We start from the raw sequence: 55559 nt of genomic DNA, 5'->3' as shown, positions 1-55559 counted from the left end.
GGTCTCCTGGGTCCGCGACACAGGAAGGGCTCACGCCGATGCGAACACGCACCCCCCTGCTCGCATTGCTCGTCAGCGCCGTGGCGTTAGCCATGGCGCCGCCGCCCGCCTCCGCCGCCACGCAGGACGCGCAGGCCGCGGACGGGACGTACATCGTCGAACTCAAGCCGACCATGCGGGCGGCGCCCCGCAGCGCGGCCCAGGACCAGGTGTCCCAGGCCGGCGGCCAGCTCGTCGGCGTCTACGAGCACGCGTTCAAGGGCTACACCGCCCGCCTGAGCGCGAGCGCGGCCGAGCAGCTCAAGCGGAACCCGAACGTCCTCAGCGTCGAGCCCGACGCCGAGGTGACCGCCTTCGCGCAGACCACGCCCACCGGCGTACGGCGCATCTTCGGCCCCAGCAACCCGAACCTCGACATCGACGGCACCGATGACGTGCGCATCGACACGGACGTCGCCGTCATCGACACCGGCGTCGACTACACCCACCCCGACCTGAACGTGGTCGCCCGCGCCAACTGCGTGTCCGGCGTCTGCACGAACAACGCCGGCGTGGACGACAACGGCCACGGCTCGCACGTCGCGGGCATCGTCGGCGCGATCGACAACTCCATCGGCTCGGTCGGCGTCGCCCCCGGCGCCCGCATCCACGCCGTGAAGGTGCTCAACTCCGCCGGCTCCGGCACCCTGGCCGGGATCGCCGCCGGCATCGACTGGGTGGTGGCCCGCGCCTCCACCATCGAGGTCATCAACCTGAGCCTGGGCTGCAACGGCTGCACGAGCAGCGCGATCACCAACGCGATCACCAGGGCCGTCAACGCCGGCATCGTGGTCGTGGTGGCCGCGGGCAACAACCACGCGAACACGTCCTCGTTCTTCCCCGCCAACCACCCCGACGTGGTCACCGTCTCGGCGCTGACCGACAACGACGGCCTGGCCGGCGGCGCGGGCGGCAGCACGCTCTCGTGCCGCAGCGAGACCGACCAGGACGACACCTCGGCGTTCTACTCCAACTTCGGCGCCACCGTCGAGATCACCGCACCCGGCACCTGCATCTACTCGACGTGGATGAACGGCGGCTACAACACGATCAGCGGCACCTCGATGGCCAGCCCCCACGTGGCGGGCGCGGCCGGCATCCTCACCGCGGGCGCCCGCAAGCCGACGACCAGGGCGGGCTCGCTGGCCGTACGGACCAAGCTGATCTCCACCGGTAACTCCAACTGGACCGACGACTCCGGCGACGGCGTCAAGGAGCCCCTGCTCGACGTGCACGACGCCACGCAGTACTGACAAACCATCCTGGATAGGGGCGGTGCGCGGATCCCGCAGCGCCGCGTGCCGCCCCTCCCCCTTACGACTCGGCCAGCTCGCGGGCGATGTCCAGGTGGCCGGCGTGGCGCATGTACTCCTCCAGGACGTGGAACATGATCCACGCCAGCGTCGGCGGCTCCTCGGGCGGCTGGAACCGGCCGATCCGCGAGGCCACGTCGGACAGGCCCGCCCCCGCCACCGCCCGCCTGGACCGCTCGCACTGCGCCAGGTAGAAGTCCTTGATCTCCTCGAACGACTCGGCCGCGACGAGCATGCCATCCTCGTCGCGGTCGCTCCACGGGTCCTCGACCTGCTCGCCCGCGAAGTCCCAGACGAACCAGCGCCGCTCCATGTACGCCAGGTGCTTGAGCATCGACACGGGCGTCCACCCCGACGGCACCCGGCTCACCTCGGGTTCGGGGAACCCGTCCAGCTTGCGCAGGATCTCCTCGCGATAGTGGTCGAGGTAGCCCTCCAGCAGCGCGCGGGGGTCGGAAAGCTGGTTGGACGGCTCGCTCATGAGGGCTGCTCCGGGGCGACGACAGGGACGATCTCCGGCGCGCCGAGCCTGATCGCGTCGGCCTCCTGGTCGGAGACCTGCTCCTGCGAGCGGCGCTCCGCCTCGACACGCTTTGTGTAGTATTCCACCTCCCTTTTCACCTGCTCGTTGTCCCAGCCGAGCGGCCCGGCCATCAGCTCGGCGGCCTCCTGCGCCACGGCCAGGCCGCGGTGGAAGGTCTCGATCGAGATGCGCGTACGCCGGGTCAGCACGTCGTTGAGATGCCTGGCCCCCTCGTGGGTGGCGGCGTAGACGATCTCGGCGCGCAGATAGTCGTCGGCTCCCGACAGCGGCCTGCCCAGCGACGGCTCGTGCTCGATCAGCTCCAGCACCTCGTCGATCATCGAGCCGTAGCGCTGCAGCAGGTGCTCGATCCTGGCCACGTGCAGCCCGGAGGTGAGGGCGATGCGGTGCCTGGAGTTCCACAGCGCCTGGAAGCCCTCGGCGCCCGCGAGCGGGATGCGGTCGGTGCACGAGCGCGGCACCCGCTGGTCGAGCCCGTGCGCCACGGCGTCCACCGCGTCCTTGGCCATGACCCGGTAGGTCGTGTACTTCCCGCCCGCGATCATGACCAGGCCCGGCACCGGGTGCGCCACCACGTGCTCCCTGGACAGCTTGGAGGTCTCCTCCGACTCGCCCGACAGCAGCGGGCGCAGCCCCGCGTAGACGCCTTCGACGTCGTCGTGGTTCAGGGGCACGGACAGGACGGAGTTGACGTGGTCGAGCAGGTAGTCGATGTCCGCGCGGGAGGCGGCGGGGTGGCTCTTGTCGAGCGTCCACTCGGTGTCGGTGGTGCCGATGATCCAGTGGCGGCCCCAGGGGATCACGAAGAGCACGGACTTCTCCGTACGCAGGATGATCCCGGTCAGCGAGTGGATCCGGTCCCGTGGGACCACGAGGTGGATGCCCTTGGACGCGCGTACGTGGATCTGGCCCCGGCCTCCGACCAGTTCCTGGATGTCGTCGGTCCAGACGCCGGTGGCGTTCACCACCTGCTGGGCGCGTACGTCCAGCTCGTCGCCCAGCTCCAGGTCGCGCACGCGTACGCCGGTGACCCGCTCGCCCTCCCGCAGGAACCCCAGCACCTGCGCCCGCGGCGCGATCTGCGCGCCGTAGGTGGCGGCGGTGCGCAGCAGGCTCACCACGTAGCGGGCGTCGTCCATCTGCGCGTCCCAGTACTGGACGGCGCCCGTGAGGGCGGACTTCTTGAGCGCCGGGGCCAGCCGCAGCGCCCGCGACCTGGACAGATGCCGGTGGCCCGGCACCCCGCGGGTGGTCCCGGCCGCGGCGCCGAGCATGTCGTAGAGCGCCACGCCCGCGCCGACGTAGACCCGCTCCCACACGTAGTGGGTCAGCGGGAAGAGGAACGGCACCGGCTTGACCAGGTGCGGGGCGATCCGCTGCAGCAGCAGCGCCCGCTCCCGCAGGGCCTCGCGCACCAGCTCGAAGTTGAGCTGTTCCAGGTATCGCAGGCCCCCGTGGATGAGCTTCGAGGAGCGCGAGGAGGTGCCGGAGGCGAAGTCCCTGGCCTCCACCAGGGCCACGTCGAGCCCCCTGGTCGCGGCGTCGAGCGCGATCCCGGCGCCCACGATGCCGCCGCCGACCACGACCACGTCGAAGTTCTCCCCGGCCATGCGCTCCAAGGCCGCGGTCCGCTCCGCCGGCCCGAGCTGAGCCACGCACCTTCCCGGCGTCATATCTCCCCCTGATACGGCTTTGTCGCCTGCGCCTCGATACCTACCCTCAGGGCGGTCACGCTGTAACGCGGCGGGCGACGGCGCCGGGGGTCAGGCGCGGATGACCTTCACGCCCGCCTCCGTCAGCTCCGCGGCCAGCGCGTCGGAGAGCTGGGCGTCGGTGACCAGCGTGTCGATCTGCCCGATCGGGCAGATCCGGGAGAAGGCCCGCTTCCCGACCTTGGAGGAGTCGGCCACCACGACCACGTGCGCGGCCCGGCTGATCAGCAGGTGGTTGACGCTCGCCTCCCCCTCGTGGTGGGCCGACGCGCCGAGCTCGACGTCGAGCGCGTCCACCCCGAGGAACGCCACGTCCAGCGTCACCTGCTCCAGCACCCCGGTGGCCAGCGGCCCGATGAGCTCGTACGACTGCTGCCTGGCCACCCCGCCGGTCACCACGATCTTGACGTGCTGGCGGACGGTCAGCTCGGCCGCGATGTTCAGCGCGTTCGTGACGATCGTGAACCCGCTCTCCAGCGTGGACAGCGTGGCGAGCGTGCGCGCCAGCTCCGAGGTGGTCGTGCCGCCGTTGAGCCCCACCACGGCGCCGGGCGTCACCAGCTCGGCCGCCGCCGTCGCGATGCGGTGCTTCTCGTCGGCGTGCCTGGCCGTCTTGTAGCGCAGCGGCAGGTCGTAGCTCACGCTCTGCGCGACCGCCCCGCCCCGCGTGCGCATGAGCATCTGCTGCTGGGCCAGCTGGTCGAAGTCCCGCCGGATCGTCGCCGTGGAGACGCCGAGCGCCTGGCTGGCCTCCTCCACCGACAGTCTGCCCTCCTGGGCCACCAGCTCGAGGATGGCGTTCCAGCGGTCGTACCGGGACACAAGGCCTCCTAGGCGATGGGGACAAGGGCAAGCGTGGCACAACCAGCCAGGGCAGGGCCAACAGTGTCCATTAATGCACTTTCCTGGTATAAAACCAGCAGAAACAATCAATCGCCGGGGAGGCAAGTGGTGACCACCCACACCGAGGCCGAGATCGCGTCCCAGCCGTCGTGCTGGCGCCGCGCCATCGCGAGCGTTCCCGCCGACGCGCTGCCGCGCCACGGCGAGCGGGTCGCCGTGGTCGGGTGCGGCACGTCGTGGTTCATCGCGATGGCGTACGCCGCCCTGCGCGAGCGGGCCGGGCACGGCGAGACCGACGCCTTCGCCGCCTCCGAGGCCCCGATCGGGCGCTCGTACGACCGCGTGCTCGCGCTGACCCGCTCCGGCACCACGACCGAGGTGCTGGAGCTGCTGGCCAGGACGACCACGAAGACCACGGCCATCACCGCCGACCCCGACACTCCGATCATGACGGCCGCCGACGAGGTCGTCGTGCTCGACTACGCCGACGAGCAGTCGGTCGTGCAGACCAGGTTCGCGACCACGCAGCTGGCCCTGCTGCGTGCCAGCCTCGGCGAGGACCTCACCAAGGCCGTCGAGGACGCCGAAGCCGCCGTGGCCGCGCCGCTGCCCGACGAGCTGGTGCGGGCCGAGCAGTTCAGCTTCCTCGGCGCCGGCTGGTCGGTCGGCCTGGCGCAGGAGGCGGCGCTGAAGATGCGCGAGGCGTCCCGCTCGTGGACGGAGGCGTACCCGGCGATGGAGTACCGGCACGGCCCGATCAGCATCGCCGCTCCCGGACGCGTGACGTGGATGCTCGGCGCCGCCCCCGAGGGCCTGCGCGCGCAGGTCGAGGAGACCGGCGGGACGTTCTTCGAGACCGCGCTCGACCCCATGGCCGAGCTGATCCGCGCGCAGCGGGTGGCCGTCGCCCGGGCCTTCGCCCAAGGGCTGAACCCGGACGAGCCCATGCACCTCACGCGATCTGTGATCCTTTCTTCATGAGCCTTACTCTTGCCGACGCCAGGATCGTGACCCCCGAGGGGGTCCACGAGGGGTGGCTGACCATCGAAGACGGCCGCATCACGCATGTCGGCCGCGGATCCGCCCCAGGTCAGGGTCTGAGCGTGGGTGGGCGGCACGTCATCCCCGGGTTCGTGGACATCCACAACCACGGGGGCGCGGGCGGCTCGTTCCCGACCGGCGAGCAGGACAAGGCGCGTGAGGCCGTCGAGCTGCACCGCCGCCACGGCACCACCACGACGATGGCCAGCCTGGTCACCGACTCGATCGACGGGCTGACCAGGGCCGTGGCGGCGCTGGCCGAGCTGTGCGAGGAAGGGCTGCTGACCGGCATCCATCTCGAAGGCCCCTACATCGCCAAGGCCCGCTGCGGCGCGCACGACCCGACGCTGCTGCGGGAGCCGTCCCGGCAGGAGCTCTCGGAGCTGCTGAAGGCCGGGCGCGGGCACGTCCGCATGGTGACCATCGCGGCCGAGCTGCCCGGCGCGCTCGACTTCATCCGCATGGCCGCCGCCGAAGGCGTGATCGCGGCCGTGGGGCACAGCGACGCCGACTACGAGACGACGATCGAGGGCATCGAGGCGGGCGCGAGCGTGGCGACCCACCTCTACAACGCGATGCCGCCGCTGGGCCACCGCGCGCCCGGCCCGGTGGCCGCGCTGCTCGACGACGAGCGGGTGACGGTCGAGCTGATCAACGACGGCGTGCACGTGCATCCGGCCATGCTGCGCCTGGCGTATGAGGTGGCGGGTCCCGGCCGGACGGCGCTGATCACCGACGCGATGTCGGCCACCGGGCTCGGCGACGGCGACTACGTGCTCGGCCCCATGCGGGTGCGGGTGGAGGACGGCGTGGCCAGGCTGGTCGAGGGCGGCTCGATCGCGGGATCCACGCTGACCATGGACGTCGCGTTCCGGCGCAGCGTCCAGGAGGTCGGGATGTCGCTGCCCGACGCGGTCCAGGTGGCCTCCCTGACGCCCGCGCGGGTGCTGGGCTTGGCCGACCGGATCGGCTCGATCGCCGTGGGCAAGGCGGCCGACCTGGTGGTCCTGTCCGACTCGCTGGAGGTGGCCGGGGTGATGAAGGACGGCGTCTGGATCACGGAGCCCTGATGATCCTCACCGTGACGCTCAACGCCGCCCTCGACGTGACCTACCAGGTCCCCGACGTCGACTGGGACGGGGTCAACCGGGTCAGCGCGGTGCACCGGCGCGCCGGCGGCAAGGGCGTCAACGTCGCCCGCGTCCTGGCCGCGCTGGGCCAGGACGTGCTGGTCACGGGGCTCGCGGGCGGCCCCACCGGGCGGGCGATCGAGGACGACCTGCGGGCGGCCGGCCTGCCCGCCGCCCTGCACCCCGTCGCCGCCGACTCCCGCACGACGCTGGTCGTCTCGGAGCAGGCGGGCACGCGTACGGCGCTGTTCAACGAGCCCGGCCCGGAGGTCACCCCCGCCGAGCTGGCGGGCTTCGTCCGGCGTTTCGAATCGCTCCTCGACGCCGCCGGCGCGGTCGTCATCTCGGGTAGCCTCCCGCGTGGCGTCCCCGCCGACACCTACGCCACGCTGGCGGCCGTCGCCGCCGGCAAGGGGGTCCCGGCCATCGTGGACGCCGACGGCGATCCCCTCCGCCACGCTCCCAAGGGCCGCCCCTCCGTGGTCAAGCCCAACCGGGAGGAGCTGGCCAGGGCCGTCCCCGGCGGCAGCCCGGCCGAGGGCGCGCAGGCGCTGCGCAGCCAGGGCGCCGGGGCCGTGGTGGTGTCCATGGGCGCCGACGGGCTGCTGGCGGTCACCGGGGAGGGCACCTTCACCGCGCGCATGCCGTACACCGTGCGGGGTAATCCGACGGGGGCGGGCGACTCGCTGGTCGCCGGGCTCGCGCTGGGCCTGGTGGAGTCGGCGTCGTGGCCCGACAGCCTCAGGCGGGCCGCGGCGCTCGGCGCGGCCGCCGTGGCCGCGCCCGTGGCCGGCGACTTCGACCCCGACGTCTACGCCGACATACACCCCCAGATCATCATCACGTAAGGAGCACGTCATGCCCCTTGTTGCCATCGGCGACATCGTCCGCCAGTCGCCCGCCGGGGTGGGCGCCTTCAACGTGATCCAGCTCGAGCACGCCACCGCCATCGTGGCCGGCGCCGAGGCCCTGGGCCTGCCGGTCGTGCTGCAGATCAGCGAAAACTGCGTGCGCTACCACGGCGCGCTGGAGCCCGTCGCGCTGGCGTCGCTGGCGGTGGCCAGGCGGGCCGAGGTGCCGGTCGCGGTCCACCTCGACCACGCCACCGACCGCGCGCTCGTGGAGGAGGCGGTGAAGCTGGGGCTCGGCTCGGTGATGTTCGACGCCTCGGCCCTGCCCGACGACGACAACGTCCGCACGACCGCCGAGGTGGTGGCGTGGTGCCACGAGCGCGGAGTGTGGGTGGAGGCCGAGCTGGGCGAGGTCGGGGGCAAGGACGGCGTGCACGCGCCCGGCGCGCGCACCAAGCCGCACGAGGCGGTCGACTACGTCGCCAAGACCGGGGTCGACGCCCTGGCCGTGGCCGTGGGCACCTCGCACGCCATGACGACCAAGGACGCGGTGCTGGACCTGGCGCTCATCGCCGAGCTGCGGGCCGCGGTGCCGGTGCCGCTGGTGCTGCACGGCTCGTCGGGGGTGCCGGACGACGTGCTGCGCGAGGCCGTGCGGACCGGCATGAAGAAGATCAACATCGCGACCCACCTGAACAAGGCGTTCACCGGCGCGGTGCGCGACTACCTGGCCCACGACGAGCGCGTGGTCGACTCCCGCAAATATCTCAAGGCCGGGCGGGACGCGGTGGCCAGGGAGGTCAGCCACCTCCTGGGTGTCCTCACGGGGTGAGCTGTTTGCGCATCATGACCGCGGAGCGGCCTTCGACGCCCATGCGGCCGGTCTCGACGTAGCCGAGCGACTCGTACAGCGCGATGTTGGTGGTCATCTTGACGTTGGTGTAGAGGCGCAGCGCGGGCAGCCCCAGCCTGCGCGCCTCCTCCTCGGCGTACGCCATCAGCGCCCGCCCGAGGCCCTTGCCCTGGCGGCCGGGCCGCACGGCGACGTTCTCCACCAGCAGGACGCCGTCCTCGGGGACGAGCACGATGAGCCCGTCGAGGAGCCCGTCGAGCGCGTCGGTGACGTGCACCCGGCCGGCCGCGATGAGCGCGCCGTAGTCGGCCTCCATCGGCAGCGGCCGCATGCCGACGACCTCGATCCAGGGCGAGTACGCGTCGTGGACCAGCCGCTCCACGGCCGCCTTGTCGGTGTGATCCGCCAGTCTCATGCCGCCAATGTTGCCAGCACGCGTTCGACCTGTCGTTCGAAGGTGCCCGGCGGATTGCGCGGGTGCTCGTGCGAGAGCAGGAACAGCCAGACGAGCGCGTGCAGCTTGCGGCAGTCGCGCATCCGCCGCTCCTCCGCCGGGCTCAGCTCGAACCGGTGCGCGATCTCCACCTCGCCGTCCACCCACATCGACACGTGCTCGGCCGCCTCGGCCAGCTCGAACGCCACGTCGCTGCGCCCCGAGTCCTCGTAGTCGACGATGCGGACGCGGGTGCCGTCCCACAGGAAGTTCGCCAGGTTGCCGTCTCCCGCCCCGAACGCCGGCGTGACCCCCGACTCGCCCGGCGACCAGCTCCGCAGCCACCGCGTGCCCTCCTTGACCGCCCGGTCCGCCAGCGGGTCCCTGGGCTGCCAGCGCTCGCCGCGCCGCCCGGTCCAGTCGGCGAGCGCCTCCAGCTGCCACGGGCGCAGCGGGACGGCCCGGAGCACGTGCGGCGGCACCGCGGTGTGCAGCTCGGTCAGCGCTTCGACCAGGGCCGCGACGTGTACGGCCGTCGCGAGCAGCCCGCGCAGCGACACCCCGTCGATCCGGGACATCGTCACCACGCCGTCCTCGTAGCCGATCGGCTCGGGGGCCAGGCCGGGGGCGTGCTCGGCCAGCAGGTTCAGCGCGCGCCACTCGCGCTCGGCCGCGCCGGGCTTGCTGTCCATGTAGCGCTTGATGACGACGTCGCCGGCGAAGGCCAGCTCGTGCGTGTGGCGTAGGTCGGCCATGCCCGCATGCTAGGGCACCAACCGCTCAACGGCGCTGGTCACGAGCTTGTGGATCTCCTCCTCGCCGAACACGTCGGGCAGCGTGAGCCGCTCGACGACCAGCCAGTTCATGGCGAGGTAGAGCAGCACCACGCTCGTCGTGTCGCCGGGGAGGCCCGATTCGAGGTGGTTGCGCACGTTCGCGTCCACGTCGGCGCGGATCCGCTCGGTCAGCACGGCCCGCAGCTCCGGCCGCCGGGTGGCCTCCAGGCGCAGCTCCAGCAGCGCCAGGTAGCCCGACCTGTACGCCGCCACGCGATCGACCACCTCGTGCATCAGCGCGACCAGCCGGTCGCGGTCACGCGGCCCGCTCATGTGGGCGGCGGTCATGGCGGCCTCCGGCTGCAGGAGCTCGTAGATCCGGCCGCCCGCCTGGGTGAACAGCTCGTCGCGACTGGGGAAGTAGTTGGACGCGGTGCCCGGCGGCACCTCCGCCTGCTTGTCCACCGCCCTGAACGTCAGCCCACGGGCCCCTTCCCTGGCCAGCACCTCGATCGCGGCATCGACCAGCGCCGTCCGCCTGGCGACGTTCTGCCTGACCACGTTGACACCACTCCATCTGTAGTACTACGGTCAAATCACTTCAACCATAGTACTTTATCTGGAGTCATGTTGCGGAAGCTCGTGTACTACATCGCCACCTCCATCGACGGCTACATCGCGGGGCCGAACGGCGAGTTCGACTTCTACCCGTGGGCCGACGACATGATGGCCGACGTCAACGCCCGTTACCCCGAGACCGTCCCCACCCACCTCCGCGCCATGATCGGCCTCGACGCGCCCAACCAGCGCTTCGACACGGTGCTCATGGGCCGCGCCAGCTACCAGGTCGACAAGGCCGTGACCAGCCCGTACGCCCACCTGCGGCAGTACGTCGTGTCCAGCACCATGGAGGTCGAGGACCCGGCCGTCGAGTTGGTCACCGGCGACCCGCTCGGCCTGGTGCGCCGGCTCAAGCAGGAGGAGGGTCTGGACATCTACCTCTGCGGGGGCGGCAAGCTGGCCGGCGCCCTGCTGCCGGAGATCGACGAGCTGATCATCAAGTGCTACCCGGTGGTGGCCGGGGCGGGCATCCCGGCGTTCGACGGCGAGTTCCGGCCGACCGTGTTCACGCTGACCGGCTCGAAGACGTACAGCAACGGGGCGGTGGTCATGACGTACGCCCGCCAGTGATCAGCCGCCTGCGCAGGAAGTCCCGCTCCACGTCGTTGCCCGCCCGCGCGGCCGCGGCCTCGTACGCCGCCGCGGCCTCCTCCTCGCGCCCGAGCCGCCGCAGCAGGTCAGCCCGCACCGCGTGGAACATGTAGTAGTCGTCGGGCCCCTTGAGCAGCCCCAACGCCGCCTCGGGTCCCTCCACCTCGGCCACCGCCACCGCCCGGTGCACCGCCACGACCGGGCCCGGGTCGAGTTGCGCCAGCAGGTCGTACAGCCGCACGATCTGACCCCAGTCGGTGTCCTTCGCGCTCGCCGCGTCGCTGTGCACGGCGTTGATCGCGGCCTGGATCTGGTACGGGCCGGGCTCGTCACGCCGCAGGCACCGCCGTACGAGCTCCTGGCCCTCCGCGATGAGCTCGCGGTCCCACAGCCCGCGGTCCTGCTCCCCCAGCAGTACCAGCTCGCCCTCCTCGGAGGTACGGGCGGCGCGGCGCGACTCGATCAGCAGCATCAGCGCCAGCAGCCCCATGACCTCGGGCTCGTCCGGCACGAGCTCGACCAGCAATCGCCCGAGCCGGACGGCCTCGGCGCACAGGTCCGCGCGGACGGCCGTATATCCCTCGTTGAAGATCAGGTAGACCACGGCCAGCACCGCGCGCAGGCGTTCGGGCAGATCGGCCTGCGCCGGGATCCGGTACGGGATCCCCGCGGTCCGGATCTTGCTCTTCGCCCGCACCAGCCGCTGCGCCAGCGTCGCCTCGGGCACCAGGAACGCGCGGGCGATCTCCGCCGTCGTCAGCCCGCCGAGCAGCCGCAGCGTGAGAGCCACCCGCGCGTGGACGGCCAGCGCGGGGTGGCAGCACGTGAAGATCAGCCGCAACCGGTCGTCCTGGACGGGCCCCACGTCCACGGGCTCGTCCTGGGCGTGCAGGAGCGCGGCCTGCGCGTACTTGCCAGGCCGCGCCGACTCCCTGCGCAACCGGTCGACGGCCCGGTTGCGGGCGGTCGTGATGATCCACCCGGCCGGGCTCGGCGGCACGCCGGCGGACGGCCATTGCCGCACCGCCACGCTGAACGCCTCCTGCACCGCCTCCTCGGCGATGTCGATGTCACCGAAGACCCGCACGAGCACCGCGACGGACCTGCCGTACTCCTCGCGGAACACCCGCTCGACCGCGGTCTCCGGCATGGGCGTCAGCGCTGGATCGGGGCCACCACGACCTCGACGCGCTGGAATTCCTTGATGTCCGAGTAGCCGGTGGAGGCCATGGTCCGCTTGAGCGCGCCCATCAGGTTCATCGAGCCGTCGGCCACGCTCGACGGCCCGTGCAGGATCTGCTCCAGCGTGCCGACCGTCCCGAACTCGACCCGCCGGCCGCGCGGCAGGTCGGGGTGGTGCGCCTCCGAACCCCAGTGGAACCCGTGACCCGGCGCCTCGGCGGCCCTGGCCAGCGGCGAGCCCACCATCACGGCGTCGGCCCCGCAGGCGATGGCCTTGGCGATGTCACCGGAGGTGCCCATGCCGCCGTCGGCGATCACGTGCACGTAGCGCCCGCCGGACTCGTCCATGTAGTCGCGCCGCGCCGCCGCCACGTCGGAGATCGCCGTGGCCATCGGCACGGCGACGCCCAGCACGTTGCGCGTCGTGTGCGAGGCGCCGCCGCCGAAGCCCACCAGCACGCCCGCCGCGCCGGTGCGCATCAGGTGCAGGGCCGCCGTGTACGTGGCGCAGCCGCCCACGATGACCGGCACGTCCAGCTCGTAGATGAACTGCTTGAGGTTGAGCGGCTCGGCCCGGCCCGAGACGTGCTCGGCCGACACGGTGGTGCCGCGGATGACGAAGATGTCGACACCCGCGTCGATCACGGCCTTGTGGTACTGGACCGTACGCTGCGGCGACAGCCGCACGGCGGTGGTCACGCCGGAGGCCCGGATCTCCTCGATCCGCCGGCCGATCAGGTCCTCCTGGATCGGCGCCGCGTAGATCTCCTGGAGCCGCTTGGTGGCCGCCTCCGCGTCGAGCGCGGCGCACTCCTCCAGCAGCGACGACGGGTCCTCGTAACGCGTCCAGAGCCCTTCGAGGTCCAGCGGCGCGAGGCCGCCGAGGCGGCCGATCTCGATCGCGGTCGCCGGGGACACCACGCTGTCCATGGGCGCGACCACTACCGGCAGCTCGAACCGGTAGGCGTCGATCTGCCAGGCGATCGAGACCTCCTCCGGGTCCCGGGTGCGCCGCGAGGGAACAAGGCCGATCTCGTCAAGCGAGTACGCCCGCCGTCCGGCCTTGCCCCGGCCGATCTCCACCTGCTGAGTCATGAACTTACCTTCTGTGATAGTTCGGAGCTTCCACGGTCATCTGGATGTCGTGGGGGTGGCTCTCCTTGAGGCCCGCCGCCGTGATCGGCATGAGCTCGCAGTCGGTGTGCATCTGCATGATCGTGCGGCAGCCGGCGTACCACATGCCCTGGCGCAGGCCCCCGACGAGCTGGTGCGCGACGGCCGCGACCGGGCCGCGGTAGGGCACCTGACCCTCGATGCCCTCGGGGATGTACTTGTCGTCGCCGCCGACGTCGGCCTGGGCGTAGCGGTCCTTGCTGAAGGAGGTGCCGCCGCGCTCGCGGTTGCGCACCGCGCCGAGCGAGCCCATGCCCCGGTACGACTTGAACTGCTTGCCGTTGATGAAGATCAGCTCACCGGGCGACTCCTCGCAGCCGGCGAGCAGCGAGCCCAGCATGACCGTGTCGGCGCCGGCCGCGATGGCCTTGACGATGTCGCCGGAGTACTGCAGGCCGCCGTCGCCGATGACCGGCACGCCCGCGGGCGCGCACGCCTTGGACGCCTCGTAGATGGCAGTGACCTGCGGCGCGCCGACCCCGGCCACCACCCGCGTGGTGCAGATCGAGCCGGGCCCGACGCCCACCTTGACCGCGTCCGCGCCCGCGTCGACCAGCATCTGCGCCCCGGCCCGGGTCGCGATGTTGCCCGCGACGACCTGCACCTTGCTGTTGGCCTTGATCTTGCCGACCATGTCGGCCAGGCCCTTGGAGTGACCGTGGGCCACGTCGACGACCACCACGTCGACGCCGGCCTCGATCAGCGCCTTGGCCCGCAGCTCGGCGTCGCCACCGACGCCGACGGCGGCCCCCACGACCAGCCGGCCGTCGGCGTCCTTGGTGGACAGCGGATACTGCTCGCTCTTGGTGAAGTCCTTGACCGTGACCAGGCCGCGCAGCCTGCCTTCGGAGTCGACCAGCGGCAGCTTCTCGATCTTGTTCTGCCGGAGCAGGGCGAACGCCTCGTCACGCGACACCCCGACCGGGGCGGTGACCAGCGGCATCTTGGTCATGACCTCGCGCACGGCACGCGACTGGTCGGTCTCGAAGCGCATGTCGCGGTTGGTCACGATGCCGAGCAGCGTGCCGTCCACGTCCGTCACGGGCACACCCGAGATCCGGTACGTCGCGCAGAGCTTCTCCACGTCGGCCAGCGTGTTGTCGGGGCTGCAGGTGACCGGGTTGGTGACCATGCCGGCCTCGGACCGCTTGACCAGGTCGACCTGCTGGGCCTGCTCCTCGACCGACAGGTTGCGGTGCAGGATGCCGATGCCGCCCTGGCGGGCCATGGCGACCGCCATGCGGGCCTCGGTGACGGTGTCCATGGCCGCGGAGACCAGCGGGATGGACAGCGTGATGCCTCGGGACAGCCGGGCCCTGGTATCGGCCTCGCCTGGCTGCAGGTCTGAATAGCCGGGCACCAGCAGCACGTCATCGAAGGTCAAACCTGTCTCGGTGAACTTGGACATGCTGCGGCCCCCTCTTGCCGTTGCTCTGATTGAGCCAAGTCTAGGCCCTGCCTCCAAACTGCGCCGCAGCACCCACACCCGCCACGCCCACCGCCTTCTCCACCCCCAGGACCCCCTTCAACCGATCACCCCCACCGGCCCCCAACTCCCCACTCCCCACCGCCACCGCACAGCCGCCACCCCGAACCACCGCAACCCCGCACCGCACCACGACCCCTTTACGTCCCACGACCGCCACCCTTGGGGGCGTCATCGGCACCAAGCGAGGGCCAGTCGCCATCCGGCATACCCCGCTCGACGCCGCCGCCACCCGTCGGCCGCACCACCCGGGCCGCGGCGAAAACGGCGATGCCGGGAGCACGATGACCCCCACGGCCCGTCGTACTCCCGGCATCGAAAAGTGCCGAGACACGGGACGGTCGGTGATCCGTCCCGTGTCTCGGCCACCGGCATCCGGGTCGAGGCGACGCTTGGCGCCACCGAACCCCCCTCCGCGTCCTGATGGCCCGCTGTCGCTTCAGCCCTCACAGGATGCCGACGCTAGGTAAAGCCTGCGTTACGGAACGGAACAACGCAATGTGAAAACGTGCAATTGCACGAAGTTGCACACCGCGCTCCGACCAGTCACCGCAACGGGGGGACACGAGCGTAATGCGGGGTTATCCTCACGGCACGCCCGTGTCCCCCCAACGGAGCCGCCCCTAATGCGCAACGAGCCCCGTACGATGCCTGATCCTTTCGAGACGCTGGGCCTCGACCCGACGCAGACCGCGCTGTACACCGCGGTGTTGCGCCTGCACCGCGCGACCCGCACCGATCTCGCGCAGGCCATGGACGGTCCCGTCGAGAAGGTCGGCCGCCAGCTCGACGACCTCGTCAAGCTGGGCGTGATCGACGAGCAATCGGGGGAATACCTGGCCAGGCACCCGGCCGCGGCCCTCGGCAGGGTGATCGCCGATCGGCTCGACCGGCTGGCGGAGGAGAGCCGCAGGATCGACTCGGCGCTCGGCTCGATCCGGTCGCTGATCCGCGACTACGACGCCGGCCGCGACTACCAGAGCGGCACCTTCACGGTGGAGATGGTGAACGGGGCCGACGTGCTGTACGAGAGCGTGGTCGGTATAGCCGTGCAGTCTCCGCCGATGGAATTATTGACCGCGGTTCCCGACGAACGCACAATGATCGATTTCGCGCGCAAATTTGCGGAACTATGGATTGACGCGCAAGAACGAAAACTTCTCACGGTTCACGTGATCATTCCGGTTTCGACTCTGGTTCTGCCGGGCGTACGCGACCAGCTCACCCGGGTGCTGGAGACGGGCGGCAAGGTACGCACGCTGGACCGGGTGCCGAGCTGGTTCATGACCGCGGGGCCCGAGGTCGCGGGCCTGCCCCCGTACTGGGGCGGCAACCTTCCGGACCACGCGTACAACTTCTATCTGATCCGCACGCCGATCGTCGTGGGCATGCTCCGCACGCTGTTCAGGGAGCTGTGGGCCAGGGCCGTGCCCCTGCCGTGGGGCCGCCGGGGCGACGGCATGGTCCAGGTCCTCCGCCTGGCCGCCCAGGGCATGTGTGACGACTCCATAGCCCGCCAACTGGGCGTATCGGTGCGAACGGTCCGGGCGAGGTTCGCGGACGCCATGTCCGAACTGGGCGCTCAGTCGCGTTTCCACGCAGGCGTGGAGGCGGCCAGGCGCGGATGGCTGAGGTAATGTCCACCGCTCGGGCCGCTTCGGTCATATGGTGGGAAGGTGCTGGAAGACGTCCCCCGCGACCCGTTCGCGGACGACCCGAACGACCCTTCCTCGGCGATGGGCGCCCTCGACGACGCCGAGCCACTCACCGCAGCCGAACGCGACGAGGCCATCACGGACCTCGCTGACGTCGAGGTCTTCCGCTCCCTGCTCGAACCGCAGGGGGTCCTGGGCCTCGTACTCGACTGCCCTGAATGCGGCGAGCAGCACTTCTTCGACTGGGAGCTGCTGCGCGGCAACCTACGACAAATGATCGAGAAAGGCCAGCCGCAGGTCCACGAGCCGGCCTTTCACCCGGACCCCGCCGACTACGTCAGCTGGGAGTACGCCAGAGGCTACGTCGACGGCGTCATCGACACGGAGGAACGCCGCTGACCGACATCATCGAGCAGCACGGCCAGCAACCGCACGGCTGGATCGCCTGAGTCAGGGCTCTCTCCACGACCGAGCGCGTCGAGCAGCGCGTCGGTCTCCTCCTCTGGCGTCAAGCCGACTCCAGCTCGGCCATCTGCCGCAACCTGGCAAGCGCCCGATGCTGGGCGACACGAACCGCACCCGGTGACATACCGAGTACATTACCGGTCTCCTCAGCCGACAACCCTGACACCACCCGCAACAGCAGCAACTCGCGCTGATTCTCGGGCAATCTGGCCAGGAGCCTGCGCGCGTGCTCGACCTCGATGTAGCGGACCACGGTCTCCTCGGGCCCCGGCCCGTCGTCCGGCCCATCGGGCAGATCCTGAGTCGGTACGGCCGAGCGCACCGAACTCCGTAGCGCGTCGGCCACTTTGTGCGAGGCGATCCCGAACACGAAGGAGGCGAACGGCCGCCCCATGTCGCGGTATCGCGGCAGCGCGGACAGGACCGCGATGCACACCTCCTGGGCTACGTCATCGGCAATGTGATATTGCCCTGAAACCCTGCCCAGCCGGGCGCGGCAATACCGCACCACCATCGGACGCAACTCACCGAGCAGGGATTCGATCGCACTGCGATCTCCCTGCACGGCGAGGCTCGTCAGTTCCCTAAGGTCGGAGTCATCCGTCCGTGCCGGAAGTCTCGACGCGAGCCTTACCCCAATTTTGGCGTCGGCGACGCTTCCCTCGCTCACGATAGGCATGATGCCCGCACTGATCCGGCCTGTCGTCATGGCGAACGGCTACGGATTGGTCACATTGAAGCGACGATAACGGGCAGTAATCAAATGACCACACTAAGGCTTAACTAGTGACATAATGTTTCATCCCATAACCTGGAATGCACGACAATTGTCAGATCCCGGACGCTTATCACCCACTGCCGGTTTACTCCAATAATCCACCTTTTCCGCCCACTTCTCCCCAACCGCCCGCGCCCAAGGGGTCCCGGGGCAAACGGCATGCTCCTCACACCGGCGACCCGCTTCGCATGGGGAGCCCAGGCAGCCCTGAAGGGGCAACCCCGATCCCCACCCACCAAGAGCCGTTCCGGCAGAGCGTCGTCACCACCACAAGCGCAACCGCTCGCCCCACAGCCGACCGAGCCCTCAGCCGACAAGGCCTTCACGATGCGCGCCGAAGGACGAACGGGAGCGCCCGTTCCGCCGCGTCCACGACCGCGGTCGCCGCCGGCAGGTCGTCGCGGACGCTGCCCTCACCGATCCAGGTGCTGCTGGTCGGGTACGCGCTTTCGTGCCGCGTCGTGCGGATGCGATCGACCGGGCGAAGGATCGCTCCATAAACGCCCCGAACCGCGCCCGCACCGCATGTGGAACCGCCAGGTGGCCGCCGGCCGTCGCCGACGCACCGCGACCACGGCGCCGATCTTCAGGAGGCAGTGGATCAGGGGGACGACCGATGAGACGATCATGGCCGCGAACGCGTAAATGGAGGCATTGATGCGTACATTTCGGACGTTCACCGCGGCAGCCGGGGCACTCATGGCCGTGGCCCTCAGCGCATCACCCGCGGCGGCCGCGCAGGCCCCCACGTACGTCTTCCACAAGCAGACCCTGTGGAGGTCGATCCCCGCCAGCGGATCCCAGGGGGCCACCTGCTACCGGCTGCCGGCGGTCGTGAAGACCAGGAACGACGTGCTGCTCGCCTTCGCCGAGCGGCGCAACAAGAACAACTGCGCCGACCACGGCGCGTTCGACGTCGTCATGCGGCGCTCGACCGACGACGGCGTCACCTGGGAGGCGAGCAGGGTCGTCCTGCCCAGTACGGCCGGAGCGGCCCTGCAGGGGAACGCGACCGTGGTCGCCGACTCCGGCGGGCCGGTGTTCCTGTTCACGACCTCGGAGCCGACCGCGTCCCAGACGACGCCGCGTACGCCGAAGGTCCAGGTCAGCACGGACGACGGCGTCACCTGGTCGAGCCCGAAGGACCTGTCGGGGGTCATCAAGGCGCCCGCGGGCGCCGGGGACTGGTTCGCCACGGGGCCGGGGCACGGCATCCAGCTGACCCAACCGGCCCATAACGGCCGCCTGGTGGTGCCCGTCTACTTCAGTGTGGGCGACACGCAGAGCGTACGGCTGATCTACAGCGACGACCACGGCGCGACGTGGCAGATCGGCGCGACCGCGACCTACGACAAGTCGGTCCTGAAGCTGGGCGAGCAGACCCTGGTCGAGCGGACCGACGGCGGCATCCTCGTGATCGCCCGCAACGGCGCCGTACCCGACGACCAGACCTCCGTCCACGGTCTGGCCCGTGGCGTGAGCACGGACGGAGGCGAGACGTTCGACGGCGATTTCCGGGCCGACGGCGCCGTCACCGCTCCGCCCACCCACCCGGCCCTGCTGCGCCAGCGGGACAAGGCCCCCTACACCCGGATCCTGCTCTCCGCGCCCGCCACGCCGAAGACCGACAACAACCCGGTGGGCATGAACGTGCGCTCGTCCTTCGACGAGGGCGCGACCTGGCGGAACTATGACAACTCCACCAACAACGCGGGAGTGAGGATCGACGGCGACCACGCCGGATATTCCGACATGGCACTCCTCGGCAACGGCGCGATCGGCGTCCTGTACGAGGCGGGCGCGAACCGCTTCCGGGACGAGATCCGCTGGAACTGGTTCTGGGAGAGCGCGATCGGCCTGCGTTGAACCGTCCCCGGAACGCCGAACGGCCCGCAACCCTTTCGGGTGTGCGGGCCGTGGCGAGAGAAGAGCCGGGTCAGTGGCCGTGGCCGTGACCGTGCCCCGCGCCGCCGGCGGCGGGGGCCTCCTCCTCGGGCTTGTCCACCACGAGCGCCTCGGTCGTGAGGAGCATGCCCGCGATCGACGCGGCGTTCTGGACGGCCGAACGCGTGACCTTCACCGGGTCGATGACGCCCTGCGCGATCAGGTCGCCGTATTCGCCGGTCGCGGCGTTGAGGCCGTGGCCCGCCTCCAGCTCGGCGACCTTGTGCGTCACCACGTAGCCCTCGAGACCGGCGTTCTCGGCGATCCAGCGGGCCGGCTCGACCAGGGCGCGGCGCACGACGCCGACACCCGTGGCCTCGTCGCCCGTCAGGCCGAGGTCGTCGAGAGTCTTGGAGACGTGGATCAGCGCGGAGCCACCGCCGGAGACGATGCCCTCCTCGATCGCGGCGCGCGTCGCGGAGATCGCGTCCTCGAGGCGGTGCTTCTTCTCCTTCAGCTCCACCTCGGTGGCGGCGCCGACGCGCAGCACGCACACACCGCCGGCGAGCTTGGCCAGGCGCTCCTGCAGCTTCTCGCGGTCCCAGTCGGAGTCGGACTGCTCGATGGCGAGCTTGATCTCCTTGACGCGGTCCTCGATGGCCTGCGGGTCACCGGCGCCGTCGACGATGGTGGTGTTGTCCTTCGTGACGACGACGCGGCGGGCCGTGCCGAGCACCTCGAGACCGACGTGCTCCAGCTTGAGGCCGACCTCCTCGCTGACGACCTGGCCACCGGTGAGGGTGGCGATGTCCTGCAGCATGGCCTTGCGGCGGTCGCCGAAGCCCGGGGCCTTGACGGCCACGGAGGTGAAGGTGCCGCGGATCTTGTTGGTGACCAGGACGGCCAGGGCTTCGCCCTCGACGTCCTCGGCGATCACGAGCAGCGGCTTCTTCGTCTGGGCGATCTGCTCCAGCAGCGGCAGGAAGTCCGCGATGGAGGCGATCTTGCCCTGGTTGATCAGGATGTAGGCGTCCTCGAGGACGGACTCCATCCGCTCAGGGTCGGTCACCATGTACTGCGACACGTAGCCCTTGTCGAACTGCATGCCCTCGGTGAACTCGAGCTCCATGCCCATGGCGTTGGACTCTTCGACGGTGAGGACACCGTCCTTGCCCACCTTGTCGAACGCCTCGGCGATCAGGTCGCCGATCTGCGCGTCCTGGGCGGAGATCGTCGCGACGTTGGCGATCTCCTTCTTGTCGGCGACCTCGCGGGCGCTGTCGAGCAGCTTGTCGCTGATCGCCTTGGCGGCCTTGTCGATGCCGCGCTTGAGCGACAGCGGCGAGGCGCCGGCGGCCACGTTGCGCAGGCCCTCGCGGACCATGGCCTGGGCCAGCACGGTGGCGGTGGTGGTGCCGTCACCCGCGATGTCGTTGGTCTTGGTGGCAACTTCCTTGGCGAGCTGGGCGCCGAGGTTTTCGTAGCGCTCTTCCAGCTCGATCTCACGAGCGATGGTCACACCGTCGTTCGTGATCGTCGGCGCACCGAACTTCTTGTCGATGACGACGTTGCGGCCGCGCGGGCCGAGGGTTACCTTCACGGCGTCGGCGAGGGCGTTCACACCGCGCTCGAGCGCGCGGCGGGCATCCTCGTCGAACTCCAGGATCTTCGCCATTGTTTGAAAGTCCTCTCCTAGCGTCGAAAGCCCCGGCCGCCCTCAAGAGCGCCCGGGGCTCGACACATCCGGCTTACTTCTCGATGATCGCGAGAACGTCGCGGGCGGAGAGCACGAGGTACTCCTCGCCGCCGTACTTGACCTCGGTGCCGCCGTACTTGCTGTAGAGGACGATGTCGCCCTCAGAGACGTCGAGCGGAATCCGCTTGTCGCCGTCCTCATCCCAGTTGCCGGGGCCCACCGCGAGGACCTTGCCCTCTTGCGGCTTCTCCTTGGCGGTGTCCGGGATGACCAGGCCGGAAGCGGTGGTCTGCTCGGCCTCAAGCGGCTGAACCACAATGCGGTCGCCGAGCGGCTTAACGGGAACCTTGGTGGCGGTCGTCACGATCGGACCTCCCCTTCAGATTTGAATGATCTAGAAGAGGCGACCAGCTGGGCCTGCCGTCGCGGGTGTCAGACCTGCCTCGTCGCACGTTGGCACTCTCAAGGGGAGAGTGCCAACAGGAAACATATGCAAGAGGGGCTTGACAGTCAACACGAACGCGTCTGCTGAGAGCGATCAGACCGAATCCACCCCCTCTGGATACGGTACGCCCATGGTCCGACCGGGTCGGACATGGCACTAACGTCGGGTGATGTGGACCTTGACGCCTTCGACGAGCTGCTGACACCGCGCGGGCAGCGCGCGCTCGCGGAGGCCGTGGAGCTGGTGGGCACGGATCCGGTGGCCGCCGCCACGAGGCTGCGCAAGACGTACGACGCCGCGCTGACCTCCGCGGCGCTCACCCAGGCGGGGCTGCGGGAGCGCGCCAGGGCCAAGTTCGGCGAGGACGCCGGGCGGATGTACTTCACGCCGCACGGCCTGGAGCAGTCCACGCGGACGGAGGTCGCCGAGCACCGCGCCCGCCGCCTGACCGCCGAGACACGAGCGGACGCGCCCCCGCACGGACCGGACGCGCCCCCGCACAGGCTCGGCGTCGCGGACGCACCCCCGCACGGACTGGACGCACCCCTGCACAGGCTCGGCGTCGCGGACGCGCCCCCGCACGGACCGGACGCGCCCCCGCACGGGCTCGGGCGTGGGCTGAGGGTCGTGGACGCCTGCTGCGGCGTCGGCGGCGACTTCCTCGCGCTGGCCCGCGCCGGCTGCACCGTGGCCGCCGTGGACACCGACCCGCTGACCGTCGCCGTGGCCAGGGCCAACGCCGACGCGCTCGGGCTGGCCGACAGGGTGACGGTGTCGGTGGGGGACGCGGCCGAGGTGCGGCCGGAGGAGTACGACGTGCTCTTCGCCGACCCGGCCAGGCGGACGAGCCGGGGCAGGACGTTCGACCCCATGGCCTACTCCCCGCCCTGGCCGGTGGTGCTCGACCTGGTCTCCAGAGCCTCCCGGGCGTGCGTCAAGGTCGCCCCGGGCATCCCGTACGAGTTCATCCCCGGAGGCGCCGAGGCCGAGTGGGTCTCGTACAAGGGCGAGGTCAAGGAGGCCGCCCTCTGGACCGGCCAGGAGGGAGCAGCGGGGCGTCGCGCCACCCTGCTGCCCGGCGGCCACACTCTGACCGCCACGGGCGCCGAGGCCGCCGTCGGCCCGGTCGGCAGGTACGTCTACGAGCCGGACGGCGCGGCCATCCGGGCACACCTCGTGGGCGAGGTGTCGGAAATCGTGAACGGACGCCTGCTCGACCCGATGATCGCCTACATCACCGGTGACGCCCCGATCGACACCCCATGGGCGGCCAGATATGAAGTAGAGGACGTTCTCCCCTTTTCAGGGAAAAAGCTGCGCGCCGCCCTCCGTGAGCGACAAGTCGGAAATGTCACCATCAAGAAGCGCGGCTCCGCCGTCGACATCGAGCGCCTCCGCTCAGATCTCCGCCTAAATGGCGAAAAATCGGCAACTATCATCCTTACCCGAATCATCGATAAGCCATCGGTCATCATCTGCGACACCTCTCCACCTGCCTGAACCGGTCATTCTGCCGTTAACCTCGATCTTTCTCTTCGCCCCTGACGGACCTTGATCGAGAGGCTAAGGTGGGCGGACGGGAGTTCTCCCCTGATGCGGTTTTCCGCGTTCCCGCTCGTTCATCTGAAAATCGACCTATATCCCACCGCTGCGCGGCAGACCGTCGGCGAGCCAAAGGAGCTTTCGGTGGACCATTCCAACCACACCACCCTTCTCCAGGCAGGAGGCCAGTCCGGCATCTCCGAGAGGATGCGGGACCTGCTGGCGCGCGCCTCGCAGGATCATGTGTACGAGCAGCGCACGCAGGGGGCCGTGCTGGACGAGATCCGCCAGCGGCTCGAAGGCATGGAGTGGCTGCTGCGCGAGGTCCGCGAGCGGGAGCTCGGCGGCCTCAGCGGCACGCTGCAGGCGGTCAGCGGGCGGCTCGACGACATCACCGCCAAGCCGCCGATGTGGGCGGAGGGGCTGGCTCAGCACGTCGAGGCGGTACGCGACCACGTGGACGCCGTCGGGGAGCGGATCGGGGACGTGGACGCCCGCGTCGCCCCGGTGGCCGACCTGCCCGGCCTGCGGGCCGACCTGGGCACCATGGGCGAGGGCGTGGACGAGGCGCTCACCCGCCTGCAGACGGTGCTCGACAGCACGGACGGCCTCACGAAGGGGATGTCCGACTTCGCCGCCACGCTGGCCACGCTCAACAGCAGCATGGAGGCCGCCGCGAGCCGCTTCACCAGGCTCGACAAGTCGATGGCCGACCTGACCACCCGCACCGACCGGGTCGAGGTCGCGGTCGGCGACCTGTCGGAGCACCTCACCGCCCGGCTGAGCGCCCAGGACAAGCAGCTCTCGGTCCGGATGGACGAGACGGACCAGCGGCTGACCACGCGGCTCGTCGAGGCCGACCAGCGCCTCACGACCCGCCTCGACGACACCGACCAACGGCTCTCCGACCGCCTCGACGAGACCGACCGGCGACTGACGAGCCGGCTCGACGAGACCGACCAGCGGCTGACGGTCCGCCTCGGCGAGAGCGACCAGCGGCTGACGGTCCGCCTCGGCGAGAGCGACCAGCGACTGTCCGACCGCCTCGACCAGACCGAAGAGCGGCTCTCCGACCGGCTCGACGAGACCGACCAGCGGCTGTCCGACCGGATCGACCAGACCGGCCTGCGGCTGAGCGCCCGGATGGACGAGACCGACCAGCGCCTGGCCACCAGCCTCGTCGAGGCGGACGAGCGGCTGGCCAGCCGCCTCAAGGAGTCCGACGAGCAGCTCGGCAGCCGCCTGTCCGACGTCGAGCTGCGCCTCGCCACCAGGCTCGACGAGGCCGACCGGCACCTCGCCATCCAGCTCGGCGAGAGCGAGCAGCGCCTGAGCGCCCGCCTCAGCGGCGTGGACGCCCGGCTCGACCGGGTCGAGGGCAGGCTCACGGGGCTCGACTCGCGGCTCACCGGGTTCGACAGCCGTCTGGAGTCCGCCGACGAGTGCCTGGCCGACATCGACACCAGGCTCGACGGCCTCGACGGCAGGATGGCCGGCGTCGACAAGCGACTCCTGTCCGTGGACAACCAGCTCGGCGGCGTGGACAAGCGGCTGGGCACCGTGGACGGCCACCTCGGGCGCCACGACGACAGGTTCGACGCGCTCGACGTACGCATCGACGCCCGCTTCGGCGCCCTCGACGAGCGCATGGCCACCTCCGACCAGCGCCTCGGCGAGCTGTCCACGCGCAACGAGGGCCGCTTCAACAAGCTCGACACCCAGATCGACTCCGTCGACGAGCGCCTGGTCGAGGCCGAGGAGCACCTGAGCAGCCGGTTCGACGGCATCGACACCCGCTTCAACGGGCTCGACACCCACCTCAACGGCCTGGCCACCCGCGCCGAGCAGGCCAGCGCGCACCTGGAGTCCGTCGACGACCGCATCGAGACCGTCAGCGAGCGCGTGGGCCGCCTCCCCGAGGCCCTGGCGGGCCAGAGCGAGCTGCTCCAGGCGCACGCCGGAGACCAGGCCGAGCGCCTGACCGCCGCCGCGAGCGCGCTCACCGAGCTCGTCACGGCGCGTCCCGACCGCGACCAGCTCACGGAGACGGTCACCGGCATCGTCCAGCCCGCGACCGACGACCTCACCAAGCGCCTGGGCGCCCTGGAGGAGACCATGCTGGCCCTGGCCGAGGCCCTCCTGCGCCCCACCAGGGCCAAGGACTAGGACTGACTTGGGGGGGTCGTGCCGTCATCGACGGCACGGCCCTCACACGTGAACGGTCGTGATCGGCAGCGAGGAGTCGGCGGGGATCTCCAGCGTCGACGGCGTGATCCCGGCCGCGACCAGGTTGGAGCCCAGGGCGGCGACCATCGCGCCGTTGTCGGTGCACAGCCCGGGGCGGGGCACGCGCAGCCGTACGCCGGCCGCGTCGCAGCGCTCCTGGGCCAGCGCGCGCAGCCGCGAGTTGGCCGCCACGCCGCCCCCGATCAGCAGGTCGTGCACGTCGTACTTCCGGCACGCCTGCAGCGCCTTGCGGGTCAGCACGTCGACCACGGCCTCCTGGAACGAGGCGGCCACGTCGGGCACGTGGATCGACTGCCCGGACGCCTCGCGGGCCTCGACCCAGCGCGCCACGGCCGTCTTGAGCCCGGAGAAGGAGAAGTCGAGCGTCCCGTCGTCGATCTTGCCGCGCGGGAACGTGATCGCCGCGCCCGAGCCGTCGCGCGCGGCCCGGTCGATGTGCGGCCCGCCGGGGAACGGCAGCCCCAGCACCCGCGCGACCTTGTCGAACGCCTCGCCGGCCGCGTCGTCGACCGTCGAGCCGAGCGAGATCACGTCTGAAGCCACGTCGGGCACGAGCAGCAGCGAGGAGTGGCCGCCCGACACGAGCAGGGCGATGCACGGCTTGGGCAGCGGCCCGTGTTCGAGCTGGTCGACGGCCACGTGGGCGGCCAGGTGGTTGACGCCGTAGAGGGGCACGCCGAGGCCCAGCGCGTACGACTTGGCGGCGGCCACGCCCACCAGCAGCGCCCCCGCCAGCCCCGGGCCCGCGGTGACGGCGATGGCGTCGATGTCGGAGAACTTCAGGCCGGCCTCGGCCAGCGCGGCCTCCACGGTCGGCGTCATGGCCTCCAGGTGGGCGCGCGAGGCCACCTCGGGCACCACGCCGCCGTAGCGGGCGTGCTCCTCCATGCTGGAGGCGATCGTGTTGGCCAGCAGGGTGTGGCCCCTGACGATGCCGATGCCGGTCTCGTCGCAGGAGGTCTCGATGCCCAGGACCAGTGGTTCGTCAGTCATCAAGATTCCTTCTCATCATGATCGCGTCGGTGCCGTCGTCGTAGTAGCGGCGGCGGGTGCCGATCTCCTCGAACCCGTAATGCCGGTAGACGGCCTGCGCGCGCGGGTTGTCGGCGCGTACTTCCAGGAAGATCTCCCGCGCTCCCCTGCGGCCCGCCTCGGCCAGCAGCTCGGTCAGCAGGGCGCCGCCGATGCCGGTGCCCTGGTGCTTCTCCAGCACGGCGATGGTCTGCACGTCGGCCTGGTCGGCCGCGGCGGCGAGCCCGGCGTAGCCGATGATCTCGCCGTCCACGAGGGCCACCACGTAGTGCCGCGAGCGCGGCATGTCGGCCAGCTCGCCGCGCATCATGCCCTCGCTCCACGCGTCGAGCGGGAACGTGGCCCGCTCGATCGACATGACCGCCGGCAGGTCGGTCGCGGTCATCGGCCGGAGGTTCACGCCGTCACCCGCTTGGGCGCCCCGGGCACGACGGCGTCGGGTCGGCGCAGGTAGATCGGGCGGGGCGGGTCGAGCGGCGTGCCCTGGGCGAGCCGCTCGGCCGCGAGCGCGGCCAGGCCGCCGGCGTAGGGGTACGAGGGCGCGTCGCTCTCGCCGAGGATCTCGGCGTAGAGCCCGGCGCCGGCGCCCACGACCGGCAGCCCGTCCACGGGCACGTCGGCGGGGCGGTCGACGAAGGGCCCGTCGAGCCGGGTGCGCATGTCGGCGTAGCGCGCCCAGAACACCTCTTTGCGCCGCGCGTCGGTGGCGACCAGGAACGGCTCGGCGAGCCCGCTGCCGTAGGCGACGGCGTCGAGCGTGCAGATGCCGTACGCGGGGATGCCCAGCGTGGTGGCGAGCCCCTGCGCGGTCATCAGCCCGACGCGCAGCCCGGTGTAGGGGCCGGGGCCGCTGCCCGCCACGATGGCGGTCACGTCGCGCAGCGCCGCGCCCGCCTCGTCCAGCACGCGTTCGATGGTGGGGATGAGCAGCTCGCCGTGACGCCGGGCGTCGATCGTCGTGTGCTCGGAGAGCACCCGTCCACCGTCGTGGAGCGCGGCGGTGACGGCGGGAGTCGCAGTATCAAAGGCCAGGACCAGCACGGCTGTCTAGCCTACCCGCCGTACGGCCCGCCGCCTCCAAAAGTCAAGACCAGCCCGTACGACGCTTGAGCCAGTCGAGCGCGACCACCCCCTGCGCCCGCTGGAACGCCCTGACCGTGGGCAGTCCCGGCGGGTCCGGAAGACGCGAGTGACGGATGAAATAGCCGGTGAGCCCGGCGACCACCGCGGTCACCGCGGGGTCGGGATCGGTGAACAGCTCGTGCGGCATCGGCCCGCCCTGCATGCCGATCGACGGCAGCATGGCCACCAGATCGACCCAGGGCGCGCCCACGCAGGCCCACGGCCAGTCCACGACGTAGACGCGCTCGCCGCTGAGCAGGATGTTGTCGGCCCGCAGGTCCCGGTGGACCAGGGTGTCGCCGGCCGCCGCCGCGGCCCAGCCGGACTCGAGCTCGGCCAGCTCGCCGAGGTGGCGCAGCGCCCACGGGTCGAGCCCGCCGGTGTCCTCCTCCAGCAGGTCGCGCCAGCCGTGGAAGGACGAGCCGATGGACTCGGCGATGGGCGGCGCGGCGATCGGGGCGGGGGTGAGCTCGGCCGACATCCGCCTGACGGCGTCGAGCACCCGGTCGAGCTGGTCCCGCCGCCAGGGCAGCTCGGGAGGCGCGCCCTCGACGTCCTCGAAGACCAGCGCGACCCAACCCTCCAGCTCGAAGCCGGTCAGCAGCCTGGGCGCGGGCACGGAGTCCGGCAGCGCGGCGGCGATCTCCAGCTCGGCGCGGTAGATGCGGACGCTGTCGGCGTTCGGCTCGGGGCCGACGGCCTTGACGAAGGCGCGCCTGCCGTTCTCCGCGCGCAGGCGGACCGCCGCCGCCGGCGAGAAGCCGCCGGGCTGGGTGACCGCCTCGGCCACGCGCGCCCCGAGGAAGCCCTCGACCGCCGCGCGCACCTGCGGGTGCACGCACCTCCAGGGCAGGCGTACGCCGGACGCGGGCGGGCTGGTGTTCACACTCACGCGTCCATGATCCCGGACGAGAGGAAGGGGATCGCAAACCGTTTTTCAGGCGCGGGAGGCGTACACGATGATGTTGTCCAGGTATTCGCCCTTGGCGTAGTCGAACTTGCCGCCGCAGGTGACCAGCTTGAGGCCGTCCTCCAGGTACACGCGCCTGGTGGGGAAGCTGTCCTTGTGCACCTGCTCGATGTGGTCGACCTTGAAGCTCACGACCTTGCCGTCACTGCGCTCGACCTTGACGGTCTCGCCCTTGCGTAACTGCCTGAGCTTGTAGAACACGGCGGGGGCCGTCTTGGTGTCGACGTGGCCGATGATCACCGAGGCGCCCTTCTCGCCGGGCACGGCGCTGCCGGAGTACCAGCCGGCCACCTTCGGCTTCTCGTACGGGGGCAGCTCGACCTCGCCGTCCTTCGATAAACCGAGCTTCATCAGCGGTGCGTCGACGTCGATCGAGGGGATGTCGATGCTCTCGGGCACGATCGACGCGGTGGGCGTGGTGCCGGTCTGCATGCTCTTGCCGAACGCGACCAGCAGCAGGCCCGTGGCGGCGCCGGCGAGCACCACCCGTCCAGGTCGGGCCATCGCTACGCCTTGCGGCGCTTGACCGCGAAGCCGATGCCCGCGACCAGGGCGAGGCCGACCAGCACGCCCGCGGGGCCGATCGGGATCGAGGAGTCGTCGCTCGCGTCCATCCCGTACGTGCCGCCGCCGCCCGCCTTGGGCGCCTTGCTCGGCACGGTGGACGGCACGGCCTCGGCCGCGGCGACCCTGAGGGTGGCCCGGCCCAGGTCGTTGGTGCCGTCGCACTTGACGTCGACCCGGTAGGAGCCGCGCCGGACCGTTCCCGAGACCTGCGCCTCGCCGCGCACCCAGGGCGAGCCGTTGGCGGACGTGGCGGTCGCGGTGGGGGTCGCCGAGGCCCCGGCGACCGGGTTGAGCACGACGCCGTTGACGAACGCGCGCGAGGTCCCGGTGCCGGTGTGCGCCGGGCCGCCGGTCGGCACGGGGCAGTTGGCCAGGATCCACACCTTGGAGGTCTCGCCCGCGGTGACGCGGTCGGGGTTGAGCTGGACCGAGATGGTCTGCCTGTTGGTCGAGGGCCGCGGGCTGCCCGTGGCGGTGGCGGCCGGGGCGGCGGTGCCGCTGGCTGTGGGGCTGGGCGTGGCTGTGCCTGTTGGATTTGCATCGGCGGAGGCCGTGCAGCCGGTCAGACCGACCATCACGATGGCTCCCGCGTACGCGACTCGCCTGACCCTGAGCACCGGCCGCACCCCACTCCGCCGTCGTACCACCCAGCATCCATCAGAAATATGGATGTCGCCCCTCCTGATACCCAGAAAATCTGGGCCAATCCCTGACCAACGATCATGATTTATGTCATTGGCCTGGTACGTCAAGGGTGCCAGTATTGCCGAAAATTGACGGCGGTTTTAGTCTTCCAGCGGCTCAGACGGCGTGTCGGCCCATCGCGGACCCACGCCGCGCAGGGTGACAATGCGGGCCTCCTCGCCCGCCTCGCGGTCGATGTGGATCTCCAGCCGGTCTTCGGCCAGCCCCTCGACCAGCCCCTCGCCCCACTCCACGACGGTGACGGACTCTTCCAGCGAGGCGTCCAGGTCGAGGTCGTCGACCTCCAGGTCGCCGCCGAGCCGGTAGGCGTCCGCGTGCACGAGCGGCGGCCCCTGGCGCAGCGAAGGATGCACCCGGGCGATCACGAACGTGGGCGAGGTGATCGGGCCGCGTACCTTGAGCCCTTCCGCGATGCCCTGCACGAGCGTGGTCTTGCCCGCGCCGAGCGCGCCCGACAGGACGAGCAGGTCTCCGGCGCGCAGCTGCCCGGCCAGGCGGGCGCCGTACGCGCGCATGTCCTCGGCGGTCGCCAGCCTCACTGCATCTCCACCCTCTTGATCAGGTCGCGCAGCGCGTCGTTGACGGCGCCCGGCCGCTCCAACTGGATGAGGTGGGACGTGTCGGGCACCTCGGTGAGCTGCGCCTTGGGCAGCGCCGCGGCGATGGCCTTGCTGTGGTCGGGCGGGGTGAGCCAGTCGCGCTCGCCCACCATGATCGCGGTGGGCACCTGGTCGAGGACGTCGAGCGCGGAGAGCTTGTCGTGGTTCATCAGCGCCGGGTAGAAGTCGGCGAACACCTCGGTCGGCGTGGCCCTGATCATCGACTCGGCGAAGTCGACCACGGTCGGGCTGACGTTCTTGGAGTCGCCGAAGCCCATGTAGCGGGTCATCAGGAACGCGATGTCGCTGCCCGCGTGGCGGGTGCGGTCGACCAGGGCGCCGCCCTTGCCCAGGATCGAGATCGTGGACGGGGCGATCTTGTGCACCGCCTTGGACACCATCGCCGGCATGCCCAGCGTGAGCTCGGCCAGCTTGCCCGCCGAGGTCGCGATGAGCGCGACGCCGCGGATCTTGTCCGCGAACAGCTCGGGGTGGCTGTCGGCCAGCGCCATGATCGTCATGCCGCCCATGGAGTGACCCACCAGCACGCACGGGCCCGGCACGAACTTCTCGATCACCTCGGCCAGGTCGGCGCCCAGCCGGTCGATCGTGCTGCCGTCGGCGCCCGCGCGCTGCGAGCGCCCGTGCGAGCGCTGGTCCCACAGCACCATGCGGTAGTTTTCGCGCAGGTCCTTGCGCTGGTAGTGCCAGGACTCCAGGTTGAGGCAGTAGCCGTGACAGAAGACGACGGTCAGCTCGGCGTCCTCAGGTCCGTCGATCTCAAGGTGCAGCGCCTTGCCGTCTGAGGTGACGAGCGTGCGCTCCCTGCCCCGCAGCTCGCCGAACGGCTCGCTGGCCTCGGTGTCGGGGCGCAGCCTGATCCTGCCGACCGCGTACCGCTTGGCCAGCGCCGCCGCCGCGACGCCGGCGGAAGCCGCACCGACGAGCGCGCCGGCGATGCCTACCCTGCGCCGTGTTGTCGTCGTCATCTCCCCGATCCTTCTCCGCTCATGCCCGCCGCGAAGTGCCCGTCGTCACTCCGAGCGCCTGTGCTCGTAGACCCGCGGCACGCGCGACCCGATCCTGGTCACGATCTCATGCGTGATCGTGCCGAGATTATCCGCCCACTCCTGAGCGGTCGGCTCGCCCCCGTCACCGGGCCCGAACAGCACGACCTCGTCGCCCGCCGACAGGGGGTCGTCGCCCATGTCGATCATGAACTGGTCCATGCACACCCGGCCCGCGATCAGTCTGCGCCGCCCGCCGGCCAGCACCTCGACCCGCCCCGTGGCGTGCCTGAGGATCCCGTCGGCGTATCCGAGCGGCACGAGACCGAGGGTGGTCTCGCGGTCGGTGACGTACAGGTGAGCGTATGACACGCCCGAGCCCTCCGGAACCCGCTTGACCAGCCCGGCCTGCGCCACGAGCGTCATCGCCGGCCTGAGCCCGAAGTCGCCCAGCTCGGGGATGGGGCTCAGGCCGTACATCGCGATGCCGGGCCTGACCAGGTCGTAGCGGGCCTCAGGAAGCGTCACGGTGGCCGCGGAGTTGGCGAGGTGCCGGATCACGTGGGTGCCCGCCGCCCCGGCCCGCTCGGCCAGCTTCAGCGCCGTTCTGAACGCCTCCTGCTGCTGCTCGATCGACGGGTGGCCGGGGATGTCGGCGCAGGCGAAGTGGGACCAGAGGCCGACGATCTCGACGACGCCCTCGGCCTGGAGCTTCAGCGCCCCGTCGAGGAGCCCCTGCCAGGCGGCCAGCGGCGAGCCGCCCCTGCTCATGCCGGTGTCGGCCTCCAGGTGGAGCCTGGCCGTGCGCCCCGTGCGGCGGGCGGCGGCCTCGATCTCGCCGAGCAGCCCCGCGTCGGAGGCCGACAGCTCGATGTCCTTGTCGAGGGCCTCGTCCAGCGGCTCGCCGGGGGTGATGAGCCACGACAGGATCGGCGCGGTCACCCCGCCCGCGCGCAGCTCGAGCGCCTCCCGGACGAACGCGGTGCCCAGCCGGCTCGCGCCTCCCTCGATGACGGCCTCGGACGCCGGCACCAGCCCGTGTCCGTACGCGTCGGCCTTGACGGCGCCCATCAGCTCCGCGCCGCCGGCCCGCTCCTTGAGCAGGGCCACGTTGTGCCTGATCGCGGCCAGATCGACCCGCGCCTGGGCCGGTGTGGCCATCGAGGAGTACATCCTTCCAGTGTGGCAGCTCACGCGGGTGGTCGAGCGCGATTTCCACTCCCGGCCACCCCTACGACGAGCGGCCCCCGCCGGTCACCGCGCGGATGGCCGCCGGCACCTCAGCGGCCACGTCGGCCGCGGTCAGCGGCGCGCCCTCGGCGGCCCGCCACCCGGCGAGCCCGTGCAGGAACGCCCCGCAGGACGCCGCGTCGTAGCAGCTCAGCCCCTGGGCGAGCAGCGCCCCGGCCACCCCCGCCAGCACGTCGCCGGTCCCCCCGGTGGCCAGCCAGGAGGTGCCCGTGACGTTCGCCCGGACCGGCCGCGACTCCTCGGCCACCACCGTGGTGGAGCCCTTGAGCAGCACGGTCACGCCCAGCTCGGCCGCGGCCCGGCGGACGTGCTCCAGCCGGGCGGCCTCGATGGCGGCCCGGTCGGCGCGGATGAGCCGCGCCAGCTCTCCGGCGTGCGGCGTGATCAGGACGGGCGCCGACCGCCGCAGCAGCCCGCGGTCCCGGGCCACCAGCGTCAGTGCGTCGGCGTCGATCAGCACGGGCACGTCGGACGCCAGCACCTGGGCGGCCACCTCGTGGGCCCACTCCCCGGTGCCCAGCCCCGGCCCGAGCACCCACGCCTGCACCCGGCCCACGTCTTCGAGGGAGGGCCGGTCCAACTCGGTGACGACGGCCTCCGGCCAGTGCGCGCGCACCTGGGCGACCGGCGCGCCGGGGCCCGCGTACCGCACCATGCCGGCCCCCGCCCGCAACGCGCCGCCCACGGCCAGCACGGCCGCGCCGGTGAACAGGTCGCTCCCCGCGGCGACGCCCAGCACACCCCTGCGGTACTTGTCGGACTCGTTGCCGGGCCGCGGCAGCAGGACGTCCACGTCGCCGCCGGTCAGCGCCGCGACGTCGGGATCGGGCAGATGGGCCCCGAGCCCGATGTCCACCAGCTCGACCCTGCCCGCGTGCTCGGCGCCGGGATCAACGAGCAGGCCCGTCTTGTACGCCCCCATGGTCACGGTCACCCGGGCCCGCACCGCGAGGCCCTCCACCCGGCCGCTGCTCGCGTCCACACCGCTCGGCACGTCCACCGCGACGATCGGCCCGCGGGCCGCGTTCGCCTCCTCGACGAGTGTCCGGTACGGCTCCCGCAGCGCCCCTGAGGCCCCGATCCCGACGAGCCCGTCGATGATCAGGTCCGCGCGCTCCAGGGCGTCCCGCTCGACGACCCGCCCGCCGGCCTGCCTGAGCGCGGCGAGCCCGGCCTCGTGCGTCTTGGACCCGGCAAGGACCGCGCCCACCCACGCCCCGCGCCTGGCCAGCCGCTCGCCCGCGTAGAGCGCGTCACCGCCGTTGTCGCCGCTGCCGACGAGGAGCACGACGCGTTTGCCGTAGACCCTGCCCAGGAGGTCGGCGCAGACGGCGGCGAGCCCGGTGGCGGCCCGTTGCATGAGCGTGCCCTCGGGCAGCCGCGCCATCAGCTCGTGCTCGGCGCCCCGGATCTGGTCGGCGGTGTAGGCAGTCTTCACGATCCGAAGCTATCCCTCCGCGATCACGTAGGCCACGGCCACGCCCGCGTCGTGGCTGAGCGAGACGTGCCAGCGCTTGACCCCGAGGTCGTAGGCGACCTCCGCGGCCTTGCCGGTGATCCGCAGCTCGGGCTTGCCGTGCTCGTCGCGGCGCACCTCGGCCTCCAGGTGGGCCATCCCCCTGGGCGCGCCGAGCGCCTTGGCCACGGCCTCCTTGGCGGCGAACCTGGCGGCCAGCGACCGCACCGGCAGCTCTATCTCGGCCTCGGTGAACAGCCGCTCCTTGAGCTGCGGCGTGCGCTCCAGCGCAGCCTCGAAGCGGTCGATGTCCACGACGTCAACGCCGATGCCAAGGATCATGACCCCAGCGTACTCAGAACAGCCCGCGCTCCCACGGACCCCAGATCGCGAATGACCTGCCCTGTTTCGCCTGGACGTTGACATAGAGGGTGTGGCCGCCGGGTCCGAACGTCGAGCCCGCGAACTCCGCCCCCGGGTCGTCGGGGATCGGCTCCAGGCGGCAGAAGTCGAAGATCTGCCCCGCCTTCGTGAGCCCGCGCAGGTAGTTGTCGCCGTCGCCGTCCTCGCACAGCACGAGCGTGCCGCGCCTGCTGGCCGTCACGTTGTCGGGCAGGTCGAGCACCGCCGAGCGCGGCGACTCGTAGGCGAGCCTGAGCCGCCCGCTCCACGTCTCGTACGCCCACACCTGTCCCCGCCCCTTGCCGAACCCGGAGGGCGGCGTGTCGCCAGCCGCCGTGGCCCCGCCCTGGGTGGAGACGAAGTACACGACCCCCTGGTGGAAGACGGCCCCCTCCAGCCGGGAGAAGATCGCCGCGCCCTGCTCGCGCCCTTGGCTGCCCACGGCCTGGACGGCCTGGTCGTAGGCGGGCCTGCCGGTGAAGGTCGGGTCGGGGTCCTCGATGTCCACCCAGGCGGTCTCGTACGTGGCCGCGGGCTGCTGCCCCACGGACAGGTCCTTGCGCTTGGCGCCCTTGACGGCCAGCATCTGCAGCCGCCCGCCGTCGAGCAGCCGCCCGGCCTGGACGGGGTGCTTCGGCGGCAGGTAGCGGTAGAAGCCGGAGGGGTAGGAGAAGTTGTCCTCGGTCATGTAGAGCGCGCCCGTGGAGGGGTCGAACGCCACCGACTCGTGCGGGAACCGGCCGGCCGACTTGATCGGCCTGGCGGTGGCGGCGCGGTTGACCGGCACCTCGAAGATGTAGCCGTGCTTGCGGGTGAGCTTGGCGTTGTCGCCGCCGGAGAAGTCGTCGGCCACGTCGGGCCCGTTGACCGTCTCCTCGCAGCTCACCCACGCCCGCCACGCCATGGGGCCGCCCGAGCAGTTCATCATGGTGCCGTTGAGCGAGGGGGCGGCCTGGATCACCTCTCCGTAGCGCGTGACGCGCAGCGTGGAGGTGCCGCCCCCGGCCATCGGGTCGTACGCCCTGGCCTTGTCGCCGAACGCGCCGACGGGGCCGTTGACCTCGTGGTTGCGGATCAGGATCGCGCTGTCCTTGGGGCCGGAGAACGCCGCCATGCCGTCGTGCCTGCCCGGCACGGCCGACCCGTCGCTGAACTTCTCGCCGGCGGCGCTGAACGAGCGATATTTGAACCCTTCGGGCAGGTGCAGCCGCACCTTCCCGTCACGCAGGTCCGGCACGGGCTTCAGCCGCCCGTAACCCCCCTGCACCGGCTTGACACCCCCTTGCACTCCCGCGCACGCGACTCCGGCGAAGGGGCCGGCGACGGCGATCACGTTCGTGATGAAGCGACGACGGTCCATCAGACCTCCCAGCCCTGCACAGTAGCCGCCGACACCTGTTCATACGCGTGATTCGGCAAGACGGATCTTCCTTCCCCGACCTGAGTCTCGGTAATCCCACGTGTTTATCCACAGGCTGTGGATCTCGCTGCGCGCACCCGGCCATGATCCGGTTCACCGCTCCTCGCTACGCTGCCAAGGTGAACAACGGCTACGTGGAACTGAGCAGGGAGCAGTGGAGCGAGCTCCGCAAGAACACGCCCTTGACTCTCACCGCAGACGAGCTGGAAGAGCTTCGCGGCCTCGACGACCCCATCGACCTCACTGAAGTCACGGACATCTATCTCCCCCTGACCCGGCTGCTGAACCTGCACTTCACCGGATCCAAAGAGCGCAGCAGCGTGCTGAGCGCGTTCCTCGGTCATCCCGAGCAGCGCGTGCCGTACATCCTGGGCATCGCGGGCAGCGTCGCGGTCGGCAAGTCGACGACGGCGCGGCTCCTGCACACCCTGCTGGCCCGCTGGCCCGAGCACCCGCACGTGGAGCTGATCACCACCGACAGCTTCCTCTACCCGAACGCGGTGCTGGAGGCCAAGGGGATCATGCACCGCAAGGGCTTCCCGGAGAGCTATGACCGCAGGGCGCTGGTCAGGTTCGTGGCGGAGGTGAAGGCCGGGGCGGCGGAGGTGCGCGCGCCGATCTACAGCCACCTGGAGTACGACATCGTGCCCAAGGAAAGCCAAGTCGTGAAAAGTCCGGATATCTTGATCATCGAGGGGCTCAACGTCCTCCAGCCGGCCCCGCCCACGTCCCTCGCGGTCAACGACTACTTCGACTTCTCCATCTACGTGGACGCCAAGGTCGAGGACATCCGCACCTGGTACGTCGACCGCTTTCACAAACTCCGCCGCACCGCCTTCGAGGACCCGAAGTCGTACTTCCGGTACATCGCGGAGCTCTCGTACGAGGAGGCCACGGCCTTCGCGGTCAACGTCTGGCGCGACATCAACGAGCGCAACCTGGTCGAGAACATCGCCCCCACAAGGGGCCGGGCCGACCTCGTGCTCAAGAAGGGCGCCGACCACTCGGTACGGCGGGTACGGCTCCGCCAGACCTGAGCACCTCCTCGAACAGGTAGAGGGCCAACCTGCCCCCGCACTCCTGGTCGTCCACCGCGGCGAACCAGCACTCCTCACCATGGTCGTGACATCGGTATCGGATCATGCACGTCAGCCTCACGCAGATGTGTCAAAACGCCATCAACGTCCGATAGACGACAATGGCCCATGTGCTACATCTGCGACTGATCAGCCCGGCCGCGCGGACCGCCGAGGCGACGACGGTGTTGGAGGACTGCCCAGGCGTCACCAACATCGTCGTCCTGCCGGGCGCGGCCCGCGAGCCGGCGGGCGACGTGATCCTCTGCGACGCGGCGCGCGAGTCGGCCAACGAGGTGCTGAACCGGCTCAAGTGGCTGGAGACCGAGGGCTCCATCGCCATCGAGCAGGTCGATCTGTCGCTGTCCAGGGTCGCGACCGACGCGGTCGAGGAGGCGCCCGGCGATCCCGACGACGCCGTGGTGTGGGAGGAGCTCGCGCACCGGGTGCACGCCGACTCCCGCATGACGTGGGCGTACCTGGCCTTCCTGGCCATCGCCACGCAGCTCGCGGGCATCGGCATCCTGCAGAACTCCCCCATCCTGATCGTCGGCGCGATGGTGCTCGGGCCGGAGTTCGGCCCGGTCGCGGGCATCTGCTTCGGCCTGCTGCGCGGCGGCTGGCACCTGGTCACCGCGGCGCTGAAGACGCTGGTCGTCGGGTTCACGGTGGCGATCGCGATCACGTTCGCCTGCGCGCTCGTCTCGAACTGGCTGGGCTGGATCGGCATCGAACACCTCCTCCGGAACGCGGAGGTCCAGTTCATCGTCAAGCCGGACCGGTGGTCGTTCATCGTGGCGCTGCTCGCGGGCGCGGCCGGGGTGCTGTCGGTCACGGCGGGCAAGTCGTCGGCCCTGGTCGGCGTCTTCATCTCGGTCACCACCGTGCCCGCGGCCGGCTACGTGGCCGTCGCGCTGGCGCTGGGCGACTGGAACGAGGTCTACGGCTCGGTCTCGCAACTCGCCGTCAACATCCTCGGCATGATCATCGCGGGCACGGGGACGCTGCTGGTCCAGCGGAAATTCTGGCCTCAAGTAGGACGGCGTTCATCCGTCTGAACGAGGCGGCGGCCCTCGCCCGCCCGGTACGGTCGGGCACATGCACATCCTCGCCACCGAGGGGCTGACCAAACGCTTCCCCACCGTCACCGCGGTCGACCAGCTCACGGTCACCGTGGGGCCCGGCGTCACCGGTCTGGTGGGGGCGAACGGCGCGGGCAAGTCGACGCTGCTCAAGATCCTGCTCGGCCTGCTGCCGCCCACCGGCGGCGCGGCCAAGGTGCTCGATCTGGACGTGACCGCGCAGGGCGCCGAGATCCGCCGGCTCGTCGGTTACATGCCCGAGCACGAATGCCTCCCGCCCGACGTCTCCGCCACCGAGCTGGTCGTCCACCTCGCACAGATGTCCGGCCTGCCGCGCACCGCCGCCCGCGAGCGCGCCGCCGACGTGCTGCGCCACGTGGGCCTGGCCGAAGAGCGCTATCGTGCCGTCGGGGGCTACTCCACGGGCATGAAGCAGCGCGTCAAGCTGGCCCAGGCCCTGGTGCACGACCCCAAGCTGGTCTTCCTCGACGAGCCCACCAACGGCCTCGACCCGCGCGGCCGCGACGAGATGCTGACGCTGATCAGGCGCATCGGCACCGAGTTCGGCATCAGCGTGCTGGTCACCTCCCACCTGCTGGGCGAGCTGGAGCGCATCTGCGACCACGTGATCGTCATCGACTCCGGGCGGCTGCTGCGCTCGTCCGCGATCGGCGAGTTCACCCAGGCCACGCAGACCGTCACGGTCGAGGTCGAGGAGGGGCTGGAGCGGCTGGCCGCCCGGCTGACCGAGGCCGGCCAGACGGTCTCGCAGCAGGGCCGCCTGCTGGTGGTCAAGGTTCTCGGGCCCGAGACGTTCGACGCGATCCGGGACGCCGCCGTCGACCTGGACCTCTGCCTCATCCGCCTCGAACAGGGACGTCACCGCATCGAGGACGTCTTCAGGGAGGAGGTGGCGGGTGTCTGAGATCTACGACATCGGCTACCGCCACTACGACGGGCCCCGGCTCGGCCGGGCCTACGCGACCCGGGCGCTGACCGTCCACAGCCTGCGCGGCATCTTCGGCCTCGGGCGCACGGCCCGCAGCAAGATCATGCCGTTCTCCCTCTTCGTCATCATGCTCCTGCCGGCCGTCGTGGCCGTCGCGACGATGGCCCTGGCCCAGCAGCGCATCCTCCCCTACAGCGGCTTCGCCGTCATCATGCAGGCCGTCGTCGCGGTCTTCCTGGCCGCGCAGGCGCCCACCGTGGTCGCGCCCGACCTGCGCTACCGCGTGCTGCCGCTCTACCTGTCGCGTCCCGTCTCGATCGCCGAGTACGTGGGCGCCAAGGTCACGGCGATGACCGCGGCGCTCTTCCTGCTGGTGGCGGTGCCCCTGACGTTGATCTACGCCGGCGAGCTGGTGGTGGACATGCCCGGGCCGCCGGCCACCGGCGAATACCTCGGCTCCGTCCTCATGGCGCTGCTGCTGGCCGTGCTGATGTCGTCGTTCGGGCTGGCGCTGGCCTCGTTCACGCCGCGGCGCGGGCTCGGGGTGGCCTCCGTGATCGCCGTCTACCTGCTGTCGTCGGCGTCGGTCCCGTTGATCTACGGGTCCCTGTACGCCTCGGGCAACGAGGCCGCGGCCTCCTGGGCCTGGCTGGCCAACCCGTTCTGGCTGGTGGACTCCGTACAGGCCTGGCTGTTCGGCACCCCGCCGCACATCCCCGAAGGGGACTACCCGAGCGGGCCCACCTCGGCCGCGGCCCTCGTGGTGCTGGTGGCGCTCGCCGTGGGCGCCCTCGCGCTGCGCTACAGGAAGGCGGCCGCACGGTGAAGATCGAGCTGTCTCAGGTTTCCCGCTGGTACGGCAACGTGGTGGCGGTCAACGACGTCACCATGACGATCGGCCCCGGCGTCACGGGCCTGCTCGGCCCCAACGGGGCGGGCAAGTCCACACTCCTGCACATGATGGCGGGCTTCCTGTCGCCGTCCAACGGGTCGGTCACGCTGGACGGCCAGCAGGTCTGGAAGAACCACCACATTTACCGAAATATCGGCCTAGTCCCGGAACGGGAGGGAGTGTATGGCTTCCTCACCGGCTGGCAGTTCGTCCTCTCGGCCGCCCGCCTCCACGGGCTGGGCGACCCGGTCGAGGCGGCCCGCAAGGCCCTGGCCACGGTCGAGATGGAGGAGCCCAAGGACCGGCGCGTGGAGACGTACTCCAAGGGCATGCGCCAGCGCGTCAAGGTGGCCGCGGCGCTCGTCCACGACCCGCCCGTGCTCCTGCTCGACGAGCCGTTCAACGGCATGGACCCCCGCCAGCGCCTCCACCTCATGGACCTGATCCGCGCCATGGGCACGGCGGGCAAGACGATCCTGTTCAGCTCCCACATCCTGGAGGAGGTCGAACGGGTCGCCCAGCACATCGAGGTGCTGGTGGCGGGCCGGCACGCGGCGTCGGGCAACTTCCGCGAGATCCGGCGCCTGATGACCGACCGGCCCCACCTGTTCGTGATCCGTTCGAGCGACGACAGGAAGCTCGCCGCCGCCCTCATCCGCGACCACTCGACGGGCGGCATCACCCTCCGTCCCGACGGCCTGGAGGTCCAGGCCGCCGAGTTCCGCCGCTTCGCCTGGCTCCTCCCCCGGGTGGCCCAGGCGGAAGGCGTACACCTGCACCAGGTCTCCCCTGCGGACGAGGACCTGGAGAGCGTCTTCTCCTACCTCATCAACAGGAGCACCTGATGAATCCAGTTGTCGCGGGCATTACTTACCGGGCTCTGCTCGGTAGGCGCCGTATCATCCTGCTCTTGTTGCTGCCGCTCGCCCTGATCGGGCTGGCCGTGCTCTTCCGCGTGCTCGGCGGGGACGACCAGAGCGCGGCCGTGCAGCTGATGCAGAAGTTCGCCATCAGCACCATGCTCCCCCTGCTGGGCCTGATCGCCGGCACGGGGGTCATCGCCCCGGAGATCGACGACGGCACGATCATCCACCTGATGTCCAAGCCGATCTCCCGCCCGGTCATCGTCCGGACGAAGTTCCTGGTGGCGGCCTCGCTGATGGCCCTGTTCGGCGCCGTGCCCACCTACGTGGCGGCCTGGATCCTGGCCGGCAACGAGGACGGCATCGCCCCGGGATTCGCGCTGGGAGCCCTGGTGGCCGGCATCGCGTACGCCGCCGTCTTCCTCCTGCTGGGCGTCGTCACCCGGCACGCGGTCACGATCGGCATCATCTACGCCCTCGTCTGGGAGAGCGTGGTGGGCAACTTCATCCAGGGCGCCCGCAAGTTCTCGATCCAGCAGTGGGGCCAGACGATAGCCAAGCAGATCTCCGACTCCGCCTTCGTCGAGGCGGACGTCGCGCTGAGCTTCGCCGTACCCGCACTGATCGTCGTCACGGTGGTCGGCGTCTTCTGGGCGGGGCAGCGGCTGCGGGTCTTCTCGCTCACCGGGGACGAATGAACGAACGGCCCGCGGGGGTCACCCCCGCGGGCCGTTCGGACAGTCGCTCAGACGCAGGCCGTGCGCACCACGTCGGCGAGGCGGCCGGCCACCTGGGTGGCGTGCTCCTCCGACGCGGCCTCGACCATGACCCGGATCATCGGCTCGGTGCCGCTCGGCCTGATCAGGACCCGGCCCGTCTCCCCCAGCTCGCCCTCCGCCTCGGCGACGGCGGCCAGCAGCTCGGGAGCGGCGGCCTTGCCCTTGTCCACGTCCTTGACGTTGATCAGGATCTGCGGCAGCGGCGTCATCACCGCGGCCAGCTCCTTCAGCGAAACGCCCGACTTGGCCACCACGCCCAGCAGGTGGAGCGAGGTGAGCAGGCCGTCGCCGGTGGTGGCGTGGTCGAGCATGATGACGTGGCCCGACTGCTCCCCGCCCAGGTTGTAGCCGTCGGACTTCATCCGCTCCAGCACGTAGCGGTCGCCGACCGCGGTCTCCACCACGGTGATGCCCGCGTCGCGCATGGCCAGCTTGAAGCCCAGGTTGGACATCACGGTCGCCACCACGGTGTCCTTGGCCAGCAGGCCCTCGCCGTGCATGGCGGCGGCGAGGATGGCCATGATGCGGTCGCCGTCGACGATCGCGCCCGTGTGGTCGATCGCCAGGCAGCGGTCGGCGTCGCCGTCGTAGGCCACGCCCAGGTCCGCCCCGCGCGACACGACGATCTGCGCGAGCTTGTCCAGGTGGGTGGAGCCGTGGCCGGCGTTGATGTTGAGGCCGTCGGGCCTGGCGCCGATGGCCTCGACCCTGGCGCCCGCCCGCACCAGCGCCTCCGGGGCCACCATGTGGGCGGCGCCGTGAGCGCAGTCGACCACGATGTTCAGCCCGTCGAGCGCGGCGTTCATCGTGGTCAGCAGGTGGGAGACGTACCGGTTGGCCTCACCGTACGCTTCCCGCACCCGGCCCACGGCCGAGCCGACGGGAAAGCTCCAGTCCTCGCCCAGCCGCCGTTCGATCTCGTCCTCGACCGCGTCCGACAGCTTGAAGCCGCCGCGGGCCAGGAACTTGATGCCGTTGTCGGGCGCCGGGTTGTGCGAGGCCGACAGCATGACGCCGAGATCGGCGCCGAGCGCGGCGGTGAGGTGGGCGACGGCCGGGGTGGGAAGTACGCCGAGGCGCAGCACGTCCACACCGGACGCCGCGAGGCCGGCGACCACCGCGGCCTCGAGAAACTCTCCCGAGGCGCGAGGGTCCCGGCCCACGACCGCCACCGGCCTGCTCTTGCGGCCGGCAGCGGCGAACGCGCCCGCATCGCCGAGGACGTGAGCCGCCGCGACCGAAAGGTCCATGGCGAGCTGCGCCGTGAGGTCGCGACCCGCGACCCCACGTACCCCGTCGGTGCCGAAAAGGCGCGCCAATTTAGCGCTTGCTGTACTGCGGAGCCTTGCGGGCCTTCTTGAGGCCGTACTTCTTCCGCTCCGTGGCGCGGGCGTCACGGGTGAGGAAGCCGGCCTTCTTCAGCGGCGGCCGGTTGATCTCGACGTCCAGGATCGCCAGGGCGCGGGACAGGCCCATGCGCAGCGCGCCGGCCTGGCCGGTCACGCCGCCGCCGTCGATGCGCGCGATGACGTCGAACGCCTCCTCGGCGCCGAGCACCACGAAGGGCTCGTTGACGATCTGCTGGTGGACCTTGTTCGGGAAGTAGACGTCCAGCGAACGACCGTTGATCGTCCACTTGCCGGTGCCGGGGACGATGCGCACGCGGGCGATCGCCTCCTTGCGGCGGCCGGTGCCGTACGAGTTGCCCGTGGTGACGGGCTTGCGCACGGGCGCGTCGGCGCTGGCGGCGGACTCGGTGGTGTACTCGGACGGGAATTCCTCGCTGGAGATTTCCTCCAGCTCGGGCTCGACGGCCGTCTCGACACCGGTGGGCTCAGCCACGGTTCTCCTCTAACTCTTTCGAACTACTACTGGGCGATCTGGGTGATCTGGAACGGCACCGGCTGCTGAGCCTGGTGCGGGTGCTCGGAACCCGCGTAGACCTTCAGCTTCTTCGCCATCTTCCGGCCGAGGGAGTTCTTCGGAAGCATGCCCTTGACGGCCTTCTCGACGGCCTTGTCCGGCCGCTTCTCCATGAGCTCGCCATAGCTGACGGAACGCAGACCGCCCGGGTAGCCCGAGTGGCGGTACGCCTTCTTCTGCTCAAGCTTGTTACCACTGAGCGCGATCTTGTCCGCGTTGATCACGATGACGAAGTCACCGGTGTCGACGTGGGGAGCGAAGATCGGCTTGTGCTTGCCGCGGAGCAGGGTCGCGACGTGGCTGGCCAGCCGGCCCAGCACGACATCGGTCGCGTCGATGACGTACCACTGACGCTGGACGTCGGCGGGCTTCGGTGAGTACGTGCGCACGGTCGTAGCCTTCTTTATGCTCGCGTCTTCGGCGCTGTCGGATGCGACAGCTACATTTGGTCGGTCGGTGCGGGCACACGACGGCCCGGACCTTCCGTCTCCTCATTGCGGGAGATGACGCCGGACGCGCCGCGCATTGGTCACGCGGGACCTATGCACACAACGAACCTAAGCTACTCGCCCAAAGGCGCGCAGGTCAAAACGACCAGTAGCCCTGAGCGAGTCTACCCGAACGCAGAACGGTTAGGTTTCGTTTCCCTGGGACCTCTTCTTTCCCAGGACCAGACATCCCTATCGTTAGCGGCGGTATGTGGCAGAACTCTCACTCCCGGCCAACCCAGCGGGGCGCTCGGCGCCGGAATCACCTGGGGGTGCTGGCCTGCCTCATGACCGTGCTCTTCACGGGGGTGCTGCTCGGCCGGCTCACCGACGACGCCGAGCCGACCCCCCATGTCTATCTCAACGAGACCGCCCCGCCCGCCGCTGCCACCGCAAACCCCGCTCCGACGACGGCCAGGAAGGCGCAGCAGCAGGTCGAGATGATCCCCAGGGAGATCACGACCAAGGCCATGCCGCGCGGCCGGGCCACCCCCAAGGCCACCAGATCGCCCGACGGCCAGATCGCCGGGTTCAACTCCCAGGACAACCCCGCGATGCTCAGCGACGGCAGCGGCGGCGTGCAGATCATGCCCGGGCTGGCGGCCAAGGTCGTCTCGCTGACCAACTCCGCCCGGTCCCGCCACGGCTGCGGGGCGCTGAGGGTGGACTCCGGCCTCTCCAGCTCCGCGCGTACGCACTCGCTGGAGATGGCCCAGACCGGGCAGCTCGCGCACACCTCCCCCGACGGCTCGTCGCCGTGGGACCGGATGGAGCGCGCGGGATACCGCTGGGGCGCCGCCGAGAACATCGGCGCCGGGTACAGCACCCCCGACGAGGCGGTACGCGGCTGGCTCGACAGCCCCGACCACCGCAAGAACATCCTCGACTGCGGGCTGAAGGCCATCGGGGTGGGCGTCGCGTCCGGCCCGGACGGGCCATGGTGGACCCAGGACTTCGGAACCCGATGACGCGCATCACGGTAATGTCGCCGCATGGCTTTTCCCGAAGGACGTGAAAACAGCGCCCCCTATGGCATGGGGAGTGTCTTCCAGCCTGCGGGCAGACGCCGCGCTCCGAACGGTCCCGGCGGTCCGGCCGGCCCCGATGGTCCCGGCGGCCCCGGCCCTGGTGGACCCGGCGGCCCTGGCGGCCCTGGCGGTCCCGGCGGACCGGGCTTTTTCGGCGCCCCCAACGGCCCCGGTGCTCCTGGCGGACCCGGCGGCCCCGGCCCTGGCGGCCCTGGCGGTCGCGGTCCCGGTGGTCCTGGTCCTGGTGGTCCTGGTCCCGGTGGTCCTGGCCCTGGCGGCCCCGGCGGTCCTGGCGGCCCTGGCGGCCCTGGCCCTGGTGGACCCGGCGGCCCCGGCTTCTTCGGCGGACCGGAAGGCCCTGGTGGACCCGGTGGCCCTGACGGCCCGGACTCTTCCGGCGACGGCGACGACGCCCCGCGCCGCTCCCGCCGTTCCCGCAAGCAACGCGCCGCCGACGACGCCGAGCAGGAGAGCAAGGCCGACAGCGCGCCGCAGGACGGCGACCGGGCACCGCAGAGCAGGGTCGGCTGGAGCCCGTACGACGAGGGCCCGCGCTCGCGCGCCCCGCTGTGGTTCGCCATCGGCGGCATAACGGTGCTCGGCCTGCTCGGCGGCGGCCTCGCGATGATGTGGAACGCCGACAAGCCCGTCACGGCCCAGACCACGACCCCTCGCATGACCGCGCCGCCGCTCCCGTCGGCCCCGCCCGGCAAGTACGGCTTCGCGGCCGAACGGTCCACGGACCCCGAGCCGATCACGGTCAAGGAGATCTTCGGCAAGACGAAGAAGATCACGGTCGCGGGCCGGTCGTACGAGATGACGGTCACCAGCAAGGACAAGAAGTGCGCTGACGGCGCCCTGGGCGACGCCTTGAAGAAGGCGCTCAAGGACGGCAAGTGCAACCAGCTCGTACGCGCCAGCTTCCGTGACAAGGCCGGCAAGATCATCGGCACGGTCGGCGTGGCCAACCTCAAGACCAGCAAACTGGCGTCCAAGGTGGCCAAGGCCGGCAGCACGGCCAACTACGTGAAGCCGCTGGCGGGCAAGGACAGTGTCACCAAGCAGCTCGGCTCGGGTGCGGGCGGCGCCAGGATCTGGACGCACGGCCACTACGCGATCATGGTCTGGTTCCAGAACAAGGACGGCACGAAGCCGGACAAGAAGGGCTCCAAGCAGATCTTCGGCGCCATCAACGACATCACCAAGGCGACGGTCTTCAAGGCTCTGGACAACCGCACGCTCACCGGCAGCCCCCTTTAGCGAAAACGGCTTCTTATTCGATAAGCCCCCAAACGGGATGCCGGATCCCACTGGGAACGCTCATACCGACATAACGATCTCGCTACTCTCGCTAGGCTCGCCCTATGCGTGGCCAGGAACCCGGGTCTGAGCACGATCGCAGGGAAGCCGACGGATCGGCCGCACCAGCGACGCCACCGCCGAGCTTCGGCCAGACCAGCGGGCGAGACGTACCACCGGCGTTCGCCCCCGCCGACGAGGAACAGCGCGGCTCCTCCGACGACGCGGCGCACAGCCCTGACGACGACGCGCCGCCCGCCCCGCCGGGCGAGGCGGCGGACGTTCCCGTCTTCAGGGGAGCGCCGTACGAGTCGCCCGACTCCGGGACGCGACCCGCCGTTCCCGCCTTCGGGGGGCCGCCGCCCGAGTCGCCCAACTCCGGAACACGATCCGCGTCGCCCGACAACGACGAGCCGCCCGGCGTCCAGCCGTGGGAGGTGGCGGGCGACGACGCAGCGCCGTACGACTGGTACGACGACGAGTCCGAGCCCACCCGCCCGGGCGGCCTGCGCCCGCCGCACCCCGCCGCCGAGGCGGAGGACCCCGACCAGACGCTCATCGGCCGGTCGCGCCCCACGCTGGGCGAGCAGATACGAGCCGAACAGGTGCGGGCCATCCGCCCCTGGGACGACCCGGAGCCCGGCGCCTGGCCCGCGGAGCAGGCCGCGCCCGGCGGCCCGTCGTGGGAGCCGCCACCGGCGTTCACCGCCGCCGCGGCGGGCATGCCGGTGTGGCCCGCGCCGCCCAGCGACCCGCACGCCAAGCCGCCCTGGCCCGCCGCCACGGGCGAGCTGGTGGCCGAGCCCGACAACGACGAGCCGGGCTACGACCCCAACGCCACCCAACCGGAGGGCCTCGCCCGCCCGGCCCACTACTTCGACCCGGACGCGGCCCGCCGGGAGGCCGCCCAGCAGGCGGAGGGCAGGGCCCAGCCCTCGTCCATCGCCGACCAGGACACCCCTCCCGACGGCTTCCTGCCGGCCCCGATCGCCTCGCCGGAGGAGGACCTCACCGAACCGGTGCTGTCCTCCTTCACCCCGAACCCCGCCGAACACGGCGCCCCGCCGCTCTCCCTGTCCGATCCGGCCAACCTGCCGGCCCACCCGCCCGAGCCCGGCGACGTGCCCGTCTGGCCCCCCAACCCACCATCCGAGGCCAAGCTGCCCGATCTCCCGTTCCCCAGGGACACCTGGGGACAGAAGCCCGCCGCCCCGCTCAGCCGGCCCCAGGGCGGCAGCCCGGCGTTCCCGCCTGGAGCGTTCAAACAGCCACCGTTCCAGACCCCGCCCCCGCCTCCCGCCCCACCCGGCAAGAGCAAGCGGGCCCTGCTCGTCACGCTGGGCGCGCTGGCCCTGGCCGGGGTCGCGACCGGCGGATTCTTCGCCTACCAGGCGGTCACCTCCCCCACGCCGACCACGGCCGCCACCCGGCCCACCGCGTCAAGCGAGCCCAGCACCGAGACGCCCGCCGCCGCGGCGCCCTCCGACGCCCCCGACGGCACGTCCATCCTCAACTCCGAGCAGACCGACCCGCAGAAGCTGTCGCTCTCGGAGGCGTTCCCGAAGAAGAAGGTCAGCGCGGCGGGCACCACGTTCACCAGGGTCAAGGCGGCCGTGGAGACGAGCTGCGACAAGGCCGCCACAGGGGACTTCGCGGACGCGCTCAAAGAGCAGAAGTGCAGCCGCGTGCTCAGGGCCACCTACGTCGACAGCAAGCACCGCTACGCGGTCACCACGGGCATAGCGGTCCTGCCCGACAAGGACGCGGCCATCATCGCCGACCAGTCCAAGAACCTCTCACGCAACGTCTGGTTCCGCCCGCTCCCCGGCGCCGACGGCTCGGGCGGCGAGCGCGTGAACATCGCCGGCGGCTACGCGGCCGGGCTGGTGTGGGGCCGCTACATCATCTTCAGCTACGCCACCTACGCCGACGGCCACACCCCCGAGTCCAAGGAGAAGACGCTGCCCAAGGTCAGCGGGGCGTTCCGGGACCAGACCTCACTCGTCCTCGAGCGCCGCCTCACCAAGGGCTGACGGCGTCCGCTGGAGGGCGGTGGTGCGCACTCGCCGCGTGGCCCGAGCCCGCGCGGCGAGCTCCGGCGCCGCCGGGTAGCCCACCTCCTCCAGGCACAGCCCGTGCGCGGGCGCGACGTGCACCCCCGAGTCCCGTACGGCCCGCGTCAGCACCTGGCCGGGCCACTCCACCGGCCGGCTGCCGTCACCGGCCGCCAGCAGCGACCCGACCAGCGCCCGCACCATCGAGTGGCAGAACGCGTCCGCCACGACGGTCGCCACCAGCACCCCGTCGGGCTCGCGGGCCCAATCCAGCCGCTGCAGCTCCCTGATCGTGGTCGCGCCCTCGCGCTTCTTGCAGAACGCCGCGAAGTCGTGCTCCCCGAGCAGCCGCGCCGCCGCCGCGTTGAGCGCGCCGGCGTCCAGCGACCGGTTGTGCCAGACCACCTCGCGCCGCCGCAGCGGGTCGACGCCGCCCACCGCGTCGCTCACCCGGTACGCGTATCGGCGGAACATCGCCGAGAAACGCGCGTCGAAGCCCTCAGGAGCCACGGAGACCCGATGAACGCGTACATCTGGGGGCAGGACCCCGCCCAGGCGCCTGACAAGCGCAGCGAGCCGCTCATGGACGTCCAGGGGCCCCCTGTTGCCGTCGAGCTCGGCCAGAGACCCGTCGGGCACGTCCACGTGGGCCACCTGGCCGCGCGCGTGCACGCCGGCGTCGGTGCGGCCGGCCACGGTCAGCATCGCGGGCTCGCCGAGGCGCAGGATCCTGCCGAGCGCCTGCTCGATCTCGCCCTGGACGGTCCGGCGTCCCGGCTGCCTGGCCCATCCGGAGAAGTCGGTCCCGTCGTACGCGAGGTCGAGGCGGAGCCGTACCACGATGATCCTCCTTCAACTGAAAACGGGCCCGCACCCCGCAGGGGGTCCGGGCCCGTCTCGTCCGACCTGAAAGATCAGGCCTCGTCCTTCTTCGCCTCAGCCTCGGCGGCCGGGGCCTCCTCCGCAGCGGGAGCCTCCGCGGCGGGGGTCTCCTCGGCGGCGGCCTCGGGGGCCTCCGGAGCCTCGGTCTCCTCCGCGGCGGGCGCCGGAGCCGCGGCGGCGGCCGGGGCCTCGGTGCGGCGGGTCGTGACGCCGTTCAGCGGCTCGGCCACCAGCTCGATGACCGCCATCGGGGCGTTGTCGCCCTTGCGCGGACCGACCTTGGTGATCCGGGTGTAGCCACCGGGACGCTCGGCGAACGTCGTCGCGATCTCGGTGAAGAGGTGGTGTACGACGCCCTTGTCCTTGACGACGGTCAGGACCTGGCGACGGTTGTGGATGTCGCCCTTCTTCGCCTTGGTGATCAGGCGCTCCGCCAGCGGGCGCAGGCGCTTGGCCTTGGCGACCGTCGTGCGGATCTTGCCGTGGCGGAACAGATCGGTGGCCAGGTTGGCCAGGATCAGCCGCTCGTGCGCCGGGCTGCCGCCAAGACGTGCACCCTTGGTGGGCTTGGGCATGGTCTCTCTCCTCCTGGATTAACCCGCCCCGGCCGTACCAGGTACCGGAGTCGGGCCGGATCGCAGTCGCTCATGCGATCCGTTGCTGTGGCCCCGCGCCATGACACCGCGCGGGGCCTTCGAAAAGCGGATCAGTACTGCTCGGTCTCGACGTACGCGCTGTCGTCGTCGTCGTAGCCGCCGCCGGCCACCGCGCTCGGGTCGAACCCGGGCGGGGAGTCCTTGAGCGCCAGCGACATCTCGTGCAGCTTCTGCTTGACCTCTTCGATCGACTTGGCGCCGAAGTTGCGGATGTCCAGCAGGTCCTGCTCGCTGCGCGCGACGAGCTCACCCACGGTGTGGATGCCCTCGCGCTTGAGGCAGTTGTAGGAGCGAACGGTGAGGTTGAGCTCCTCGATCGGCAGCGCCAGATCCGCGGCCAGGGCGGCGTCGGTCGGCGACGGGCCGATGTCGATGCCCTCGGCCTCGACGTTGAGCTCGCGGGCCAGGCCGAAGAGCTCGACGAGGGTCTTACCGGCGGAGGCCACCGCGTCGCGGGGCTTCATGGCCGGCTTGGTCTCGACGTCGAGGATGAGACGGTCGAAGTCGGTGCGCTGCTCGACTCGGGTCGCCTCGACCTTGTAGGTGACCTTGAGCACCGGGGAGTAGATCGAGTCGATCGGAATGCGACCGATCTCCTGGCCCGGCTGCTTGTTCTGGGCGGCGGAGACGTAGCCGCGACCGCGCTCGACGGTCAGCTCCATCTCCAGCTTCGCCTTGCCGTTGAGCGTGGCGATGCGCAGCTCGGGGTTGTGCACCTCGACACCGGCCGGCGGCGCGATGTCGGCGGCGGTGACCTCACCCGGGCCCTGCTTGCGCAGGTACATCACGACCGGCTCGTCGTGCTCGGAGGAGACGACCAGCTCCTTGAGGTTGAGGATGATGTCAGTGACGTCTTCCTTGACCCCGGGAACGGTCGAGAACTCGTGCAGGACGCCCTCGATCCGGATGCTCGTCACGGCCGCGCCCGGAATGGACGACAGCAGCGTGCGGCGGAGCGAGTTGCCGATGGTGTAACCGAAGCCCGGCTCCAGCGGTTCGATGACGAACCGGGACCGGGTGTCGTCGAGCGACTCTTCGAGAAGAGTCGGGCGCTGAGCGATCAGCATGCGGGGTCTCCCCTTTTTCGTGTGGCGCCCGCTATATGACGCCACTCCGATAAACAGCGTAGTTGAGGTGCGGAAATCCGCACCTCAACTCAGGCTCACTTCGAGTAGTACTCGACGATGAGCTGCTCCTGGACCTGGGTGTCGATCTGCTGGCGAACCGGCAGCTGGTGAACCAGGACGCGGAGCTTCTCGGGCACGACGCCGAGCCACGCGGGAACGGTGCGCTCGCCCGCGGTCGCCCTGGCGACCTCGTAGGGCAGAAGGTTGCGCTTGTTCTCGCGGACCTCGATGATGTCGTGCTCGCGAATGCGGTAGGACGGGATGTCGACCTTCTTGCCGTTCACCAGGATGTGGCCGTGGCGCACCTGCTGGCGGGCGGCGTCACGCGACTGGGCGAACCCGGCGCGGTAGACGACGTTGTCGAGACGGCTCTCCAGGATCTGGAGCAGCGCCTCACCGGTCTTGCCGGTCTTGCGGGTGGCTTCCTCGTAGTAGTTGTGGAACTGCTTCTCGAGGACGCCGTAGATGCGGCGGGTCTTCTGCTTCTCACGAAGCTGAAGCTGGTACTCGGACTCCTTGGGACGTCCGCGGCCGTGCTCACCCGGCGGGTAAGGACGGATCTCGATGGGGCACTTGGCAGACTCGCACTTGCTGCCCTTGAGGAAGAGCTTGGTCTTCTCGCGACGGCAGAGCTTGCAGTCGGCGCCCGTGTAACGAGCCATTTCTCAATATCTCCTGGGCTTGTTCAGACGCGGCGGCGCTTCGGCGGCCGGCAACCGTTGTGCGGGACCGGGGTGACGTCCTGGATCGAACCCACCTCGAGGCCGGTGGCCTGGAGGGAGCGGATCGCGGTCTCACGGCCGGAGCCGGGACCCTTGACGAAGACGTCCACCTTGCGCATGCCGTGCTCCATGGCGCGGCGAGCGGCGTTTTCCGCGGCCATCTGGGCGGCGAACGGGGTGGACTTACGGGAGCCCTTGAAACCCACGTGGCCGGCGCTGGCCCAGGAGATCACGTTCCCGTTGGGGTCCGTGATCGAGACGATGGTGTTGTTGAACGTGCTCTTGATGTGGGCGTGCCCGTGAGCGACGTTCTTCTTTTCCTTGCGGCGCACCTTCTTCGGGGCGCCCTGACGGCTCTTAGGAGGCATTGTTTGCCATTACTCCTGAGGTCTTCGGTCCGCGGCTGTGGACTACTTCTTACCGGGCTTCTTCTTACCGGCCACGGTCTTCTTCTTGCCCTTGCGGGTGCGCGCGTTGGTCTGCGTGCGCTGGCCGTGGACGGGCAGGCCCTTGCGGTGCCGGATGCCCTGGTAGCAACCGATTTCGATCTTGCGACGAATGTCGGCCTGGACCTCGCGGCGCAGGTCACCCTCGATCTTGAAGTTCGCCTCGATGTAGTCACGCATCGGGACGAGCTCGGTGTCGGAGAGCTGGTGCACACGGAGGTCGCCGCTGACACCGGTGGCCTGGAGGATCTCCTGGGCGCGGGTGCGGCCGATTCCGTAGATGTAGGTGAGAGCGATCTCCAGCCGCTTCTCGCGGGGGAGGTCGACGCCAACCAGGCGAGCCATGGTCGGGCATTCTCCTTCTTTGTGGCGGAGGTCTTGCGCCGCACTACCCCTCCCCAATGCCCGGGGTGAGGGCCCCGGCCTCCGACCGGGGGTCTCCGGAGCGGTTCGAGCCTTTCGAAAAGGGCCCGCCTGCTCAGGTGTGAGACGCGATTACTGACTCAGGCTCCTCATGCGTCGAGCCCGCTCCCTCAATCGGGGCGGACTCGGAGGAGCCTTGCGGCGACTAACCCTGGCGCTGCTTGTGGCGCAGGTTGTCGCAGATCACCATGACGCGACCGTGCCGGCGGATCACCTTGCACTTGTCGCAGATCTTCTTGACGCTCGGCTTTACCTTCATTGTCCTTCGTGATTCCTCAGACGTCTTACTTGTATCGGTAGACGATCCGCCCACGACTCAGGTCGTAGGGGCTCAGTTCAACGACTACCCGGTCGTCCGGCAGAATCCGGATGTAGTGCATCCGCATCCGCCCGCTGATATGGGCCAGGACCTTATGGCCGTTGTCGAGCTGCACCCGGAACATGGCGTTCGGGAGCGACTCGACCACAGTGCCCTCGATCTCGATGGCGCCGTCTTTCTTGGCCAAGATTCCTCGCGTTTCACTGATCGATCGTCTGAGGCTCCGGTTCACTAAGCAGCCGCGACTTCACGCTTCGAAGAGAGCGGCGACCGGCAAAGGCCGCCGACGCGTGATAGTCATAGTGAGCCGACTAAGGAGTGTACGACACCTGAGACTAAAACGCGAAACGCGTGCCAGGTGTCCTGACACAACCACGGACGAGTCTACCCCACGTTCACCGGCCTTCAGACCTTCCGGGGAAAGCGGAAGGCCCGCCGAGGGAGAGATCCCGGCGGGCCCTGTTCCCATGGGTGAGGTCCTAGTAGATGCGGTGCGTCGGACCGCAGTACTTGAACGGGCCGCCCCAGCAGGTGTAGGTGTACAGCTTCTGGATGCCGAACTTCGACCAGGTCGCCTGGTACGAGCCGTCCCAGCCCTGGACGAACTTGTGCCAGCTGCCGCCGGAGTAGTACTTGAACCACACGTACCCCTTCTTCGGGGTGAACTCCTTGCCGTACCAGTGGGTGTAGACCTTGCCGTTCTGCTTCCAGGTCTTGCCGTAGGTGAAGGCCTTGTGGTTGCTGGAGTAGTACTTGCCCCAGCTGCTGATCGACGTGACCGACGACTGGGTGGCGGTGGCCGCCTGGGCGGCGGGGGCGACGGCGAGCCCGGTGAGGGCGATCGAGCCGGCGAGAGCGGTGGCCGCAAGGATCTTGCGCATTTCGGTTCCTCCGTGAGTCGTGCTTCCCGACACAGCTCACGTTAGGAATCCAGACATATCCGTACTGCGCACGAATGCACACAGTGCACTAGTGCACACAGCCCTACTTGAGCTTCTTGGGCTTCTTGGGCTTGTCGGGCGGCGGGTTGCCGAAGACGGTGCTGATCAGCAGGATGACGCCCCACGGACCCATGACCCACAGCGGCCAGGGGTAGATCAGGTGCTCGGACGTGAGGCTCACGATCAGCCAGATCACCCAGTTGATGCCGCTGGCCGTCGCCCAGGCGCCCCAGGCCGCCCGCATGCCCGGATGCATGCCGGTGCGCCGTGCGGGGCTCTGCGGCACCGTGGCGGGCCGGTTGCGCAGGTCCACGTCCGGCAGGTCGACCGTGAGCTTGGCCAGCTCTCCGTACGTCCTGCTCTTGTAGAGCTGCTCGAGCCGTTCGTTGAACTCGTCCATCGTGATGCGGCCCTGCGCGGTGTGCTCGCGGAGGATGGCGGCGACGCGGTCGCGGTCGGCGTCGGAGGCTCGCATCTCGGGGCTGTTCGCCATCCCACCCACTCCCGGGGGTCAGTTCTGCGGTTGGGTAAGGCGCTCTTGCCCGCCGTCCAGGGCGGTCAGCACCCAAGGACCATTATGTGTCACGGCGACACTGTGCTCGAAGTGTGCGGACTGCTTGCCGTCGACCGTCACGACGGTCCACTCGTCGGCCAGCACGCGGGTGCGCTCGGTGCCCAGGTTCACCATGGGCTCGATGGCCAGGCACATGCCCTCTTCCAGCACCGGGCCCCGGCCGGGCCGGCCGTGGTTGGCGATCCACGGGTCCATGTGCATTTCAGTGCCGATGCCGTGGCCGCCGTACTCCGGGGGGATGCCGAAGCGGCCCTGCGACTTGACGTACCGCTCCACCTCGTAGCCGATGTCGGACAGATGGCGGCCGACCCGCAGCGCCGCGATGCCGCGCCACATGGCCTCCTCGGTGATCCGCATCAGCTCGGTGAGCTTGGGGTCCACCTCGCCGATCGGCACCGTCACGGCCGAGTCGCCGTGCCAGCCGTCCAGGATCGCGCCGCAGTCGATGGAGATGACGTCGCCCTCGCGCAGCTTCCTGGCGTCGGTCGGGATGCCGTGCACCACCTCGTCGTTCACCGACGCGCAGATCGTCGCCGGGAAGCCCTGGTAGCCCTTGAACGACGGGATCGCGCCCTCGTCCCTGATCGCCTTCTCGGCGATGACGTCGAGGTCGAGCGGCGTCATGCCGGGCTCGACCGAGCGCTTCAGCAGGTCGAGCGTGCGCCCGACCACCAGGCCCGCCGCCCGCATCTTCTCCAGCTGCTCCGGTGACTTGATCTGGATGCCGTGTCTGTTCCGTTTGAACATCTTCTGCCCCCCTGGGTCTTCAACGGGCCACAATGGGGGCCCAATTCCCCCCACAATAGCCGCGAGGTGGCACGGAAACCCGTGCCACCTCCGCAAATCGCTCGTAACTGGAGCTATCCCATGAACGGGCGGATCGCCTCCATGGCCCGCTGGGTGACCTCCTCGACCGGGCCCGTGGCGTCGACCCCCACGAGAATGCCCTCGTCGGCGTAGTAGGAGACCAGCGGCGCCGTCTGCTCCTGGTAGACCTCCAGGCGGTGCCTGACGGTCTCCTCCTTGTCGTCGTCACGCTGGAAGAGCGCGCCCCCGCACGCGTCGCACTTGTCGTCCTTCTTGTCGTCGAACTCGACGTGCCAGATACGGCCGCACTGGCTGCAGGTGCGCCGGCCGGCCAGCCGCCTGACCACCTCGTCGTCGTCGACGACGAGCTCGAGTACGAGGTCGAGCGCCTGGCCCCA

General features: G+C 70.4%; 60 protein-coding genes (1 of these 60 running past the window's edge). 21 read left to right on the top strand and 39 right to left on the bottom strand.

Annotated features, from left to right (window positions below; all coding sequences use genetic code 11):
- Positions 1 to 38 precede the first annotated feature (38 nt).
- Positions 39 to 1292: a S8 family serine peptidase gene (locus AB0J87_RS02030; protein WP_350731076.1), complete on the top strand. Its 1254-nt coding sequence runs from the start codon at positions 39 to 41 to the stop codon at positions 1290 to 1292.
- 61 nt (positions 1293 to 1353) lie between these two features.
- On the opposite strand, the gene AB0J87_RS02025 is transcribed toward AB0J87_RS02030, so the two are convergent.
- The 3 genes from AB0J87_RS02025 to AB0J87_RS02015 all read right to left on the bottom strand — a co-directional run bounded on the left by AB0J87_RS02025 (position 1354) and on the right by AB0J87_RS02015 (position 4430).
- Complete coding sequence (locus AB0J87_RS02025) at positions 1354 to 1833, bottom strand: DinB family protein (RefSeq protein ID WP_363962232.1); 480 nt, start codon at positions 1831 to 1833, stop codon at positions 1354 to 1356.
- Positions 1830 to 3569 (bottom strand): glycerol-3-phosphate dehydrogenase/oxidase, encoded by a 1740-nt coding sequence (locus AB0J87_RS02020; RefSeq protein WP_363962231.1) that lies wholly within the window; start codon positions 3567 to 3569, stop codon positions 1830 to 1832. Before AB0J87_RS02020 ends, AB0J87_RS02025 begins: the two co-directional genes overlap by 4 nt.
- A gap of 90 nt (positions 3570 to 3659) precedes the next feature.
- Positions 3660 to 4430, bottom strand: a complete 771-nt coding sequence (locus tag AB0J87_RS02015) for a DeoR/GlpR family DNA-binding transcription regulator (RefSeq protein ID WP_363962230.1) — start codon at positions 4428 to 4430, stop codon at positions 3660 to 3662.
- Between the two features lie 129 nt (positions 4431 to 4559).
- Here AB0J87_RS02015 and AB0J87_RS02010 point away from each other — a divergent pair, with 129 nt between their 5' ends.
- From AB0J87_RS02010 to AB0J87_RS01995, 4 genes are read left to right on the top strand one after another with little or no spacing between them, the layout of a single operon-like run.
- On the top strand, positions 4560 to 5432 hold the full coding sequence (locus AB0J87_RS02010) for a sugar isomerase (protein WP_363962229.1): 873 nt from the start codon (positions 4560 to 4562) through the stop codon (positions 5430 to 5432).
- Positions 5429 to 6562 (top strand): N-acetylglucosamine-6-phosphate deacetylase, encoded by a 1134-nt coding sequence (nagA, locus tag AB0J87_RS02005; protein ID WP_363962228.1) that lies wholly within the window; start codon positions 5429 to 5431, stop codon positions 6560 to 6562. Before AB0J87_RS02010 ends, nagA begins: the two co-directional genes overlap by 4 nt.
- Positions 6562 to 7470 (top strand): 1-phosphofructokinase family hexose kinase, encoded by a 909-nt coding sequence (locus AB0J87_RS02000; protein ID WP_350731067.1) that lies wholly within the window; start codon positions 6562 to 6564, stop codon positions 7468 to 7470. Before nagA ends, AB0J87_RS02000 begins: the two co-directional genes overlap by 1 nt.
- 10 nt (positions 7471 to 7480) lie before the next feature.
- Complete coding sequence (locus AB0J87_RS01995; RefSeq protein ID WP_355190304.1) at positions 7481 to 8305, top strand: class II fructose-bisphosphate aldolase; 825 nt, start codon at positions 7481 to 7483, stop codon at positions 8303 to 8305.
- Here AB0J87_RS01995 and AB0J87_RS01990 read toward each other — a convergent pair.
- Genes AB0J87_RS01990 through AB0J87_RS01980 form a run of 3 tightly spaced genes read right to left on the bottom strand, consistent with a single transcriptional unit; the run spans position 8295 to position 10096 of the window.
- Positions 8295 to 8741: a GNAT family N-acetyltransferase gene (locus tag AB0J87_RS01990; protein WP_363962227.1), complete on the bottom strand. Its 447-nt coding sequence runs from the start codon at positions 8739 to 8741 to the stop codon at positions 8295 to 8297. The two genes, AB0J87_RS01995 and AB0J87_RS01990, sit on opposite strands and share 11 nt — an antisense overlap.
- Positions 8738 to 9514, bottom strand: coding sequence for a phosphotransferase (locus tag AB0J87_RS01985; protein ID WP_363962226.1), 777 nt, complete (start codon positions 9512 to 9514; stop codon positions 8738 to 8740). Before AB0J87_RS01985 ends, AB0J87_RS01990 begins: the two co-directional genes overlap by 4 nt.
- A gap of 9 nt (positions 9515 to 9523) precedes the next feature.
- The gene (locus AB0J87_RS01980; protein WP_363962225.1) at positions 9524 to 10096 is read right to left on the bottom strand and encodes a TetR family transcriptional regulator; all 573 of its coding nucleotides are present in this window, start codon (positions 10094 to 10096) and stop codon (positions 9524 to 9526) included.
- Positions 10097 to 10165: 69 nt separating this feature from the next.
- Here AB0J87_RS01980 and AB0J87_RS01975 point away from each other — a divergent pair, with 69 nt between their 5' ends.
- Positions 10166 to 10726, top strand: coding sequence for a dihydrofolate reductase family protein (locus AB0J87_RS01975; RefSeq protein ID WP_363963085.1), 561 nt, complete (start codon positions 10166 to 10168; stop codon positions 10724 to 10726).
- Here the strand turns inward: AB0J87_RS01975 and AB0J87_RS01970 are convergent.
- Genes AB0J87_RS01970 through guaB form a run of 3 tightly spaced genes read right to left on the bottom strand, consistent with a single transcriptional unit; the run spans position 10704 to position 14510 of the window.
- Positions 10704 to 11897 (bottom strand): sigma-70 family RNA polymerase sigma factor, encoded by a 1194-nt coding sequence (locus tag AB0J87_RS01970; RefSeq protein WP_363962224.1) that lies wholly within the window; start codon positions 11895 to 11897, stop codon positions 10704 to 10706. The genes AB0J87_RS01975 and AB0J87_RS01970 overlap by 23 nt on opposite strands.
- Before the next feature lie 5 nt (positions 11898 to 11902).
- Complete coding sequence (locus AB0J87_RS01965; protein WP_355190294.1) at positions 11903 to 13024, bottom strand: GuaB3 family IMP dehydrogenase-related protein; 1122 nt, start codon at positions 13022 to 13024, stop codon at positions 11903 to 11905.
- Positions 13025 to 13028: 4 nt separating this feature from the next.
- Entirely contained in the window at positions 13029 to 14510 is a 1482-nt protein-coding gene (gene guaB / locus AB0J87_RS01960; RefSeq protein ID WP_363962223.1) for an IMP dehydrogenase, read from the bottom strand.
- 725 nt (positions 14511 to 15235) lie between these two features.
- Here guaB and AB0J87_RS01955 point away from each other — a divergent pair.
- The gene (locus tag AB0J87_RS01955; protein WP_363962222.1) at positions 15236 to 16225 is read left to right on the top strand and encodes a LuxR C-terminal-related transcriptional regulator; all 990 of its coding nucleotides are present in this window, start codon (positions 15236 to 15238) and stop codon (positions 16223 to 16225) included.
- A 39-nt stretch (positions 16226 to 16264) separates the two neighbouring features.
- Positions 16265 to 16642: a DUF5319 domain-containing protein gene (locus tag AB0J87_RS01950; protein WP_090930411.1), complete on the top strand. Its 378-nt coding sequence runs from the start codon at positions 16265 to 16267 to the stop codon at positions 16640 to 16642.
- A gap of 109 nt (positions 16643 to 16751) precedes the next feature.
- On the opposite strand, the gene AB0J87_RS01945 is transcribed toward AB0J87_RS01950, so the two are convergent.
- Positions 16752 to 17387 (bottom strand): sigma-70 family RNA polymerase sigma factor, encoded by a 636-nt coding sequence (locus AB0J87_RS01945; protein ID WP_132334441.1) that lies wholly within the window; start codon positions 17385 to 17387, stop codon positions 16752 to 16754.
- 756 nt (positions 17388 to 18143) lie between these two features.
- On the opposite strand from AB0J87_RS01945, the gene AB0J87_RS01940 reads away from it, so the two are divergent.
- Positions 18144 to 19352, top strand: coding sequence for a sialidase family protein (locus tag AB0J87_RS01940; RefSeq protein WP_363962221.1), 1209 nt, complete (start codon positions 18144 to 18146; stop codon positions 19350 to 19352).
- Between the two features lie 70 nt (positions 19353 to 19422).
- On the opposite strand, the gene groL is transcribed toward AB0J87_RS01940, so the two are convergent.
- Positions 19423 to 21045: a chaperonin GroEL gene (groL, locus tag AB0J87_RS01935; protein WP_363962220.1), complete on the bottom strand. Its 1623-nt coding sequence runs from the start codon at positions 21043 to 21045 to the stop codon at positions 19423 to 19425.
- 73 nt (positions 21046 to 21118) lie between these two features.
- Positions 21119 to 21433, bottom strand: coding sequence for a co-chaperone GroES (gene groES, locus AB0J87_RS01930; RefSeq protein ID WP_197093639.1), 315 nt, complete (start codon positions 21431 to 21433; stop codon positions 21119 to 21121).
- Positions 21434 to 21682: 249 nt separating this feature from the next.
- Between groES and AB0J87_RS01925 the strand changes: the two genes are divergently transcribed.
- Both AB0J87_RS01925 and AB0J87_RS01920 read left to right on the top strand, forming a co-directional pair.
- Positions 21683 to 23011: a methyltransferase domain-containing protein gene (locus AB0J87_RS01925; protein WP_363962219.1), complete on the top strand. Its 1329-nt coding sequence runs from the start codon at positions 21683 to 21685 to the stop codon at positions 23009 to 23011.
- Positions 23012 to 23197: 186 nt separating this feature from the next.
- Positions 23198 to 25219 carry a hypothetical protein gene (locus AB0J87_RS01920; RefSeq protein WP_363962218.1) on the top strand — a complete coding sequence of 674 codons (2022 nt, stop codon included), beginning with the start codon at positions 23198 to 23200 and terminating at the stop codon, positions 25217 to 25219.
- A 42-nt stretch (positions 25220 to 25261) separates the two neighbouring features.
- Here the strand turns inward: AB0J87_RS01920 and tsaD are convergent, their stop codons facing one another.
- From tsaD to AB0J87_RS01860, 12 genes are all read right to left on the bottom strand, one after another.
- Positions 25262 to 26293, bottom strand: coding sequence for a tRNA (adenosine(37)-N6)-threonylcarbamoyltransferase complex transferase subunit TsaD (tsaD, locus tag AB0J87_RS01915; RefSeq protein ID WP_350731043.1), 1032 nt, complete (start codon positions 26291 to 26293; stop codon positions 25262 to 25264).
- Entirely contained in the window at positions 26286 to 26717 is a 432-nt protein-coding gene (rimI, locus tag AB0J87_RS01910) for a ribosomal protein S18-alanine N-acetyltransferase (protein ID WP_363962217.1), read from the bottom strand. The genes tsaD and rimI overlap by 8 nt, the downstream gene beginning before the upstream one ends.
- 11 nt (positions 26718 to 26728) lie before the next feature.
- Positions 26729 to 27373 (bottom strand): tRNA (adenosine(37)-N6)-threonylcarbamoyltransferase complex dimerization subunit type 1 TsaB, encoded by a 645-nt coding sequence (gene tsaB, locus AB0J87_RS01905; RefSeq protein ID WP_363962216.1) that lies wholly within the window; start codon positions 27371 to 27373, stop codon positions 26729 to 26731.
- A gap of 43 nt (positions 27374 to 27416) precedes the next feature.
- Complete coding sequence (locus AB0J87_RS01900; protein WP_363962215.1) at positions 27417 to 28346, bottom strand: aminoglycoside phosphotransferase family protein; 930 nt, start codon at positions 28344 to 28346, stop codon at positions 27417 to 27419.
- 45 nt (positions 28347 to 28391) lie between these two features.
- Positions 28392 to 28928 (bottom strand): class F sortase, encoded by a 537-nt coding sequence (locus AB0J87_RS01895; protein ID WP_350731036.1) that lies wholly within the window; start codon positions 28926 to 28928, stop codon positions 28392 to 28394.
- A 2-nt stretch (positions 28929 to 28930) separates the two neighbouring features.
- Positions 28931 to 29608, bottom strand: a complete 678-nt coding sequence (locus AB0J87_RS01890; protein ID WP_350731035.1) for a hypothetical protein — start codon at positions 29606 to 29608, stop codon at positions 28931 to 28933.
- A gap of 168 nt (positions 29609 to 29776) precedes the next feature.
- Positions 29777 to 30235 (bottom strand): tRNA (adenosine(37)-N6)-threonylcarbamoyltransferase complex ATPase subunit type 1 TsaE, encoded by a 459-nt coding sequence (tsaE, locus tag AB0J87_RS01885; protein ID WP_355190272.1) that lies wholly within the window; start codon positions 30233 to 30235, stop codon positions 29777 to 29779.
- Positions 30232 to 31284: an alpha/beta hydrolase gene (locus AB0J87_RS01880; RefSeq protein WP_350731032.1), complete on the bottom strand. Its 1053-nt coding sequence runs from the start codon at positions 31282 to 31284 to the stop codon at positions 30232 to 30234. The genes tsaE and AB0J87_RS01880 overlap by 4 nt, the downstream gene beginning before the upstream one ends.
- A gap of 45 nt (positions 31285 to 31329) precedes the next feature.
- Positions 31330 to 32463: an alanine racemase gene (gene alr / locus AB0J87_RS01875; RefSeq protein ID WP_363962214.1), complete on the bottom strand. Its 1134-nt coding sequence runs from the start codon at positions 32461 to 32463 to the stop codon at positions 31330 to 31332.
- 70 nt (positions 32464 to 32533) lie between these two features.
- Positions 32534 to 33991: an NAD(P)H-hydrate dehydratase gene (locus AB0J87_RS01870; protein ID WP_363962213.1), complete on the bottom strand. Its 1458-nt coding sequence runs from the start codon at positions 33989 to 33991 to the stop codon at positions 32534 to 32536.
- 9 nt (positions 33992 to 34000) lie between these two features.
- Positions 34001 to 34351 carry a holo-ACP synthase gene (locus AB0J87_RS01865; protein ID WP_350731030.1) on the bottom strand — a complete coding sequence of 117 codons (351 nt, stop codon included), beginning with the start codon at positions 34349 to 34351 and terminating at the stop codon, positions 34001 to 34003.
- 13 nt (positions 34352 to 34364) lie between these two features.
- Positions 34365 to 35771, bottom strand: coding sequence for an alkaline phosphatase PhoX (locus AB0J87_RS01860; RefSeq protein ID WP_363962212.1), 1407 nt, complete (start codon positions 35769 to 35771; stop codon positions 34365 to 34367).
- A gap of 194 nt (positions 35772 to 35965) precedes the next feature.
- On the opposite strand from AB0J87_RS01860, the gene coaA reads away from it, so the two are divergent.
- The 6 genes from coaA to AB0J87_RS01830 all read left to right on the top strand — a co-directional run bounded on the left by coaA (position 35966) and on the right by AB0J87_RS01830 (position 41391).
- Positions 35966 to 36868: a type I pantothenate kinase gene (gene coaA, locus AB0J87_RS01855; protein WP_363963083.1), complete on the top strand. Its 903-nt coding sequence runs from the start codon at positions 35966 to 35968 to the stop codon at positions 36866 to 36868.
- Between the two features lie 170 nt (positions 36869 to 37038).
- The gene (locus AB0J87_RS01850; RefSeq protein ID WP_363962211.1) at positions 37039 to 37965 is read left to right on the top strand and encodes a DUF389 domain-containing protein; all 927 of its coding nucleotides are present in this window, start codon (positions 37039 to 37041) and stop codon (positions 37963 to 37965) included.
- Between the two features lie 40 nt (positions 37966 to 38005).
- Positions 38006 to 38914 (top strand): ABC transporter ATP-binding protein, encoded by a 909-nt coding sequence (locus AB0J87_RS01845; protein ID WP_363962210.1) that lies wholly within the window; start codon positions 38006 to 38008, stop codon positions 38912 to 38914.
- Positions 38907 to 39764 (top strand): ABC transporter permease, encoded by an 858-nt coding sequence (locus tag AB0J87_RS01840; protein ID WP_350731023.1) that lies wholly within the window; start codon positions 38907 to 38909, stop codon positions 39762 to 39764. Before AB0J87_RS01845 ends, AB0J87_RS01840 begins: the two co-directional genes overlap by 8 nt.
- The gene (locus AB0J87_RS01835) at positions 39761 to 40675 is read left to right on the top strand and encodes an ABC transporter ATP-binding protein (protein ID WP_363962209.1); all 915 of its coding nucleotides are present in this window, start codon (positions 39761 to 39763) and stop codon (positions 40673 to 40675) included. Before AB0J87_RS01840 ends, AB0J87_RS01835 begins: the two co-directional genes overlap by 4 nt.
- Entirely contained in the window at positions 40675 to 41391 is a 717-nt protein-coding gene (locus AB0J87_RS01830) for an ABC transporter permease subunit (protein ID WP_363962208.1), read from the top strand. Before AB0J87_RS01835 ends, AB0J87_RS01830 begins: the two co-directional genes overlap by 1 nt.
- A gap of 47 nt (positions 41392 to 41438) precedes the next feature.
- Here AB0J87_RS01830 and glmM read toward each other — a convergent pair whose 3' ends face one another.
- From glmM to rplM, 3 genes are read right to left on the bottom strand one after another with little or no spacing between them, the layout of a single operon-like run.
- Positions 41439 to 42791 (bottom strand): phosphoglucosamine mutase, encoded by a 1353-nt coding sequence (gene glmM, locus AB0J87_RS01825; RefSeq protein WP_363962207.1) that lies wholly within the window; start codon positions 42789 to 42791, stop codon positions 41439 to 41441.
- Between the two features lies 1 nt (position 42792).
- Positions 42793 to 43314: a 30S ribosomal protein S9 gene (rpsI, locus tag AB0J87_RS01820; RefSeq protein WP_350731016.1), complete on the bottom strand. Its 522-nt coding sequence runs from the start codon at positions 43312 to 43314 to the stop codon at positions 42793 to 42795.
- A gap of 26 nt (positions 43315 to 43340) precedes the next feature.
- The gene (gene rplM / locus AB0J87_RS01815; RefSeq protein ID WP_185070656.1) at positions 43341 to 43784 is read right to left on the bottom strand and encodes a 50S ribosomal protein L13; all 444 of its coding nucleotides are present in this window, start codon (positions 43782 to 43784) and stop codon (positions 43341 to 43343) included.
- A gap of 386 nt (positions 43785 to 44170) precedes the next feature.
- Between rplM and AB0J87_RS01810 the strand changes: the two genes are divergently transcribed.
- The 4 genes from AB0J87_RS01810 (at position 44171) to AB0J87_RS01795 (ending at position 48243) form a co-directional block, all read left to right on the top strand.
- Positions 44171 to 44851, top strand: a complete 681-nt coding sequence (locus tag AB0J87_RS01810) for a CAP domain-containing protein (protein WP_363962206.1) — start codon at positions 44171 to 44173, stop codon at positions 44849 to 44851.
- A 73-nt stretch (positions 44852 to 44924) separates the two neighbouring features.
- A complete protein-coding gene (locus tag AB0J87_RS01805; RefSeq protein ID WP_363962205.1) occupies positions 44925 to 45503 on the top strand; it encodes a hypothetical protein in 579 nt (192 codons plus the stop codon).
- 2 nt (positions 45504 to 45505) lie between these two features.
- Positions 45506 to 46171 (top strand): hypothetical protein, encoded by a 666-nt coding sequence (locus AB0J87_RS01800; RefSeq protein ID WP_363962204.1) that lies wholly within the window; start codon positions 45506 to 45508, stop codon positions 46169 to 46171.
- A 104-nt stretch (positions 46172 to 46275) separates the two neighbouring features.
- Entirely contained in the window at positions 46276 to 48243 is a 1968-nt protein-coding gene (locus AB0J87_RS01795) for a hypothetical protein (RefSeq protein ID WP_363962203.1), read from the top strand.
- Here the strand turns inward: AB0J87_RS01795 and truA are convergent.
- The 12 genes from truA to AB0J87_RS01735 form a co-directional block, all read right to left on the bottom strand.
- Positions 48208 to 49104, bottom strand: coding sequence for a tRNA pseudouridine(38-40) synthase TruA (gene truA / locus AB0J87_RS01790; RefSeq protein ID WP_363962202.1), 897 nt, complete (start codon positions 49102 to 49104; stop codon positions 48208 to 48210). The genes AB0J87_RS01795 and truA overlap by 36 nt on opposite strands.
- 74 nt (positions 49105 to 49178) lie before the next feature.
- On the bottom strand, positions 49179 to 49721 hold the full coding sequence (gene rplQ, locus AB0J87_RS01785; RefSeq protein WP_363962201.1) for a 50S ribosomal protein L17: 543 nt from the start codon (positions 49719 to 49721) through the stop codon (positions 49179 to 49181).
- Positions 49722 to 49852: 131 nt separating this feature from the next.
- Positions 49853 to 50869: a DNA-directed RNA polymerase subunit alpha gene (locus AB0J87_RS01780; protein WP_350731004.1), complete on the bottom strand. Its 1017-nt coding sequence runs from the start codon at positions 50867 to 50869 to the stop codon at positions 49853 to 49855.
- Positions 50870 to 50964: 95 nt separating this feature from the next.
- Positions 50965 to 51591 (bottom strand): 30S ribosomal protein S4, encoded by a 627-nt coding sequence (gene rpsD, locus AB0J87_RS01775; protein ID WP_185070645.1) that lies wholly within the window; start codon positions 51589 to 51591, stop codon positions 50965 to 50967.
- Positions 51592 to 51614: 23 nt separating this feature from the next.
- The gene (gene rpsK, locus AB0J87_RS01770) at positions 51615 to 52019 is read right to left on the bottom strand and encodes a 30S ribosomal protein S11 (RefSeq protein ID WP_020542285.1); all 405 of its coding nucleotides are present in this window, start codon (positions 52017 to 52019) and stop codon (positions 51615 to 51617) included.
- Positions 52020 to 52061: 42 nt separating this feature from the next.
- Positions 52062 to 52442 carry a 30S ribosomal protein S13 gene (gene rpsM / locus AB0J87_RS01765; protein WP_125644650.1) on the bottom strand — a complete coding sequence of 127 codons (381 nt, stop codon included), beginning with the start codon at positions 52440 to 52442 and terminating at the stop codon, positions 52062 to 52064.
- Between the two features lie 223 nt (positions 52443 to 52665).
- The gene (rpmJ, locus tag AB0J87_RS01760) at positions 52666 to 52779 is read right to left on the bottom strand and encodes a 50S ribosomal protein L36 (protein WP_003956441.1); all 114 of its coding nucleotides are present in this window, start codon (positions 52777 to 52779) and stop codon (positions 52666 to 52668) included.
- 25 nt (positions 52780 to 52804) lie between these two features.
- Positions 52805 to 53026, bottom strand: coding sequence for a translation initiation factor IF-1 (infA, locus tag AB0J87_RS01755; protein WP_012887858.1), 222 nt, complete (start codon positions 53024 to 53026; stop codon positions 52805 to 52807).
- Positions 53027 to 53318: 292 nt separating this feature from the next.
- Entirely contained in the window at positions 53319 to 53720 is a 402-nt protein-coding gene (locus AB0J87_RS01750) for a hypothetical protein (RefSeq protein WP_350731001.1), read from the bottom strand.
- A gap of 103 nt (positions 53721 to 53823) precedes the next feature.
- Positions 53824 to 54273 (bottom strand): DUF1707 domain-containing protein, encoded by a 450-nt coding sequence (locus AB0J87_RS01745; RefSeq protein WP_363962200.1) that lies wholly within the window; start codon positions 54271 to 54273, stop codon positions 53824 to 53826.
- A gap of 18 nt (positions 54274 to 54291) precedes the next feature.
- Positions 54292 to 55101: a type I methionyl aminopeptidase gene (map, locus tag AB0J87_RS01740; protein WP_363962199.1), complete on the bottom strand. Its 810-nt coding sequence runs from the start codon at positions 55099 to 55101 to the stop codon at positions 54292 to 54294.
- 113 nt (positions 55102 to 55214) lie between these two features.
- Positions 55215 to 55559, bottom strand: partial view of an adenylate kinase gene (locus AB0J87_RS01735; protein WP_185070637.1) — the 3' portion only. The gene runs 306 nt beyond the window's last position; 345 of the gene's 651 nt are visible here — the last part of the coding sequence; its start codon lies beyond the right edge, outside the window — the gene reads right to left on this strand; the stop codon is at positions 55215 to 55217.

Source organism: Nonomuraea sp. NPDC049625 (assembly GCF_040675285.1).
Lineage (GTDB): Bacteria > Actinomycetota > Actinomycetes > Streptosporangiales > Streptosporangiaceae > Nonomuraea > Nonomuraea angiospora_A.
The sequence above is the reverse complement of the archived record's forward strand: the minus strand, read 5'-3'. Positions and strand labels throughout refer to the sequence as shown.

Excerpts from the sequence above, each read along its gene's own strand:
- AB0J87_RS01985 (WP_363962226.1), bottom strand. The coding sequence starts at position 9,514 with ATGGCCGACCTACGCCACACGCACGAGCTGGCCTTCGCCGGCGACGTC.
- AB0J87_RS01780 (WP_350731004.1), bottom strand. The coding sequence starts at position 50,869 with ATGCTGATCGCTCAGCGCCCGACTCTTCTCGAAGAGTCGCTCGACGAC.
- rpsD (WP_185070645.1), bottom strand. The coding sequence starts at position 51,591 with ATGGCTCGTTACACGGGCGCCGACTGCAAGCTCTGCCGTCGCGAGAAG.
- guaB (WP_363962223.1), bottom strand. The coding sequence starts at position 14,510 with ATGTCCAAGTTCACCGAGACAGGTTTGACCTTCGATGACGTGCTGCTG.
- AB0J87_RS02030 (WP_350731076.1), top strand. The coding sequence starts at position 39 with ATGCGAACACGCACCCCCCTGCTCGCATTGCTCGTCAGCGCCGTGGCG.
- AB0J87_RS01865 (WP_350731030.1), bottom strand. The coding sequence starts at position 34,351 with ATGATCCTTGGCATCGGCGTTGACGTCGTGGACATCGACCGCTTCGAG.
- AB0J87_RS01845 (WP_363962210.1), top strand. The coding sequence starts at position 38,006 with ATGCACATCCTCGCCACCGAGGGGCTGACCAAACGCTTCCCCACCGTC.
- AB0J87_RS01750 (WP_350731001.1), bottom strand. The coding sequence starts at position 53,720 with ATGCGCAAGATCCTTGCGGCCACCGCTCTCGCCGGCTCGATCGCCCTC.
- AB0J87_RS01745 (WP_363962200.1), bottom strand. The coding sequence starts at position 54,273 with ATGGCGAACAGCCCCGAGATGCGAGCCTCCGACGCCGACCGCGACCGC.
- AB0J87_RS01940 (WP_363962221.1), top strand. The coding sequence starts at position 18,144 with ATGCGTACATTTCGGACGTTCACCGCGGCAGCCGGGGCACTCATGGCC.
- alr (WP_363962214.1), bottom strand. The coding sequence starts at position 32,463 with ATGGCCACACCGGCCCAGGCGCGGGTCGATCTGGCCGCGATCAGGCAC.
- AB0J87_RS01895 (WP_350731036.1), bottom strand. The coding sequence starts at position 28,928 with ATGGCCCGACCTGGACGGGTGGTGCTCGCCGGCGCCGCCACGGGCCTG.
- AB0J87_RS01970 (WP_363962224.1), bottom strand. The coding sequence starts at position 11,897 with ATGCCGGAGACCGCGGTCGAGCGGGTGTTCCGCGAGGAGTACGGCAGG.
- nagA (WP_363962228.1), top strand. The coding sequence starts at position 5,429 with ATGAGCCTTACTCTTGCCGACGCCAGGATCGTGACCCCCGAGGGGGTC.
- rimI (WP_363962217.1), bottom strand. The coding sequence starts at position 26,717 with ATGACCGCGACCGACCTGCCGGCGGTCATGTCGATCGAGCGGGCCACG.
- AB0J87_RS02000 (WP_350731067.1), top strand. The coding sequence starts at position 6,562 with ATGATCCTCACCGTGACGCTCAACGCCGCCCTCGACGTGACCTACCAG.
- rpmJ (WP_003956441.1), bottom strand. The coding sequence starts at position 52,779 with ATGAAGGTAAAGCCGAGCGTCAAGAAGATCTGCGACAAGTGCAAGGTG.
- AB0J87_RS01810 (WP_363962206.1), top strand. The coding sequence starts at position 44,171 with ATGACCGTGCTCTTCACGGGGGTGCTGCTCGGCCGGCTCACCGACGAC.
- AB0J87_RS01880 (WP_350731032.1), bottom strand. The coding sequence starts at position 31,284 with ATGACGACGACAACACGGCGCAGGGTAGGCATCGCCGGCGCGCTCGTC.
- AB0J87_RS02020 (WP_363962231.1), bottom strand. The coding sequence starts at position 3,569 with ATGACGCCGGGAAGGTGCGTGGCTCAGCTCGGGCCGGCGGAGCGGACC.
- AB0J87_RS01995 (WP_355190304.1), top strand. The coding sequence starts at position 7,481 with ATGCCCCTTGTTGCCATCGGCGACATCGTCCGCCAGTCGCCCGCCGGG.
- groL (WP_363962220.1), bottom strand. The coding sequence starts at position 21,045 with ATGGCGAAGATCCTGGAGTTCGACGAGGATGCCCGCCGCGCGCTCGAG.
- rplQ (WP_363962201.1), bottom strand. The coding sequence starts at position 49,721 with ATGCCCAAGCCCACCAAGGGTGCACGTCTTGGCGGCAGCCCGGCGCAC.
- map (WP_363962199.1), bottom strand. The coding sequence starts at position 55,101 with ATGTTCAAACGGAACAGACACGGCATCCAGATCAAGTCACCGGAGCAG.
- tsaD (WP_350731043.1), bottom strand. The coding sequence starts at position 26,293 with ATGACTGACGAACCACTGGTCCTGGGCATCGAGACCTCCTGCGACGAG.
- AB0J87_RS01945 (WP_132334441.1), bottom strand. The coding sequence starts at position 17,387 with ATGCCTATCGTGAGCGAGGGAAGCGTCGCCGACGCCAAAATTGGGGTA.
- AB0J87_RS01830 (WP_363962208.1), top strand. The coding sequence starts at position 40,675 with ATGAATCCAGTTGTCGCGGGCATTACTTACCGGGCTCTGCTCGGTAGG.
- AB0J87_RS01795 (WP_363962203.1), top strand. The coding sequence starts at position 46,276 with ATGCGTGGCCAGGAACCCGGGTCTGAGCACGATCGCAGGGAAGCCGAC.
- rpsK (WP_020542285.1), bottom strand. The coding sequence starts at position 52,019 with ATGCCTCCTAAGAGCCGTCAGGGCGCCCCGAAGAAGGTGCGCCGCAAG.
- AB0J87_RS02025 (WP_363962232.1), bottom strand. The coding sequence starts at position 1,833 with ATGAGCGAGCCGTCCAACCAGCTTTCCGACCCCCGCGCGCTGCTGGAG.
- AB0J87_RS01955 (WP_363962222.1), top strand. The coding sequence starts at position 15,236 with ATGCCTGATCCTTTCGAGACGCTGGGCCTCGACCCGACGCAGACCGCG.
- rpsM (WP_125644650.1), bottom strand. The coding sequence starts at position 52,442 with ATGGCTCGCCTGGTTGGCGTCGACCTCCCCCGCGAGAAGCGGCTGGAG.
- AB0J87_RS01965 (WP_355190294.1), bottom strand. The coding sequence starts at position 13,024 with ATGACTCAGCAGGTGGAGATCGGCCGGGGCAAGGCCGGACGGCGGGCG.
- AB0J87_RS01990 (WP_363962227.1), bottom strand. The coding sequence starts at position 8,741 with ATGAGACTGGCGGATCACACCGACAAGGCGGCCGTGGAGCGGCTGGTC.
- AB0J87_RS01860 (WP_363962212.1), bottom strand. The coding sequence starts at position 35,771 with ATGGACCGTCGTCGCTTCATCACGAACGTGATCGCCGTCGCCGGCCCC.